This window comes from Pseudomonas sp. IT-P100 (assembly GCF_949767185.1).
Taxonomy (GTDB): domain Bacteria; phylum Pseudomonadota; class Gammaproteobacteria; order Pseudomonadales; family Pseudomonadaceae; genus Aquipseudomonas; species Aquipseudomonas fluorescens_B.
The window spans coordinates 1-57,671 of sequence record NZ_CATKQK010000015.1; the positions used below are offsets into that span (position 1 = coordinate 1).

Below are 57,671 nucleotides of genomic sequence, written 5' to 3' on the forward strand. Positions count from 1 at the left end.
ATGGGCAGCCTCATCGGCTGCCCCTGATCTCATCGGCACAGTTAGTGAAACTTTGGCAGAACGTATTCAGCGATCTCTTCGATAACGTCGGCAACCGGCCGTTCGCTACGACGCACATGCAGACCAACATGCTGCACACCGGCTTCACGCAATGCCTGAAGTTCATCAATCAACGCCAACCGCCCACAAATACCGCCGAACCGTACACGTCGCATCGGAGCATGAGGATTGGCTGCCAGATCCAGGTGGACGAAGCTGATGTAAGGCTTATCCCCACCTACTTCCCTCCACAGCCCCACCCGACGACGATGTTCGTCCGGCGTGCCGGGATAGGCGAGCCAGCCATCCATATGTTCGCCAATCCAGGCAGGTGACTGCTGACCAAGACCTGCCACCAGCAATGGCACTGCTTGGTCCCGCTGCGGAAGCAATTGCGCACCATCAGGCAAGCGGCCTGCACCCTGGTCGCGCAGCAACTCCACCGTATTGCGGAAGATCTCTGCGCGCTGATCGTAATCCACACCAAACAACGGATACTCCATCGGGCGGTCGCCGCTGGCGACGCCGAGCAGTAAACGTCCGTCGCTCAATTCATCAATACTGTTTGCGCCCTTCAGGGTGAGCCAGGGCTGACGCAATGGCAGTACAACCGCCGCGGTACCCAACATGATGTTGTCGGTGATTCCGGCGAGATAGCCAAGGTAGGAAAAGGTTTCGAAGACCTGTGCGGCGTCTCCGAAATTCGGATCATAAACCGGTACATCACGAACCCACAGCGCGCGGAAACCAGCCTTGTCCGCCAGACGCGCCATCGCCGCATGTTGCTTCAGATCTGGAACACCGAAAGGCCGTTCCTCAGCAATCCGCCGCCGCTGGCCATCACTGGACCAATCATTATCCAGCGGCAGCTCCAGGCCAATCGAAAACCCGTTGGAGCCCAGTAATCGTTTAAATCGTGAATGCATGAAAAGACTCCCAGACAAAATGGAATGACATGCACTCAGTATCCACAGACCTATCGGCAAGAAAAATGCACGAATGGGAATATCAATCTTGAGCAAACCGCACGAATCCACACGATAAACCAACTGTCGTTTTGGCCCTCAAGGACAACCATTAGAGAAAATCGCACTAAAGCGACCGCACGGTTTTTGGTATGGTGCAGCTCGTTTTTAACGGACTGATTTCAAGCCTAAGGATCGGCGCTCCATTTTTGTCAAAGAGCAGCTACAGAAATGCCCGAACCCATACCGATCAAGGATCACGAAAAAGAGACGCGCCTGGTCAACAAAAGATTGATGGCCTGCGCCTTGCTCGTCGTCTCGATCACCTGCGCACTGGTGGTGCGCATGTACGTGCTGCAGGTGGTCGAGTTTGACTATCACTCGACCATCTCCGAGAACAATCGTGTCCACGTATTGCCGATTGCCCCGGCGCGCGGGTTGATCTACGACCGCAACGGCGTGGTCCTCGCCGACAATCGTCCCAGCTTCAACCTGACCATCACCCGCGAACGCGCCTCCGACGTCAAAGAAGAACTGGACGAGGTGGTCAACCTCTTGCACCTGCCCGCTGAGGACCGGACGCTGTTCGACAAGGCGATGAAGCAGGCGCGTCATCCATTCGAGCCCGTCACCCTGTTCTATGAACTCAGCGAAGAGCAAATCGCCGTACTCGCCGTCAACGAATTCCGTCTGCCCGGAATCGATGTCGAGCCACAATTCGTTCGTCACTACCCAATGGGCGCACACTTCGCGCATTCGATTGGCTACGTCGGTCGGATCAACGAGAAAGAATCCAAAGCCCTGGATACGGTCGAGTATCGAGGCACTCAATCCATCGGCAAGACCGGGATTGAAAAGTTCTACGAGTCGGAATTACACGGCCAGGTCGGTTACGAAGAAGTCGAAACCAACGCTCAGGGCCGCGTTCTGCGGGTGCTCAAACACACCGATCCGATCCCCGGCAAAAACATCGTCCTGAGCCTGGACGTCAAACTTCAGGAAGCCGCCGAAGAAGCCTTGGGTGATCGTCGTGGTTCAGTGGTCGCGCTCGATCCATCGACCGGCGAAGTGCTGGCCATGGTCAGCAAGCCAAGCTTCGACCCGAATCTGTTCGTGACCGGGATCAGCTTCAAGGAATATGCGGCGCTGCACGATTCCATCGACCGGCCGCTGTTCAACCGTGTGCTGCGCGGCCTCTACGCTCCGGGCTCGACTATCAAGCCGGAAGTGGCCATCGCCGGTCTTGACGCCGGCGTGGTAACCCCGCAGACACGCGTCTTCGACCCCGGTTACTACCAACTTCCCGACTTTGATCATAAATACCGTAACTGGAACCACAGCGGCGATGGCTGGGTGGACATGGACACGGCGATCATGCGCTCCAATGACACCTACTTCTATGACTTGGCGCACAAGTTGGGCATTGATCGCCTGCACGACTATATGGCGATGTTCGGCCTCGGCGAGAAGGTCTCGCTGGACATGTTCGAAGAGTCTGCCGGCCTGATGCCGTCCCAGGCCTGGAAGCGTGCCACGCGTCGTCAGCCATGGTTCCCCGGAGAGACCGTGATTCTCGGCATCGGTCAGGGCTACATGCAGGTCACGCCGCTGCAGCTGGCTCAAGCGACTGCGCTGATCGCCAACAAAGGTGTCTGGAACCGACCGCACCTGGCCAAGACCGTGGACGGCGTTGCGCCAGTGGATGAGCATCCGATGCCAAACATCCTGTTGAAGGACCCACGAGACTGGGAGCAGGTCAACCACGGCATGCAAATGGTGATGCACGACGCACGCGGAATTGCCCGAGCGGCGGCGCAGGGGGCTCAGTACCGGATCGCCGGCAAGAGTGGTACGGCGCAAGTGGTCGCGATCAAACAGGGTGAGCGCTACAACCGGGCGAAAACCCTGGAGCGTAATCGCGACAACGCCTTGTTTGTCGGTTTCGCTCCGGCCGAGCATCCGAAGATTGTGATCTCGGTGATGATCGAAAACGGCGAGGCCGGCGGTCGCGTCGCCGGCCCTGTGGTGCGGCAGATCATGGACGCCTGGCTACTGGATCAGGACGGACATCTGAAGCCGCAATACGCCACGCCGAGTAAAGCGCCGGGCGATCCTCACGTTTAAGTGTTCAAGGCTTCACAGCACAGGCTCACGGATGCTGAGCATGTGCTGGAAGCTTTCGAGGAACACGGTTTCGGCCTGACTCATCTTCTGCTCGCGATTCCACAGCAGCTGGATATCGAAATCCACCACCCCGTCTTCCGGCGGCAAACGCCAGAGCAAACCTTGCTCGACATCCCTTCGCACCAGGTGCGTCGGCAAGCAGCCAATCCCGTAGCCTGCGCAAATCAAGCGGTAAATCTCTTCGAAACTCGTCGATGAGGCGACGATCTTGCCGGTGAAGCCTTGCTCGTCACGGAACAGTGTCAGCGGCGAAAGGTTGCCGCCGAGCTGGTCGCTGGTGAAGCTGACGAAGTTCTCCGCCGCGAGTTGTTCCAGCGTCAGGTTTTCTTGCCCGAAGAGTCGATGACGCTGGCCACAAAAGTACGCATAGCGCTCGCGAAACAGTACCCGCTGCTCCAGCCGCGGTTGCGGTAAACGACACAGTCCGACGCCAATGGTCGCGGTCTTTTGCAGTAACGAACTGATGATGTTCGAGCTGCCCATGACCTCGACTTCCAGCTCGACTTTCGGGTGGGTTTCATGGAAGTCGGCGAGGAAGTCATCGTAGTGTCGCGCCTGCACGCCACTGACGGTGAGGATACGGATCTTGCCCACCACGTCATCGTGACGACTCTCCACTACCGTACCCAATCGCGAGATATCGCCGTAGATATCCGCCGCAATGCGCAGGACTTCTTCCCCGGTTTCCGTCAGGTCGAACCGTCGCCCGCTGCGGGCAATCAGCACACATTCCAGTTGTTCTTCCAGCCGTTTTAGCGCTTGGCTGACCGCCGACTGCGTGATGTGCAGCCGCGCTGCAGCGCGGCTCATGCTGCCTTCCTGGCCGATCACCAGGTAGGTGCGCAACAGGTTCCAGTCCAGGCGATCGTTGAGAAAACGTCGGCCCACCCAAGGGTTAGTGGAGGTCATGACAATTCCATGTAGTAGCCGTGCTAATAGTAAAGATAAGAATATGAAAATTGACTAATCCTGGCACGGAAGCGATAAAGCCCACAAGCGCCACAGAGCGCAACCGTAAACAGCCTTCAGTACCTGCCCAAAACTATAAATACACAGGGTCCTTGCATGCACACCACCGCACAACCGCGACGAGCCGCGGCCGCCGCCTTCATTGGCACGACCATCGAGTTCTACGACTTTTACATTTACGCCACCGCGGCGGCGCTGGTGCTTGGGCAAGTGTTCTTTCCCAGCAGCGACCCGGTGATGAGCACCCTGGCCGCCTTCGGTAGTTTCGCTGTTGGCTTCATCGCTCGCCCCATGGCCGGCATGGTGTTCGGTCACTTGGGCGATCGTCTGGGCCGCAAGAAAATGCTGCTGGTGACCATGGCGCTGATGGGCCTGGCGACTGCCGGGATCGGCCTGCTGCCGAGCTACGCCAGTGTCGGCATCTGGGCGCCGGTCGGTCTCATCGTACTGCGCCTGATCCAGGGCATTTCGGTGGGGGGCGAGTGGGGCGGTGCGGTGTTGATGGCCAGCGAGCACGCGCCGGCCAAGCGCAAAACGTTCTACGCCTCGTTTGCCCAGCTCGGCAGTCCAGCGGGTTTGTTGCTGGCCCTGATCGCCTTTCGCCTGGTGACGTCCCTTGAGCCAGAAGACTTCTTGTCCTGGGGTTGGCGTCTGCCGTTTCTCGCCAGCGGTGTGCTGATGATGGTCGGCCTGATGATCCGTTCCGGCGTGCACGAGTCGCCGGAGTTCGCCAAGGCCCGAGACAACAACGAAACCGCCAGATACCCGGTGAAAGACGTGATCCGTACCTGCTGGCGGCAGATCCTGTTTGCCGCTGCGGCGGTGACCATTGGCTCCGCCGGGTTTTTCTTCACCAACACATTCATGATCACCTACGTCACCCAGTATCAGGGCATCGCGCGCTCGACGATTCTCGATTGCCTGTTTTTGGTGACTGTTATTCAGCTGCTTTCGCAACCGCTTTCCGCGTTGCTCGCCGAGCGTATCGGCGAGGGACGCTTCCTCAAGCTCGTCGCACTGCTGTGCATGGTCACGCCGTACCCGATGTTTGTGCTGGTGGGTACGCAAAACATTCTGTTGATGACCCTCGGCATCGCCCTGGCGGTGGTGATCCTGTCGGCGCTGTACGCGGTGATCGCCGGTTACATGACCCAGGCGTTCCCGGTGCATCTGCGCTACTCGGGCATTTCCATCGCTTACCAGTTGAGTTGCGCGCTGGCCGGGGGCACCACGCCGCTGATCGGCACGCTGCTGGCGAGCAAGTTTTCCGGACAATGGCTGCCGCTGGCGGTGTTCTTCACCTTGCTCTCGGCCCTGTCCCTGATCGGTGTTTGCGGGCTGGCCCGCCTGCGCGCCAACCCGATCGTCACCCACGCTGCTAAAGAGGTGTATTCGTGAGTCAACCTGAACACATCGGCCCGGTTGAGTGGAAGGCCCGTTGCGAGCTGGCGGCGCTGTATCGGCTGGTCGCGCACTTTCGCATGACGGACTTGATCGATACCCACATCACCCTGCGGATTCCGGGGCCTGAGCATCACTTTCTGATCAACCGCTACGGGGTGATTTTCGACCGCATGCGCGCCTCGGATCTGGTGCGTATCGATCAGGACGGGTGCATCGTCGACCCGGCCTACGAAGGTCAGCGGGTCAACGCCGCCGGCTTCGTCATTCATTCGGCGATCCACATGGCCCGACCGGATCTCAACTGCGTGATTCACACCCACACCGCCGCCGGCATGGCCGTTGCCGCGCAGAAGCAAGGTTTGCTGCCGATCAGTCAGCATGCGCTGAAGTTCTACGGCAAGCTGGCGTACCACACCTACGAAGGTATCGCGCTGTCGCTGGATGAGCGCGGGCGTTTGATCGACGACCTGGGGCCGCACCGGGCGATGATCCTGCGTAACCACGGCTTGCTGGTCGGTGGGTCGGGGGTGGCCCAGGCGTTTCAGGAAATTCACTTCCTTGAGCGTGCCTGTCAGGCGCAGGTCGCCGCGCTGGCCGGTGGTTGCGAATTGCATTACCCGTCCCCGGAAGTCTGTGCACACACCGCTGAACAGTTCGACCGCGATGAACAGGACAACATCATCGACCTGGCCTGGGAGGCCGCACTGACCCTGATCGAATCCCAGCGTGAGTCCTATCTGTCATGAACACCGTGGTTTTGCTGTCCCGCGACACCTTGCTGCTCCAGCAATTGCAGGCGGCGTTTGCCCGTAGCGCGCCGCAGCTCACCACCGTGCTGGCGGATGATCCGCTGGCTGAACACGCGCAGATTGCCGCCTGCTGGTTTCCTTTGCCGGGCAGCCTGGCCGCGTTGCCGAACCTACAGGTCCTCCACTCAGTGGCGGCCGGCATCGATCACCTCGAACATGACCCGTCGTGCCCGGATCTGCCGGTATGCCGGGTGGTTGATCCCGGCCACCGCCAAGGCATGACCGAGTACGTGCGCTGGGCGGTGATTCACTATCACCGTGGCTTTGATCAGGTGCTGGAACAACAACGCAATCAACACTGGGAGCGACCGCTGCAACGGGCGGCGGGGCAATTCAAGGTCGGTGTGATGGGGCTGGGATCGTTGGGTAGCGCCATTGCTCAGGATCTGGCTGCCGCCGGTTATGACGTTCGAGGCTGGGCCCGTCGTAGCAAGGATCTGAACGGTGTCCAGATCTTCGCCGGTGCCGAACAACTGAACCCGTTTCTTGAGGGCGTGGAGCTGTTGATCAACTTGCTTCCACTGACCCGCGAGACGCGCGGCATCCTCGGTAATTCAACCTTCGAACATCTGGCCAATGGCGCCGCACTGGTTAATTGCGGTCGCGGCGGTCACCTCAACATCGACGACCTCGAACGTGCCCTGAAAGCAGGAAAACTGCGCGGCGCCTTGCTGGATGTTTTCGAACAAGAACCGCTTCCGCCCCATCATCGCCTCTGGACCATGCCGGGCGTCGCGATCACGCCACACATGGCCTCGGCCGCGTCCCACGATTGCATTGCCGAACAAGTGGCAGAGAACTTTCGCCGTTTAAACGCCGATGAACCACTATTGAATTGCGCCGACCGAACACTCGGTTATTGAGACTGACTAACTCGCCCGCCAAGTTGGGCGAGACATAACAACAATCCCTCACCTCGAACGTTTTACTGCCAGTCAAAACAATTAAACAAATTCCTGGAGTCAGTGATGAGCGATCTATCGTCCGCAGAAAAGTCCGGCGCACCACCGGAAGTTGCAATCAGCATGAAAAAAGTCGCCGTGGCCAGTGTCATCGGCACCACCGTGGAATGGTACGACTTGTTTGTTTTCGCCACCGCGTCAGCGCTGGTGTTCAACAAAGTGTTCTTCCCGGATTTCGTGCCGTTGATCGGCACCTTACTGGCGTTCGGCACGTTCGCTTCGGCCTATCTGGCGAGGATCGTCGGCGCGGCATTGTTCGGGCACTTCGGCGACAAGCTGGGCCGCAAGTCGATGTTGTTGATTTCGCTGCTGACCATGGGCGCCGCCACATTCGCCATCGGCCTGTTGCCCAACTACGCGGCCATCGGTATCTGGGCGCCCATCCTGTTGTTATTGCTCAGGGTCATTCAAGGCCTGGCACTGGGCGGCGAGTGGGGCGGGGCGGTGCTGATGGCGGTGGAGCATGCGCCGGCCAACAAGCGCGGCTTGTACGGTTCCTGGGTGCAGATCGGCGTGCCCGCCGGGACCATGATTGCCAACCTGGCGTTCCTGCTGATCGCGGCGTGGCTGTCGCCGGAGGACCTGCTGGCCTGGGGCTGGCGCATTCCGTTCCTGGCCAGCGTTTTGCTGATCGCCGTGGGCTTGTACATCCGCCTGAACATCGCTGAAACCCCGGCGTTCAACAAGGTCAAGGAAGCCGAAGTGCAGGTGAAAATGCCGTTGGCCGAAGTCTTTCGCAAGTACTGGAAACAAGTGGTGCTAGGCGGTATTGCGACGATGTCGACCGGCGCGTCGTTCAACATCATCGTCGCGTTCGGCCTGACGTACGGCACGCAGAATCTGGGCTTCAGTCGCAGCGTGATGCTCGGTGTAGTGCTGCTGTCCTGCGCCTGGTGCATCGTCATGTTGCCGGTATTTGGTGCGCTGTCGGACCGTTACGGACGCAAGCCGATCATCGTCGCCGGCATCGTTGCCGAGGCGTTGGTGGCGTTCCCGATGTTCTGGTTGATGGACACCAAAGAGCTGTCGTTGGTGATCTTCGGCTACTTGCTGTTGATGACCGCCTTCGCCGCCAACTACGGGCCGATTGCGACTTTCCTGGCGGAGTTGTTCGGCACGCGGGTGCGTTATTCGGGGCTGTCGATCAGCTACATGTTGTCCGGGCTGCTCGGCAGCGCAGCGACGCCTATCGTCACCACCGCGTTGCTCGCAGCCACTGGCAAAGGCTCGTCGGTGGCCTGGTACATGATCGGCGCGGCACTGATTTCCCTGTTGGCGCTGTTGCTGCTGACCGAGACCTTCAAGCGCGACATCAGCGAAATTCCGGCGGGGGCGACTGCCGACGACCAACCCGCTCGCAAACCTTTCAAATCGGCTGCGGCCTGATCCATGGAGTTCAACAGCATGCGCAGAATCCAGTCGGCCCCGGGTTTCATCGGCCCGGTCGGGCCTTACTCTCAAGCGGTGGTCAGCGGCCATCTGGTGTTCACCGCCGGGCAGATTCCGGCGCAAAGCCGGCTCGACGACCAGCCCGTCGATTTCACCGAGCAAGTGCGGCAAACCTTGCGCAATCTCGAGGCGATCCTGATCGAGGCGGGCTCCGATTTCAGCCATGTGATCAAGGTCAACGCGTACCTGACCGATCCCGCGCAACTGGAGCCGTTCAACGCGGTGTACCGCGAGCTTCTCGGCCATGCGCCTCCGGCGCGAACCACGGTGTGTGTGGCGCTGTGGGGCGTGTCACTGGAGATCGATTGTGTGGCCGAGTTGATCACGAAGGAGTCGCCACGTGGATAAGTCGCAGCTGATCGAGCAGTTCAAAGCGGTGAGCTTTCCCACCCTCGGGCATTTTCTCGAGGAGGGCTTTGCCGACTCGCAGCTGCGGGCCATGGTGCCCAATGTGAAACTGGTCGGCCGGGCGTTGACGCTGAAACTGGTGGGCGCCGACGCCATTGCCGTCAACCAGGCGTTGGTGCTGATAAAACCGGGTGATGTGCTGGTGATCGACACGGGCGGCGACTGGCAGCACGCCCCGGTCGGCGCGGTCACCAGTTGCGCCGCGAGTTGCGCCGGTGCGGCAGGAATCGTGGTGGACGGCGCGGTCACTGATCTGCTGGAACTGCGCGAAGGCGGGTTACCCGTCTTCGCTCGCGGCACCAGCCTGCTGACCACCAAGTTGCATGGCCGGGGCGACAGCGAAATCAATCAGCCGATTCAGTGCGCAGGTGTCACGGTACAGCCGGGCGATCTGGTGCTGGGGGACGACAACGGTGTGCTGTTTCTCGACTGGTCAACGGCGGCCAGCGTGATCGAACAGGCGCTGGCGTCCGATCACGCCGAGCCACGTTTGCTCGAACGTTTGCGCGCTGGCGAGCCGGTCGCGCAGGTGTTGCGTGTCTAGGCCGTCAGTCCCTTTCCCGTCGCCATGCCAGCGCTGAACACGTTGAGCTGGCCAGTGCTTAATCACCGTTTTTCCAGGAGTTACTTATGTTGAAAATCAATGGCGAACGCCTGTGGGCGAGTCTGATGGCGATGGCCGAAATCGGCGCCACCGCACGCGGCGGCAGTTGCCGTCTGGCCCTGAGCGATGAAGACAAGGCCGGTCGCGAACTGTTTGCCCACTGGTGCCGTGAAGCCGGCATGACCCTGAGCGTGGACGCCATCGGCAACCTGTTCGCCCGCCGCGCCGGCACTGATCCGGACGCCGCGCCGGTGATGATGGGCAGCCACCTCGACACCCAGCCTGAAGGCGGACGCTTCGACGGCGTGTACGGCGTACTTGCCGGCCTGGAAGTGGTGCGTTGCCTCAACGACCTCGGCATCCAGACCCGCAAACCGCTGGAAGTGGCGGTGTGGACCAATGAAGAAGGCGCGCGCTTCACCCCGGCGATGTTCGGTTCGGCGGTGTTCACCGGGATCATGCAACTGGACGCGGCGCTGGCGGTGCAAGACATTGATGGCGTCAGCGTCGCCGATGCATTGCAGCGCACCGGTTACGCCGGGGAGCGTCCGTTGGGTGGCGCGGTGGATGCGTATTTTGAAGCGCACATCGAACAGGGCCCGATTCTCGAGGACAACGCCAAAAGCATTGGCGTGGTCAGCGGCGGCCAGGCGATTCGCTGGCTCGACGTACGGGTCGAAGGCATGGCCGCCCACGCGGGCACCACGCCCATGCCACTGCGCAAGGACGCCTTGTACGGCGTGGCGCGGATGATTCAGGCGATTGAAGGTCTGGCGGCCGATTTCGCGCCGGAAGGCCTGACCACCGTCGGTGAATTGAGCATCAACAAGTCGTCGCGCAATACCATTCCGGGGCTGGTGAATTTCACCGTCGATCTGCGTCACCATCGCGACGAAGCCATCGAGGCGATGGAGCAGCAGGTGCGCGCGCGGCTTCAGGCGATTGCCGATGGGCGCGGTCTGAAGCTGACGGTCACCCCGCACTGGATCAGCCAGGCGACGCCGTTCGATGCGGAATGCGTGGCGGCGGTGCAGCAAGCGGTGGATGCGCTGGGCTACGCTCAGCAATCGATAGTCAGCGGTGCCGGGCATGACGCGATTCATCTGGCGCGGTTCTGTCCGACGGCGATGGTGTTTATACCGTGCGTGGGTGGCTTGAGTCACAACGAAGCGGAAGATGTGCTGCCTGACGATGTGCGGCAGGGTACGGATGTGTTGCTCAACGCGGTGTTGTCCCGCGCCGGCATTGCCAATTAAAGAACAGGCTGCAAACACAACACCTGTGGCGAGCGAGCTTGTTCGCGCTTGAGTGCGCAGCACTCACATCAACTGCGAGGCCTGCCTGAGTTTTGGGGCCGCTACGCAGCCCAGCGCGAGCAAGCTCGCTCGCCACAGGGAATTCGTCTAGGCCCAAGATTAGGTATTCACCCATGCGCAGTTTTTTTCATCCTGAACAATTGCTTCATCATCCACGCAGTTACTACTCCCGTGGGCAGATGCGCACGCCGCAGGAAGTGCCGGAGCGTGCGCAGCGCCTGCTGCAGGCGTCTCACTCATTGGGCTTCAAAGTCGAGCAACCGGCCGATGCCGGACTTGAGCCGCTGCTGGCGGTGCACGGTGCGCCCTACCTGGCGTTTTTGCAGGAAGCGCATCAGCGCTGGAAGGAAGTGCCTGAAGATTGGGGCGACGAAGTGATGTCGAACATCTTCGTCCGCGAGCCCAACGCCCTGCGCGGAATTCTGGCTCAGGCTGCCCGGTATCTCGCGGACGGCAGTTGCCCGGTGGGCGAACAGACCTGGCGCTCGGCTTATTGGTCGGCGCAAAGCGCAGTGGCCGGGGCACAGGCGTTGCTCGATGGCGAGCCGGCGGCGTACGCCGTGTGCCGTCCACCGGGGCATCACGCTCGAGCGGAGGCGGCGGGTGGTTTCTGTTATGTGAACAACGCGGCGGTGGCGGCGCAGGTGTTGCGCGGCGGGTTTGGTCGCGTCGCGGTGCTCGATACCGACATGCACCATGGACAAGGAATTCAGGAGATTTTCTACGACCGCGATGATGTGCTGTATGTTTCGGTCCATGGCGATCCGACCAATTTCTATCCGGGGGTTGCCGGGTTTGGGGACGAGCGCGGTGTCGGGGTGGGTGAGGGATTCAACCTCAACTTGCCGATGGCCCATGGTGCGAGTGAGGCGGACTTTCTCGGGCAACTGGACGTGGCGCTGGCAGCGGTGAAGGATTTTGCTGCGCAAGTGCTGGTGCTGTCGTTGGGCTTCGATATTTTTGAGCTGGACCCGCAGAGTAAAGTGGCGGTGACGCGCGAAGGGTTCAAGCGGCTGGGTGAGCGGGTTCGCAGCCTGGGTTTGCCGTGTCTGATTGTGCAGGAAGGGGGGTATCACCTGGAGAGTCTTGAGGATAATGCGCGGGCGTTTTTTGTCGGGCCAGAGGTGTGGCAGATCTGAGTTGGGTGGTGCCTGACAGGCCGCTTTCGCGGGCAAGCCCGCTCCCACAGTGTTCGAGTCGAACCGCCTATGTGTGATTGACGCTGAACCTGTGGAAGCGGGCTTGCTCGCGAAGAACGATAACTCGGTGCAGCGGATGAATCCCAAACGCCGTAAGGCACTTGCCATCGCCCTGACGTTAACGTAAAGATTGCGGCAGGGCGCTGAACTTAAAAGAGCGCAGGGCGGACCGATCCGGAGCGCTTGATGACGCTGATAAAAACAACTTCCCCCAAGCTGCACCGCGAAGCCCGGCTGGCCCGGGAAAAACTCCACCTCGAGGGCGAAGTCCCCGATGGCGTGTTGCGCGCAGAAATCGATGCATCGTGGCGGCGCAGCCTCAGCCATGGCGTGCATTTCAACGGCAAACATGAACTGACACTGGAATCGAGCGCGAGCCTCGATGTGCTGTTGTCGAGCAATCGTCTGCTGATCGACGCGGCGTTGCCGGCCATCGATTACCTGGCCGAGCGCCAGGGCAAGGAAGGGCTGATCATCCTCGCCAATTCCGACGCCACCATCCTTGCCGTCGAAGGCCGGGCCGATCGCCTCAAGGGCAGCGGCCTGCAAGACATCACCCTCGGCGCCTGCTGGAGCGAAGCCGCTCGCGGCACCAACGCGCTGGGCACCGCACTGGTGGAAGCCCGGCCGACGATGATCGATTGCGGCGAGCATTACCTCGATCGCCTGACCGATTTCTCCTGCACCTCGGTGCCGATTTATTGCCCGCAAGGCGACATCCTCGGCGTCCTCGACCTGACCCGTGAAGGTCCGCTCGGCCGCGTTCACGATAGCACCGCGTTGCTGGCCATGGCCGTCAGCCAGATCGAAAGCCGGGTGTTCAACGCCAGTTTCCCCGACCAGATCGTCCTGGCCTTCCACAGCCGTCGGCAATACCTGGAATCCCCTTGGCAAGGCCTGCTGGCGGTGAGCCTCGGCGGGCAGATTCTCGCGGTCAGCGCCCAGGCCTGTCAGTTGCTCCACGCCGAACGCTCGGCGCTGGTCGGCCGCCGTTGCGAAGAGTTTCTCGGCGTCGATGGCCTGCAACTGCTGTCGCGTTTGCACCAGGGCGGCGTCGGCAGTCTGCAGACCGCCAAAGGCGAGTTCTTCTACAAAACCCTGCGCGCGCCGCAGCGGTCGATCAACGTCAGCACGCCGCCGCGCAGCACCGCCAAAACCACTAAACCGCAACCCGATCTAGATGCCCTGGCCGGCAACAATGTCCGTTATGCCCGCGCCTTGCGCATGGCACGCCAAGGGCTGGCCAACGAATTACCGGTGTTACTGCTCGGCGAAACCGGCACCGGCAAGGAAGTCATTGCCCGCGCCTTGCACATGGCCGGCAGTCGTTGCGACAAACCCTTTGTCGCGGTGAACTGCGCGGCGATTCCCGAAGGCCTGATCGAGTCGGAGCTGTTCGGCTACCGCGAAGGCGCGTTCACCGGTTCCCGTCGAGGTGGCATGGTCGGTCGATTGCAACAGGCCCATGGCGGCACGCTGTTCCTCGACGAAATCGGCGACATGCCGCTGGCCCTGCAGGCGCGACTGCTGCGCGTTCTACAGGACCGTAAAGTCGCACCGCTCGGCGCCGGCGAAGAACAGGACATCGACGTCGCCCTGATCTGTGCCACCCACCGCGACCTCAAACGCCTGGTCGAAGAAAAACACTTCCGCGAAGACCTGTTCTACCGGGTCAACGGCATCAGCGTGATGCTGCCGGCGCTGCGCGAGCGCGACGATTTCAGCGGGTTGGTCAGTCGCCTGCTGGCAAAACTCGACGCACCGACCATGGTCCTGCATGACGACCTGAACCGCCTGCTCGCGGGCTATCACTGGCCCGGCAACATCCGCCAACTGGAAATGGTCTTGCGCACCGCGCTGGCCATGCGCGAGCCGGGGGACACGGTGCTCACCCTCGACCACTTGCCCGACAGCATGCTCGACGAATTGAATGCCAGCGAGCGCCCTCCGTCCGGGAGTATTCGCGAAAACGAACTGGAGCTGATTCGCCAGTCCCTGGACAGCCATCAGGGCAACGTCTCGGCCGCCGCCGACGCCCTGGGCATCAGCCGCGCGACCCTGTATCGCAAGCTCAAACAGTTGCGTTCGTGATGCAGCGCCTGATCGTTCGGCTGATCGACAGCCAGAACCCCGAAGCCTTGCAAGCGGCGTTGCGCTGGCTATACAGCTTTGTGCGGCCGCATCGTCTGGCGATTGCCGGGTTGCTGGGGTTGTCGGTCTGCGCATCGTCGCTGGTGCTGGTGCAACCCTGGCTGACCAAGCTGTTGATCGACGATGGCTTGCTGGCGCGCAACTTCCCCATGCTGGTACTGATCGCCGGGCTGATGATCGTCGCCGGGTTGCTGGGGACGGCGCTGTCGGGGATCAATCGTTACCTGCATACACGGTTGTCCGGGCGGATTCTGTTTTCACTGCGCGACGACCTTTATCGGCATTTGCAAACCTTGTCGCCGAGTTTCTACGGTCAGCGGCGCATCGGTGATCTGATGTCGCGCCTCGATGGCGATGTCGCCGAAATTCAGCGCTTCGCCGTGGACTCTCTGTTCTCGGCGGTGTCGAGTGTGATCGGTCTGGTGGTCGCGGTGGCGATGTTGCTGACCTTGTCGTGGAAGCTTTCGTTGCTGGCGTTGGTGCTGATTCCGCTCGATGTGCTCTGGCTGCGCTGGATGCGGCGCAAGGTCGAGCGCGATGTCCGCCAGTTGCGCGAGCGTTCGGCGGACATGTCGTCGTTCATGGTCGAGACGTTGCCGGTGATGAAATTCATTCAGTCGGCCGGCCAGCAGCAGCGTGAGTCGCGGCGGCTGGAGGCTCTGGGGCAGGGCTATATGAGTCAGTTGCTGCGCCTGCAAGTCACCGAGTTTTTCACTCAGGCGGTGCCGGGCACGCTGACCTCACTGTCCCGCGCCTGTGCATTTTTGATTGGCGGTTACTGGGTGGTGCAAGGAACGTGGCAACTGGGCGCGTTGATCGCGTTTTCCACCTATCTGGGGATGGCCGTAGGACCGGTTCAAAGCCTGCTCGGGCTCTATGTCGCGATTCAGCGGATGACCGTCAGTCTCGGGCGCGTGATGGAATTGCGCGGTGAACAACCGACGGTTTTGACACCCGTTGAACCCAAGCCGATGCCGACCTGCGGCGAACTGCGTTTCGACGACGTGCACTTCAGCCATCCCGGTCGCCCGACCACCTTGCGCGGCATCGAAGCGCGGATTCCCTACGGTTTGAAAGTGGCCCTGAGTGGCGGCTCCGGAGTCGGCAAATCGACGCTGATCGATTTGCTGCAACGGCACCACGATCCACAGTCCGGCCGGGTGTTGCTGGGCGAGGTCGACCTGCGCGAACTGGACCTGTTCCAGTTGCGCCGGCGGATTGCCGTGGTCAGTCAGGACATTGTTTTGTTTCGCGGTAGCCTCGCCGACAACCTGGCCTACGCCGTGCCTGACGCCAGCCGCGAAGCGATTGCCGAAGTGGCGCGGCTGGCACAACTCGACAGCCTGATCGCCTCATTGCCCGAAGGCCTCGACAGCCCGCTGGGCGAGCGCGGTCAGCAGTTGTCGGGCGGCCAGAAGCAACGCATCGCAATTGCCCGGGCGCTGCTGCAGGACCCGTTGATTCTGGTGCTGGACGAAGCGACCTCGGCGGTGGATGAAGCCACCGAGCGCGAAGTGATCGAGGCCATCGACCGTCTGTTTGCCGGGCGCACGCGCATCCTCATCAGCCATCGCCCTTCAACCCTGGCCGACGCCGATCTGCGCTTCGAATTGCTCGACGGCGTGCTGACTTCAAAAACGGTGCAGCATGAAGTCTGAACTGCGAGTCGGGGTCGTCGACAGCGGTCATTCGGCGGCGCAGCGGGTGCAGGTGATCGCGGGGCGACGCTTCTCGTTGCTGGCGGACGGACTGGCCGAAAGCGCCTTGCGCGATGATCCGCTGGGCCACGGCAGTGCGGTGATCGAGGCCATCGGTCGGCGGGCCCCTTCTGCGGTGTTCTGCGTGGCTCAGGTGTTCGATCAGCGTGGCGTCACCAGTGCCTTGCAGATTGCCACGGCCATTGACTGGCTGGTGGCGCAGGATGTGCGGCTGATCAATCTGAGCCTCGGCTTGCGGCAGGATCGCAGCCTGTTGCGCGAGGCGTGTGCAGCGGCGGTGGCCCGGGGCATTTTGCTGTGTGCGTCCAGCCCGGCCCAGGGCGAGGGTGTGTTCCCGGCGAATTATCCACAGGTGCTGCGCGTCACCGGCGATGCACGCTGCGCCGAACAGGAGTGGTCGTGGCTCAACAGCGCCCAGGCGGATTTTGCGGCGTGCGTGCACGGCACGTACCCGGGTCAGTCTGGCGCCAGTCTGGGCTGCGCGGCGTTGAGCGGGCACATTGCGGGTTTCCTGGTTGCGCATCCCGAGGCGAGCAACGAGCAGGTCATCGACTGGCTGCGGGAAAACGCGCGGTATCGCGGGCCTGAACGGCGCTTCGGCGCATGATTGTGATTCTTGGCGCCGGGCCGGCGGGCGCGGCAGTGGCCCTGGGCTTGCGCCGGCTCGGTTACGCCGTCACGTTGGTCAGCGAGTGGCGACGGTTTGCGGCGCTGGAGGGCGTTTCGATCCGGGTGCTGGAGGCCTTGCGCGGTGCCGGTCTGCATCAAGCGTTGGCGGATGCGGCGTTACCGTCTCAACGGCAGGTGTCGTGGAACGGCCAACAGCATGCGCAAAACATCGAATTTCTGCTGGACCGCCCGAACTTTGATCGAGGTCTTCGTGAAGACCTGCGCCTGGCGGGCGTCGAGTTGGTCGAAGGTCGAGTGCTGAGCGTTCAGGCCTGGGCTGCGGGGCATCGGGTCGAGATTGAGGGACGCGAAGCGCTGGTCGCCGATTTTCTGGTGGAGGCACGTGGACGCCAGGCGCCGGCGCTCGGCAAAGGCCTGCGCGGCCCGGAGACGGTCAGCTTGCTCAATCGCTGGCAAGCCGCACCGGGCGACACCGCCAGCGCCGTGGAAAGCCTTGAGGACGGCTGGGCGTGGATGGCACGGCGGGCGGACGGTCAGTGTTATTGGCAGTGGACTGTGGACGTGGCCAGCGCGCACTTGCCAGGCAAGTCGCGGTTGCTTGATTACTGTCGCCAGCGGCGTCGGGATTCTATGTTGGCGCAGGCGTTTTTCGGTGGCGAGCCTGAGGTCGGTCTACAGTTGCATGCCCGCAGCAGCACCGCGATTCTGAGTCCGCAGGTGTGCGGCGAAAACTGGATACGGGTCGGCGATGCGGCGATGGCGGTGGATCCGCTGTCGGGCAACGGCATCTTTCAGTCCTTGTCCTCGGCGTTGCAGGCGCCAACGGTGATCAACACGCTGTTGCGAAAACCGGAGCGGGCGGCGTTGGCCCAGCGTTTTCATCAGCAACGGGTGGAGCAGTTGTTTTTGCGGTTTGCGCGGATCGGGCGGGATTTTTATGCCGATGAGCAGCGTTGGCCGGATCAGCCGTTCTGGCAGGCGCGACGGCAGTGGCCGGATGCGCAGGTCGCGCATGCCGAGGCTGATTTTTCTTCGTTGAAAATCGAGCGAGCGCCGGTGTTGAAAGAGGGGTTTGTGGATGAGGCCGAGGTGGTGATCACGGCGGATCAGCCGTTGGGGATCTGGCATGTTCAGGGGGTTGAACTGGCGCCTTTGGTGCGTCGTTTGCGCACTGAACCGGCGGAACAGGCTTTAGCCGGGTTGACGATGGAGCAGGGCAGGATGGTTCGCAGTTGGTTGTTGGGGCAGGGATTCAAACCCTGAAATCTCGGTTGCGTGGGCCGGCCTCTTCGCGGGCAGGCCCGCTCCCACAGGTTTTTGTGGTGAACCTGCAATTTACGGCACACACAAATCACTGAGGGAGCGGGCTTGCCCGCGAAGGCGACCTAAAGAACGATGAAGATCAAAGCTTGATCAACACCGACTTCAATTCGGTGTAATGCTCGATCGCCGCATACCCCATCTCACGCCCAACCCCCGACATCTTGTACCCGCCAAACGGCAATGCCGGGTCCAGGGCGCTGTGGCAATTGACCCAGACCGAACCCGACTTGATCCGCGGAATCATCCGGTGCACCGCCGCCAGATCATTCGACCAGATGCTCGCGCCAAGCCCGTAGGGACTGTCATTGGCCATGCGCAACGCATCGGCCTCATCATCGAACGGAATCGCCACCAGCACCGGCCCGAAGATCTCCTCCTGCACCAGCGAATGCTTCTGATCGACATCGACGATTACCGTCGGCTTGACGAAGAATCCCGGCCCGAACTGCTCACCGCCGCAGGCGATGGTCGCGCCGCTTTCCCGGCCCTTTTCGATGTACCCGTAAACCCGTTCCTGCTGCCGCGCAGAAATCAGCGGCCCCATCTCCACGCTCGGGTCCAGCCCGTTGCCGAGCTTCATGGCGTTGGCAATGTCGGCGATGTCCGCCACCACATTGTCGAAATGCTTGCGCTGCACATACAGGCGCGAACCGGCACAGCACACCTGGCCCTGATTGAAGAAGATCGCACTGGCGGCGCCCGCAGCGGCGGTCTTCAGGTCGGCATCGGCCATGACAATGGTCGGCGATTTTCCACCCAGCTCCAGGGTGACGCGGGTCATGGAATCCATGGCGATCTTGCCGATCTGCTTGCCCACGGCGGTGGAACCGGTGAAGGTCAGCTTGTCCACCAGCGGGTTGTGCGTGAGGGCTGAACCAGCGGTGATGCCGGTGCCGGTGACCACGTTGAACACACCTTGCGGATAACCGGCTTCCAGTACCAGCTCCGCGAGTTTCAGCGCGGTCAGGGGCGTTTCGTCGGCGGGCTTGAGCACCACGGTGCAACCGGTGGCCAGGGCCGGGCCGAGTTTCCAGCAGGCCAGCAACAGCGGGAAGTTCCAGGCGACGATGGCACCGACCACGCCCACCGCTTCGCGACGAATGAAACTGTGGAACTGATCGTTGGGCATCAACGGCAACGACACTTCCACGCTGGAGCCTTCGATCTTGGTCGCCCAACCGGCCATGTAACGCAGAAAGTCGATGGACAGTTGCACGTCCATCACTTGGGCCACCGCCGCGCTCTTGCCGTTGTTCAGGCATTCCAGCTGCGCCAGCAATTCGGCGTCGCGCTGCATCAGGTCGGCGAGTTTCCACAGCAGGTTTTGCCGCTCGCGAGGACGGGTACGGGTCCAGGCGGAATCATCGAACGCCTGACGCGCCGCGAGCACAGCCCGGTCAACATCTTCCGGCGTGGCCCGCGGCACCACGCACAGCACCTCGCCGGTGGCCGGGTTGTGCAGGGGCATGGTCTGGCCGTCGGCGGCCTCGACCCAGTCGCCGCCGATAAGCATGCGCGGGGCGCGCTGGATGAACGCCGAGGTGGCGGGAAGCAGGTAGGGGAGCGTCATGGCGAGGCCTCTTGTTGTTCGTGAGAACGAGGCTTTCGCAATGGCTGTGCCAAGTGTCCGCAAGGGTCGGATAGCCCTTTGGCGGCGGGCGTTGGATGAGATCCGGGACCGCCGGGTTCTGCCGTGTTGTCGCAAATCGCGACGGTGCCTGAGATTCAAGAGACGGTTTTTCAGCCCAGACCTATGGAATGTCCGGGCTGATTCGGGCGATACGCTGCGCTGTCTGCAATCAGACCGTCTCGTCGATCTTCTTGGCGTCGCGCTCGGTCAGCATCTGCACTTCCATCTCCTGCGTCATCCGCTCGCCTTTGCTCCACAACTGAGAGGAGAAGAAGCCGTTCAGGGTTTCAGCGTTTGGCGCCGAGCCTTTCTTCAAGAACAGGGCGCCCAGATCGATGGTGTTGGCGAAGTTCTCCTTGTTCAGGTTGTACCCGCCCACGTAGCTGCCCCCCCAGACGGAGTCGGCGGACACCAGCTCGATGGAGGCGTCGCGGTAACTGCTCGCTGCCGATTTGAGCGAACTGGATGCATTCAGTAAATTGTTCAGCCGATTCATGTCGGAAGAACTGAGCGCGCCAGAAGTGTTGAGGGCCTTGAGGCTTCCATCCGCTTGAATGGTGAAGCCGAATTTTTTGTCGGCGAGGTCCGGATAGGCGTGGGCCAACGCAGACTGGAACTCTTCAAAAGAGGATTTCAGCGATTGATGGGCGTTTTGGTGCCGCTCGGCAACCTGCGGGAAATCAGGCGACTGGCTGCGGCCGATCCAGGTCTCGATCGATTCGATGGTCAGACTGGTGGCAGGCGCCTCATCGCTTGGATGATAAATCGCCGCGGGATTGATGTTTACCGTCGTTTTCTGCTGCTCTTCACTCAGCGTTTTCGCTGTCAGTGGTTGGCTGGACTGGCTGAGCTGAGCGGCCGATGGCTGGATCGAGGCTGAGTTTAAAGAAATTGCCATGTCGTCATTCCCTTAACGTTTGGTGTAGCAGGTTATCGACGGGTAGCGCGAAAGCTTGAACGCCGAGACGACGAGCAACCGGGTTGCGCTCTTGAGCCCCCCACTTTTGGGGAATAGAATTTTCAGGCTCGGTGGGTGAAATGACGGAGCATTTACCCGGCACACATCTGGTGTAAGGGAGGTTGCGATGTTCCTTTCAACCCTGGAAATCCAAAGCATCATCGAACACAGTTTTCTGCCCGCCGTCTGCACCTGCAACATGGAAGCGGACCAGTCCCTGACGATCCGGGTCTGTGACTGCATGACTGGCAAAGTAGACCTGATCGCCACCCACGTTCCGGTGTGGACACTGGACAGTCCCCATGCCATCGCCACACTGGTGGCGGACATGCGTCAGGAAATCGAGGCGCACAAAAGCATTCATCCCACCTATTCGATCTGAACCAGCGACAAGCCGCACCGTGTAACCGGTGCGGCTCGCGCTGAGTAATCAGGCGGCGATTCTCCGAAAAATATCGTCGAACGTGTTGCCATCTACGGCAACTAGTAATTTCCTGTCGTCCTTGAGCGTGGCCAGGAACGTCACTTCGGTTTCCTTTCCGGCCAGCATGAAACCGGCAATGGCGCCGATGGGGCCGAGCAGCATGGCGCCGGCGACGCCGAAACCGATGGCGTCCTTGATGTTATTGATCGAATCCTCGTTGGCGACTTCCACGCTTTTGAACGAGGAAAGTGGCAGGGTGATGCCGGGCCACGGGTGGAGCGACGTTCTCAGGGTGAAAACGCCGTCTGTGTACTCTCCGTCACCCTGCAGAAAGTCCCCCGCCAGGACAGTGACGCTTGCCATGTTGGGACCCCCGACTGGCAATGGATGAACACTTATTTCGCCCCCGCAGGGGATTGCCGTCAATCGTCGGGCGATGAGCTGTTGCCGCCACGGCAACTATGCTTGTCTCAGACTGCAACACCTGTCGCGATATTAGACGCAAGTACTCAGGCTCAGGCAGGCTCAACCGCAGTCAACTTCACGCAACCGCTTGATTAAAAAGCTAATCGGCAAGCTGGCACGCTCCGTGTATTGGTCATCGCAGACGTTTCTCTTGCCTCCGTCTGCGGTGCGCCGCCGGCGGCAGAAACCATAAAAACGATAAGCCACAAAAATAAGAAAGCACCGTGCGAGGTTCGACGTTGATGAAGAGAAAACTCCGATCAGGCCTGAGCGTCAGTCTGCTGGCCGTGGCCGCCTGTGTGGCGCTGCATTCGCCTTATAGCCTGGCAGCCCGCGACGCCCAGACCATCCTCAAGGAAACCTGTCAGGGCTGTCACACCCCTGAAGCCGATAATGCCCTGAGCCGCATCAGTCACCAGCGTAAAACGCCGGAAGGCTGGCTGATGAGCATCGCCCGGATGCAGACCATGCACGGTTTGCAGATCAGCGATGACGACCGCCGCACCTTGGTCAAGTACCTGGCCGACACTCAGGGCCTGGCGCCGAGTGAGACCGATGGCGTTCGGTATGCGCTGGAGCGGCGACTCAATACTGTCGAGAAATTCGACGACCAGACCAGCCAGATGTGCGGCCGCTGCCACTCCGGGGCGCGGGTCGCCCTGCAACGGCGTCCGGCCCAGGAATGGGAGCGTCTGGTGAATTTCCACCTCGGCCAGTGGCCGTCGCTGGAATACCAGGCCCTGTCTCGCGACCGCGACTGGTTCGATCTGGCACGAAAAGACATGGTGCCGTTGTTGGCCAAGCGTTATCCGCTGGACAACCCGGCCTGGAAAAAATGGCAGGCCACGGCGCCGAAAGCCGAGGCGCTGGTGGGCGACTGGAGCTTCAGCGGCCACTTGCCAGGCAAAGGTGAACTGGCCGGGGTGATGAGCGTGAGCGCCGATGGCGACGACACGTTCAAGGTCAGCGTCAAAGGCCAATACGCCGATGGCACCCCGTTCAATGGCGACGGCAGCGCGATTCTCTACACCGGCTATGAATGGCGTGGCAACGTGACCATCGACGGCGTGACCATGCGTCAGGTGTTCGCCGCCCAGGGCAATGCCATGCAGGGCCGGATGTTCGAGGCCGAGCACGATGAACGCGGTCTGGACTTCGTCGCGGCCAAGCAGGGCAGCAGTCGTTTGCTGGCGGTGCAGCCGGGTTATCTGAAGGCTGGCGTCGAGACCGAAGTGACCCTGATCGGCAGCGGTCTTAGCGGCAAACCGAACTTCGGCAAAGGCGTGGAAGTGGTCGAGGTTGTCGAGCAAAACGCAGATCGTATCAAGGTCAGACTCAAAGCCGCCGCCAATGCCCAGCCGGGCCTGCGCAACGTCACCGTCGGCACGCTGAAAGGCCCGACCCTGTCGGTCTACAGCAAAATTGCCGAAGTCAAAGTCGTGCCCGAGTTCTCGGTGGCGCGGATCGGCGATGGCGGTGGTTCGACGCCGAAAGTCCAGGGGCGTTTTGATGCTGAAGCGTGGGGCAAGGGCGCTGACGGCAAGCCGTATCGCATCGGCGTGTTCCCGGCGCAGTGGTCGGTCGAAGCCTTCGACGACCGCGCCAAGGAAGACGAAGACGTCAAGTTCGCCGGCACCATGCAAGCCGACACCGGCGTGTTCACCCCGGGCGATGCCGGGCCGAACCCGCAACGCAAAATGTCCACCAACAATGCCGGCAACCTCAAGGTGATCGCCGCCGTCGACGACGCAGGGAAATCCCTGACCGGCGAAGGCCACATGATCGTCACCGTGCAACGCTGGAACAATCCACCCATTCCGTGAGTTGGCTGAAACCCAAGTCTTCAGACACTTTTTTCGGAATGACCGCAGGCCCCGCAAAACGGGGTTTGCACAGGAGGTTGCAATGGGCGCTATTTTGAATCTGGTTGAGCGGAACCTGCACGAAGTGCACGTCGATGCCGACCGCATGCTGTTTCACATTCCCAGCAGTTCACTGTTCGCCAGCGACGAGCTGACGGGCACCATCATTGATACGTTGCGCGGTCCCGGCTGTTCGTCGGACGACCTGATCCAGCGTTTGTCTTCTCGCTTCAACGGCGACGAAATCACCGAGACCCTGCGTGAGCTGATGTCCCTGGAGCTGGTCAGCGACGGCTCGCCGCTGACCCCGGACATCGGCACCAAACGGGTCGAGCGCACCGCGATCAATACCGTAGTGCTCAACGTCAACACCGGCTGCAACCTGAGCTGCACCTACTGCTACAAGGAAGACCTCGACAAGCCGTCGGCCGGCAAGAAAATGGACGTCGAAACGGCTATTGCATCAGTGGAAATGCTGCTGCGTGAATCCCCGGACGAAGAGCGTTTTACCGTGGTGTTTTTCGGCGGTGAGCCGCTGAGCAATCGCAAGCTGATCGAATACATGGTCGACTATTGCGAGAAGCGTTTCCGCGAGGCCGGCAAGTTCGTCGAGTTCGTCATGACCACCAACGCGACGCTGCTCACCGAAGACACCGTGGACTACCTCAACGCCCACCGTTTCGGCCTGTCAGTCAGTATCGACGGGCCGAAAACCGTGCACGACCGCAACCGCATCACCGTGGGCGGGCAGGGCACTTACGACGTGGTGCGGCGCAAGGCCGAGATGCTGCTGTCGCGCTACAACAGTCGTCCGGTCGGTGCCCGCGTAACCCTGACCACCGGCGTCACCGACGTCGAAACCATCTGGGATCACCTGTTCAATGAACTGGGGTTTGCCGAAGTCGGCTTTGCCCCGGTGACCTCCGGCGACATCAGCACCTTCAACCTCACCAGTGACGAACTGATCGAGGTCTTCGCCAGTATGAAACGCCTCGGTCGGCGTTACCTGGACGCGGCGCTGGAGCACCGCAACATCGGCTTCTCCAACCTGCACCAGTTGATCACCGACATCCACGAAGGCCACAAAAAAGCCCTGCCCTGCGGCGCGGGCCTGAAGATGCTGGCGGTGGATCACAAGGGTGAACTGAACCTGTGCCACCGCTTTACCGGCTCATCGCTGCCGACCTTCGGCAACGTGCACAGCGGTGTGAAACAGGTCGAGCTGAACGACTTCCTGTCCCAGCGCCTTGACCGTACCAACACCGGTTGCGAGGACTGCCAGATCCGCAATCTCTGCTCCGGCGGTTGCTACCACGAGAGCTACGCCCGTTACGGCGACCCGACCCACCCGACCTATCACTACTGCGAACTGATGCGTGACTGGGTCGATTTCGGCATCGAGGTCTACACCCGGATCATGGCCCACAACCCTGCGTTTATCAGCAGCTACATCACTCCGCGCAAGGCTCACTGATATGAAACATCTCAAGGCAATCAATAATAAAGCGTTGAAACTCGATGAGGCCGCGGCCGAAAACCGCATCGAAGAAGTGGTGGCGATGAGCTCTGTCGCGGGCTGTGCGTCGACCACCGACCCGGGTTGGGAAATCGATGCGTTTGGCGGTGTGTCGTCGTTGTGCCAGCCGATGGAAGCCGACCTTTATGGCTGCTCCGACCCTTGCTGGTGGCCGGCCCAGGTGCCCGACATGATGAGCACCTACCCGGACTGGAACAAGGATGCCCAGGCGTCCAACGACAACTGGCGCAACCTTGGCACTGTCTTTCCAAAAGACAAGTGATCGGACAAAAGAAGGATTCCAGCATGCACAGCATCAAAGCCTGCGGCCTGGCCGCGTTTGCCGTCCTGAGCGTCTGTTCGTTCAACGTTCTGGCCGATGAAAACTCCGCTCTGCAAGACGGTCACGAGTACATGGTGACCACCAATTACCCGAACAACCTGCACGTGATCGACCTGGCCACGGACACGCTGTTCAAGACCTGCAAGATGCCGGACGCCTTCGGTCCGGGCACGGTTCAGTTGTCGCCGGATCGCAAGACCGCTTATGTGCTGAACAATCACTACGCGGATGTCTACGGCGTCGAACTGGACAGCTGCAAGCAGGTGTTCCACGCCAGCATCACCCAGAAACCGGGGGAGAAAGCGAAGTCGATGTTCGCCTTCACCCTCAGCCATGACGGCAAGGAACTGTTCGCCATCGCCAACCCGACGTTGATGCTCAATGACCGCTACGAAGTGCAGCAGCCTCGGCTGGACGTCTACGCCACCGACGCCGGTATGGACGCCAAACCGGTGCGCAGCTTCCCGGCACCACGGCAGCTGACCATCATGCAGAGTGGCGACGACGGCACGCTTTATGTCGCGGGGGCGGACGTCTACAAGGTCGATGTGAAAACCGGCAAGTTCGACGTGCTGATCCCCAGCCGTCACTGGAAGCGGGCGAATTACAGCGCACCGGACGTGCTCTACGTGTGGAACCAGCAGACCTATCGTCACGACTTTTCGCTGCTCTACACCGCGGCGAAGTTCAAGGACAAGAAGCAGGATCCCGCTACCGCCGAGTACCTCTACGGGTTGTTCAGCATTGACCTGAAAACCGGCAAGACCGAAACCACCGACTTCGGCCCTCTGACGGAAATCTACTTCAGCGGCATGCGCTCGCCGAAGGACCCGAACCTGATGTTCGGCGTGCTCAATCGCCTGGCGAAGTACGACATCAAGGAAAAGAAAATGCTGCAGGCGGCGACGCTGGATCATTCCTACTACTGCATTTCCTTCAACAAGGACGGCAGCAAGATTTACCTGGCGGGGACGTTTAACGATGTGGCGATTTTTGATGCCGACAGCCTGAAACAGGTGGGCAGCATCAAGTTGCCGGGTGGGGATATGGCGATTACCACGGCGCAGATATTTGTCCGGTAATTGCGGCGCCTGTCAGGGCTTCATCGCGATCCGACTTGTCCGCGATGAGGCCCTGACAGGCACCAGATCCTCAAACCCCAGGCACCGGACAACTCAGATCCCCCTCCTGACACTTCAAGTAAATCTTGAAAGCCTCAACCCGCGCCTTGGTCAGGTCCGTGATGCAATTGCTGTAAATCAACGGATAGACACTCCCGCCCTCAACCCCGGACGCCGAAAACTTGCACTCGGCATCCCGAAACCCGATCCATGCCCGCTGCGCGCCTATCAACAGCTTCTTGCTGTCGGGATGGTCCTTCAAGCGCTCGGTGATCTGCCGGTAAAGCGCATTCAACTCCTTGTCCGCCGCCTTGTTCTGCTGCGCCGCACATTGATTCATCGTGGCCTGGTCGGTGGCGTTGTCGCAATCGACGGCATGGGCAATGGTGGTGAACAGCAATGGCGTCAGCGCCAGAAGCAAGCGTGGGTGCATGGGGATTCTCGCTGTGACTGGAAAAGTGAGGTGCAGTGTAGCGAAGCCTCATTCGCTTGCGGTGGCGCTGGAGCCCTTAGTAAGTGATCTGCGCACGCTTGGATGTCCTTGCGCCTGTATCACTTCTGTCGTTCTCAACCCCGAACTCCGGTGCGGATGTGCGGCCTGAATATTTCAGGCAGGGTTGATTGAGAAACCCGATTGATACAACTTTAAGGTTGGTCTTGTGGTCTTACAGGCCTACTGTTAAGTACAGGAGGTGACTTATGAACCCAGCATCAGATCGCATCGAAAGGAAGATCCTGCTTAAAGTGCCGCGTTCGCAGGTCTGGCGCGTGCTGGCCAACGCCGAAGCGTTCGGGCAGTGGTTTGGCGTGGCACTGGAAGGCAAGCGTTTTGTCGCCGGCGAATGGACTCAGGGACAGATTACCTACCCAGGTTATGAGCATTTGCTGTGGAATGTCCTGGTGGAGCGAGTCGAGCCGGAACGCGTGTTTTCGTTTCGCTGGCACCCGTATGCCGTGAAGCCCGAAGTCGACTACTCCCAGGAGCCCACCACCCTGGTGCTCTTCGAGCTTGAAGACATGGATAACGGCACCTTGCTCAAGGTCACCGAGTCCGGCTTCGATCACATTCCCCAGTCGCGGCGGCTCAAGGCGTTCCGTATGGACAGCCGTGGTTGGGATGAGCAGATGAACAACATCGAAGAATTTCTGAAGATCAACACCAAGGCTCGCGAGCATCAGCCAGAGTAATGGCCCGCGGGCCCCTGAATTCAAGGCTTTCAGGCTCGACGCCTGAGGCGTCTAAGGGTTTACGGAAGGGGCGGTATGGCGAATGTCTTACACGCAGTGGCAACGATGTCGCCTGTTGCAGATTGGATCCGATGCGTAATCTAGCCTCATCAACCGGAACACAGGAAGTGCTTCGGGATCAAGGATGATCGGCCATCAGCAAGGAACGCTATCGACAGGGAGTCGACATGGTCTTGGGAAAAACCCGCTTCGGCGGGTTTTTTTTCGCCTGCTGAAAAGATGACCATGTCTTTGTGCGAGCGAGCCTGTGTGGCGAGGGAGCGTGCTCCCGCTCGCCTGCGAAGCAGTCGCAAAGCTTTTGGGCTCGCTTCGCGACCCAGCGGGAGCAAGCTCCCTCGCCACACAGTCCCCCGCGCCACACTGTGCGGACTCGGGTCCTGAATGGTCAATGGCTTACACCAGAGCGCGGGTATGTCGTCTGTTTACGCTTCAACAATGTCGTTAATCTGGATCCATCAACTGAGTCGCAGGATGCACTCAGGATCACGGATGATCGACCATAAGCCTGGATGGCTGCTGACAGGATGTCGAAATGGTCTTGAGAAACCCGCTTAGGCGGGTTTTTTTGTGGGCGATGGAAAGTCCTCGGTGGAGCCGGACGCTGGCTGCACCGAGGAATGGATCAGCGTACTGACACCTGATCGAGCTTCGCCGCAACACGCTCGGTGATTTCCGAGCGCAATTTCAACGACCCGGCAGCCCGTTTCCGCGCCTCCTCCAGCACGCTGACCGGAGCGGTCTCAGGACAGCCCGAAGCAAATGGCGGCGCCGGAGCATATTCCAGCTGCAACTGCACCAGCTGCGCCGTGTCCTTATCGAACAATTCAGCGGCCAATGTCAGCGCGAAATCGATGCCCGCGGTGATCCCGCCACCGGTCAACAGATTGCCATCGCGCACCACCCGATCCTTCACCGGAATCGCACCCAATGGCGCGAGCAATTGGTGATACGCCCAATGAGTGGTCGCGTGTTTACCCTTGAGCAGGCCCGCAGCACCCAGCACCAACGCTCCCGTGCACACCGAAGTGACATACCGGGCATGGGCCGCCTGAGCCTTGATGAATGCCAATGTTTTTTCATCTTCCATCAACGGCCCGACACCGCTGCCGCCGGGAATGCAGATCACATCCAGTGCCGGGCAATCGTCGAAGGTGACGGTGGGTTTCAGCACCAGGCCGGTGCTGGCGGTGACTGGCATCAAGTCCTTCCAGATCAAATGCACCTTCACGTCCGGCAACGAGGCCAGCACGTCATAAGGGCCGGTCAGGTCCAGTTGCTGAACCTGCGGGAACAACAGAAAACCGATCTGCAGCGTCATGGTGTTTTTCTCGTGAAGTGGGTGGACGGCTTCACTCTAGGCTCGTAGGATTTGGCGCATACGCCAATTACCCCACGAATTACGCCAAACATGCCCAAGACCATTCATGTGCTCGCGTTCGCCAATGTGCAACTGCTCGACGTTACCGGGCCACTGCAGGTGTTCGCCTCTGCCAACGATATTGCCCGCCAGAAAGGTTTGCCGCCGCCTTATGCACCGACAGTAATTGCCAGCGGCGGCGGGGCGGTGATGTCGTCGGCGGGGCTGGCGTTGTTGGCCGACCCGTTGCCCGCACAAGGCAGCGATACCTTGATCATTGCCGGCGGCTGGGGCGTTTACGCGGCAGCGGAGGATGCGGCACTGGTGGCCTGGGTGCATGAGCATGCGGCGAGATGCCGTCGGGTGGCATCGGTGTGCACCGGGGCGTTTTTACTGGCGGCCAGTGGCTGGCTCGATGGCCGTCGGGTGGTCACGCACTGGACCCGTTGCGATCAGCTGGCGCAGAGGCATCCACGGCTGCGGGTCGAGCCCAATCCGATTTTCATCAATGACGGCCCGGTGTGGACTTCGGCCGGGGTCACGGCTGGCATCGACCTCGCGCTGGCCATGGTCGAAGAAGACCTGGGTCGTAACATGGCGCTGGAAGTGGCGCAGCAGTTGGTGGTTTTCCTTAAACGTCCGGGCGGTCAGTCGCAGTTCAGCGTCACCCTGTCCTTGCAAAAAGAAGGCAGCCGATTCGACGACCTTCACGCCTGGATCAGCGAACACCTCAGCATGGATCTGGGCATTCCCACCCTGGCGCTACAGGCCGGCATGAGCGAACGCAGCTTCGTCCGCCACTACCGCGCCGACACCGGTCAGACGCCTGCGCGGGCCATCGAACTGATTCGGGTCGAGACGGCGCGGCGGTTACTCAGTGATACCGGTGTGCCGATAAAACGGGTCGCCGTGCAGTGCGGGTTTGGTAGCGAAGAGACGCTGCGCCGCAGTTTTCTGCGCGCCATGGGCGTGACGCCGCAAGCCTATCGCGAGCGGTTTTCGGTGAGTTCTGAAGTAGATTCGGTGACGCTCTGATCGTTGCGCCTGGCGTTTTCGCGCCAATCTTTGCGACTGCTGCGCAGTCGAACGGGAGCAAGCTCCCTCGCCACACAGTGGAGGCTCAAGTTTCGGCTTCCGCCACCTGATTGATATATTTCGCCCGATCCGGCGTAAACGTCACCACCATCCCGGTCCGCGAGCACGTCAATGCTCGTTCTTCATCCAGGTCAACCTCCAGATCTTCCCCGCGCAAACCCTGCCATTGAGCAAGGTATTTGAGGGAGCCGTACTTTTCGAGTTTCTTCAGGCTGCGGCTGACACCACCTTTCCAGCCCAGCACCGGCAGTTCGCCGGCGCGGCATTGTTGGGCGAGTTCGGGGAAGCGGGCGGCGCGTTGGCGGCCGATTTCCCAGCATTTGATCAGGCCTTTGTCGGGGCCTTCCCACAGTTCGTCGCGGTTCAGGCCGGATCGGAGTGGGGTGTCGATGCTGCGGTGGATACGCTGGGTCATTCGGGTTCCTTGAATTCGGGTTTTGTTGGACAGCTCCGCTGTGCCCGTTGACGGTCGATGGTAGGTGGGGATGTAGCGGCTGGCAACAAGGTATTTCGGGAGTTGGCGGCGGGTCTTGTTTATGAAGCGTAGGACTTTTCCCTTCACGAAACCTGTGGCGAGGGAGCTTGCTCCCGTGCGGCGACGAAGTTGTCGTAAACCCTGTGGTTACGTTTCACCTGATGTACCGAGTGGGATGGTTTTGGGGCTGCTTCGCCGCCCAACGGGAGCAAGCTCCCTCGCCACAGATGATGGGTGGGATCAGCAAAGCGTCTCGGTCTCACGGTTGCCAGTAGTTTTTTTCCCCACTCAGTTTCCGGTCCAGAAAACTCGCCGCGCTGATCAGCGCCAGGTGCGTCAGCGCTTGTGGTGTATTGCCCAGATGCCGCGCATGGCTGTCGAACTCTTCGGCGTACAACCCCAGCGGATTGGCGTACCGCAGCAATTGTTCAAACTCCAGGTGCGCCTTTTCCACCTGGCCGGCCCGGGCCAGGCATTCGACATACCAGAACGAACACGCAGCGAAGGCGCCTTCGGTGCCGGTGAGGCCGTCGATCTGACTGTCTTCGTTGCGGTAGCGATAGACCATGCCGTCGCGTACCAGGGTTTTCTGGATGGCTTCGAGGGTCGATAACCACCGCGGATCTTTCGCGCTGACAAAGCGCACCAGCGGCATCAGCAACATCGAACCATCCAACGCGGTGCCGCCGATGTGCTGGACGAAATGCCCGCGCTCTTCGTTCCAGAAATTTTCCCAGATGTCGACGTAGATCGCCTGACGGGTCTGGTCCCAGCGGGCAAACGGGGCGGGCAGGGAGCGTTTCGAGGCGAGGCGGATCGCCCGGTCCAGCGCGACCCAGCACATCAATCGAGAGTGCAGGAAATGATGCTGCTCGCCGCGCATTTCCCAGATGCCGACGTCTTTTTGCTGCCAGATTTCGCAGACCTGATCGACCACGTCCACCGCGTGTTTCCAGCCTTCATGGGAGATGGCGTCGCCGTACTTGTTGACCAGGTACACCGCATCCATCAGCTCGCCGAAGATGTCGAGCTGGATCTGGTCGTAAGCCTGATTGCCGATGCGAACCGGCGTGGCCCCGCCATGGCCGCTGAGGTGCGAGAGTTCGGTTTCCGGCAGTTCCTGACGGCCATCGATGGCGTAGAGAATGTTGAGTTTCATCGGTTTTCCGTGGCAGTCGCTGACCCGCCCGCGCAGCCAGCGCATGTAATCGTTGGCCTCCTGGACAAACCCCAGGCGCATGAAGGCATAGACCGTGAACGAGGCGTCGCGGATCCAGGTGTAACGGTAATCCCAGTTGCGTTCACCGCCCGGCGTTTCCGGCAGGCCGAACGTGGCGGCGGCGAGGATTGCGCCGTGTTTGCGTGAGGTCAAAAGCTTCAGCGCGAGGGCTGAGCGGTTGACCATTTCCCGCCAGCGACCGCGGTAGTTGGACTGGCCGGCCCAGTCGCGCCAGAACTTCAGTGTGCGCTCCATGCACAAGTCTGCGGCCCCGTCCTTGAAGCGGGGATCGTCGACGCCGCCCAGCAGGAATTGCGCACCCTGGCCCTGTTCCAGCGTGAATTCGGCCACCGCCGTGTTGCCGTCGATACGCAACACCTGATCCGAAGACAGGCGCATGGACGGTTGATCGGCTGCCTCGAATACCACGTCCTTTTCGTCCAGGTGCGCGCGGGTTTTGGCGCGAGCATAGTCATGCCTCACGGCGCAGCGCATGTAAAACGTCGCCTGGCCGCTGACCACCCGAACCCGGCGCATCAGCACCGGCAGATCATCTTCGCTATCGCCGATGGGCAGCAGGTCAGTGACTTCGACCACCGCGCTGTCGCTGAGCCAGCGGGTTTGCAGCACGTTGGTGTCGGGCAGGTAGATCTGCTCGCGGCGGGCATCGGCCAGGTAAGGTGCCAGTTGGAAAATGCCGGCCTCGGGCGTGTCCAGCAACGAGCAGAAGATCGACGGGCTGTCGAATTCCGGCCAGCAGAAAAAATCCACGCTGCCCTTTTCGTTGACCAATGCCGCGCTGCGCATGTCGCCAATGATGCCGTGGGCGTCGATAGCGCTTTGTCGTTCGGGATGATGATCAGCCATTGCTGCGAAACTCCGGATCAAGGCTCATGCCTCCGGAAGGTTAGCGCCTTGAGATGTGGGCTTAATCAGCAGACTGGTCTGGGTGGTGGAGAGTTCAGCAGCAAGATCAAAAGATCGCAGCCTTCACATTCAACCAACAATTCGACCCTTTCCCCTTCACCCGCCTTATGGCAACTTGCAGGCCCTTATCGAGAGCCGAACCATGGCCAACCCCTACCGCGAACTGTTCAAAGCTCCAGGCAGCCGGGCTTTCGTGCTGGCCGGGATGATCGCGCGCATGCCGATTTCCATGACCGGTATCGGCCTGATCACCATGCTCTCCCAGTTGCAAGGTGGTTACGGGCTGGCCGGTGCGGTGGCGGCGACGTTTGCCCTCGCGACGGCGTTTTGCGCGCCACAGGTTTCGCGTCTGGTGGACCGTTTCGGGCAACGCCGGATCTTGCCGGTGTCAGCGCTGATCGGTGGCGGGGCATTGCTGCTGGTGTTGCTGTGCACGCGTTTGCAGGCGCCGAACTGGACGTTGTTTTTGTTCGCCGCGCTGGCCGGTTGCATGCCGAGCATGTCGGCGATGGTGCGGGCGCGCTGGACCGAGGTCTATCGCGGCCAGCCACAATTGCAGACCGCGTACGCCCTGGAATCGGTGCTCGACGAAGTCTGCTTCATTGTCGGACCGCCACTGTCAGTGGGCCTGTGCGTGGTGGCGTTCCCCGAAGCGGGGCCGTTGGCGGCGTTGCTGATGCTGGCGATTGGCGTCACGGCGTTTGTCCTGCAACGGGACACGGAGCCGGCGATTCATCCCCATGAAGAACACCATCAGGGCTCGATCATTCGTTCCGCCGAGATTCAATTGCTGATGCTGTTGATGGTTGCCATGGGCACCATTGTCGGCGTGGTCGATGTGGTCAGCGTGGCGTTCGCCCAGCAACAGGGCCAACCGGCGGCGGCGAGCATTGTGTTGTCGGTGTATGCCATCGGCTCGTGCCTGGCCGGGCTGGCGTTCGGGGCGTTGCGCTCGAAAGTGCCGTTGCCGCGATTGTTTCTGTATGGCGGGGTGGCGACGGCGGTGACTACGTTGCCGTTGTTGCTGGCGAGCAATATTCTCGGGTTGTCGCTGGCGGTATTCGTTTCCGGGCTGTTTTTTGCCCCGACGCTGATTGTGGCGATGGCCTTGGTGGAGCGCATCGTGCCGCCGGCCAAACTCACCGAAGGGCTGACCTGGCTGGTCACCGGGTTGAGCATTGGCGTGGCGATTGGCGCGGCCAGTTCAGGGTGGCTGGTGGATGCGTTCGGTGCGCGCAGCGGGTTCTGGGTGGCAATCGTGGCGGGGGCTGTCGTCCTCGGTTCCGCAATCCAAAGTTTCCGTCACCTCAAGTAATTCATTCACCCATTCTGTGGCGAGGGAGCTTGCTCCCGCTCGGCGGCGAAGCCGTCGTAAATCCCTCAGCCAAGTGTTACCTGACATACAGAGGCGGCTGGTTCTGGGGCCGCTTCGCAGCCCAGCGGGAGCAAGCTCCCTCGCCACAATTCAGTATCCACCTAATTCCCCGCGGCGCTCATCCGTTCTCTTTACAGACAACTTTTCGAGGTAAGCCCGGTGACCCAGCTGACATTGCTGTGCCTGCCCTATTCAGGCGCGAGCGCCATGGTCTACAGCCGCTGGCGGCGCAAACTGCCGGAGTGGCTCAAGCTGCAACCGGTGGAACTGCCGGGGCGCGGCGCGCGGTTCGGCGAGCCCTTGCACACCGACATGCGGCACCTGGCGCTGCAACTCGCCCAGGAACAGAAAGCCACGCTCAAGGCGCCGTACGCCCTGTTCGGCCACAGTCTCGGCGCTTTGCTGGCCTGCGAAATGGCCCACGCCTTTCGCTCGCTGGGTTGCCCTGAGCCGGTGGCGCTGTTCGCTTCAGGCACCGCCGCGCCGACGATGCGGGCCGACTACGACCAGGGTTTTGCCGATCCGAAAACCGATGCCGAGCTGATCGAGCAACTGCGCACCCTCAATGGCACCAGTGAAGAAGTGTTGGCCAATGAAGAGCTGATGAGCCTGACGCTGCCGATCCTGCGTGCAGACTTCCTGCTGTGCGGACGCTTCGAGCCGATCCAGCGTCCGTTGCTGAAATGCCCGGTGCACGTGCTTGGCGGCAAGGCTGATCGCGCGACCACCGAACAGCTGATCGGCTGGAGCAGGGAAACCCACGGCAGCTTCTCCGTGGACATGCTGGCCGGTGGTCACTTCTTCATCCATGAGCACGAAGCCAAGGTGTTGCGGGTGATCAAGGACCAGCTCGATGTTCACCATCGCCGGCACGCCATGGCTGCCACTGCCTGACACGGCCAGATTTGGGAGCGGGCTTGCTCGCGAAAGCGGTTCATCATTCAACATTGATGTTGGCTGACCCGACGCTTTCGCGAGCAAACCCGCTCCTACATTTGATTTGCCGCAACCTGACATCCCGCGATCCGCCTCCGCTGATACTTGTTCTCATTCGCTAATTTTTCCGGTCTGCATTCGTTTTATAGGGACGACGTGCCTTTGTGCTTCCCGCCACTGATCCGGATGCTTAGAAATGAATGCTGAAGACTCCTTGAAACTTGCTCGCCGGTTTATCGGGTTGCCCCTGGAAAAGCGCCAGATGTTCCTTGCGGCCTTGCAAAAGGAAGGCATTGATTTCGCCCGGTTCCCGATTCCTGCCGGCGTCGAGGCCGAGGATCGCCAGGCGTTGTCGTACGCCCAGCAACGCATGTGGTTTCTCTGGCAACTGGACGCGCAAAGTGGCGCCTACAACCTGCCGGGCGCGGTGCGTCTGACCGGGCGGTTGAACCTGCCTGCGCTGGAACAGGCCTTTGCCAGTCTTGTGGAGCGTCACGAAACCCTGCGCACGGTGTTCCAGCGTCAGGCCGACGACTCCTTGCTGCAAGTGCCGGCCAGCGCGCCGCTGGTCATCAAGCAGGTGGATTTCAGCGCATTGCCGGCCACTGAGCGCGAACGTGCCGTCGCTCAGGCGGCGGAGCAGCAATCGGTGTTGCCCTTCGATCTTTCGGTCGGTCCGTTGCTGCGCGTGACCTTGCTCAAACTCGCCGAACAGGAACATGTCCTGCTGCTGACCCTGCACCACATCGTTTCTGATGGTTGGTCGATGAACGTGCTGATTGATGAGTTCATCCGCTGCTACGACGCCTTCGAGGCCGGTGCACAACCGCAACTCGCGCCGTTGCCGATCCAGTACAGCGACTACGCCTTGTGGCAACGCCGCTGGCTGGAGGCGGGTGAACAGGCGCGTCAACTGGATTACTGGCAGGCGCAACTCGGCGACGAACACCCGGTGCTGGAACTGCCCACCGATCACTCGCGCCCGGCGATGCCGAGCTATCGCGGCACTCGTTACGAGTTCGCTGTCGACCCGCAACTGGCCGAGCAACTGCGCGCCACCGCGCAGAAACACAACATCACCCTGTTCATGCTGTTGCTCGGTGCGTTCAACGTGCTGCTGCATCGCTACACCGGGCAAACCGACCTCCGTGTCGGCGTGCCGATTGCCAACCGCAACCGAGCGGAAATCGAAGGCCTGATCGGCTTCTTCGTCAACACTCAGGTGCTGCGCACACAGCTTGACGGCCAGACCCGCGTCGACGATTTGTTGCGCGCCATCAAGGAGACCGCCCTCGGCGCCCAGGCCCATCAGGACCTGCCGTTCGAGCGTCTGGTCGAAGCGCTGAAACTGGAACGCAGCCTCAGCCACACGCCGCTGTTCCAGGTGATGTACAACCACCAGCCGCAAGTCGCGGACATGTCCAGCATCAGCACCGCCTCCGGTCTGGTGTTGGGCGCAATCGAGTGGGAAGGGCGCACCACGCAGTTCGACCTGACCCTCGACACCTATGAAAAGAGCGGCAAGCTGCACGCCGCACTGACCTACGCCAGCGACTTGTTCGACGCACCGACCATCGCGCGCATGGCGCAGCACTGGACGCGCCTGTTGCAGGCGATGGTGGTCGATTCGAATCAGCGGGTCGGCGAGCTGCCGATGCTGGCGGCGGAGGAACAGCAGGTGCTGGTGCATGACTGGAACCGCACCGCCGAAACTTATCCCGTCGAGCAGTGCGTTCACGAATTGATCCACGCCCAGGCCTTGCGCACGCCCGAGGCGCCCGCGCTGGTGTTTGGCAATCGCCAGCTGACTTATGCACAGCTCAATGCGCGCACCAATCAATTGGCCCACTACCTGCGCGAGCAGGGTGTCGGTCCCGATGTGCTGGTGGGGATCGCCGTCGAGCGTTCGCTGGAAATGGTCATCGGCCTGTTGGCGATTCTCAAGGCCGGCGGCGCCTACGTGCCGCTCGACCCGGAATATCCGGCGGAGCGCCTGGCCTACATGATCGAAGACAGTGCGATTGGCGTGTTGCTGACCCAAAGCGCTCTGGTCGGTACGCTGCCGACCGAGGGCATCAAGGTCATTGCACTGGATCAGGACGAGGCTTGGCTGGACGGTTACCGCGAAACCTGCCCGTCGGTGTCGGTGCATCCTTTGAACCTGGCCTACGTGATTTACACCTCCGGCTCAACCGGCAAGCCCAAGGGCGCCGGGAACAGCCATGCGGCGCTGGTCAATCGTTTGTGCTGGATGCAACAGGCGTACGGGCTGGACGGCAGCGACTCGGTGTTGCAGAAAACCCCGTTCAGTTTCGACGTGTCGGTCTGGGAGTTCTTTTGGCCGCTGATGACTGGCGCCCGTCTGGTGGTGGCGCCGCCGGGGGCGCATCGCGAACCGGCGCGGTTGATCCGCCTCATCGGCGAGTTCGGCATCAGCACCTTGCACTTTGTGCCGTCGATGCTTCAGGCGTTTATCCACGAGCCGGGCGTTGAAGCCTGTGCCAGCCTCAAACGCATCGCCTGCAGCGGTGAAGCCTTGCCACTGGACGCTCAACTTCAGGTGTTCGCCAAGCTGCCGGGCGCCGGGCTGTACAACCTGTACGGTCCGACCGAAGCGGCCATCGACGTGACCCACTGGACCTGCGTTGATGAAGGCGCCGACAGCGTGCCGATCGGCCGGCCGATTGCCAACCTGCGCACCCATGTTCTGGACGCACAGTTGCTGCCGGTGCCGGCGGGTGTAGCGGGGGAGTTGTACCTGGGCGGCGCGGGTCTTGCGCGCAGTTATCACCGCCGGCCGGGCCTGACGGCCGAGCGTTTTGTACCGTGCCCGTTCCATGATGGCGCACGCCTGTACCGCACCGGCGACCGGGTGCGCCAGCGCGCCGACGGCGTGATCGAATACCTCGGCCGCCTCGACCATCAAGTGAAGTTGCGCGGCCTGCGTATCGAGCTGGGGGAAATCGAAACCCGCCTGATGCAGCATCCGCTGGTGCGCGAAGCCGTGGTCCTGGTGCAGGGCGGCAAGCATCTGGTGGCGTACGCGGTGCTGGAAAACGTCGAGCCGCAGTGGCCGGAAACCCTCAAGGCCTGGCTGCTGAGCAGCTTGCCGGAATACATGGTGCCGACCTACCTGATGCCACTGGATGCCCTGCCAGTGACCGCCAACGGCAAACTGGACCGCAAGGCCTTGCCGCAGCCGGACGCGTCGCCGCAACACGCGTTCGTCGCGCCGCAAGATGCCATGCAGACGGCGCTGGCGCAGATCTGGCAGGACGTGTTGGGTCTGGAGCGCGTGGGACTCGAAGACAACTTCTTCGAGCTGGGCGGCGACTCGATTATCTCCATTCAAGTGGTCAGCCGCGCCCGTCAGGCCGGCATCCGCCTCAGTCCACGCGACCTGTTCCAGTACCAGACGGTGCGCAGCCTGGCGCTGGTGGCGGCGTTCGACAATCGCAGTTCCATCGATCAAGGGCCGGTCAGCGGCGAGGTGCTGCTGACCCCGGCGCAACATTACTTTTTCGAGCAAGCCATCGCGCAGCCGCAACACTGGAACCAGTCCTTGCTGCTGACGCCGCGCGAAGCGCTGAACCCTCAAGCCCTTGAAGCCGCGCTGGTCGCGGTGATCAACCATCACGATGCCTTGCGCCTGCGTTTCACCCAGGGTGTCGATGGCTGGCAGCAGTGCCACGGATCGCCCGTCGAAACGGCGGAACTGTGGCAGCGGCAGGCGTCCTCGAGCGAGGCGTTGTCGGCGCTGTGCGACGAAGCGCAACGCAGCCTTGATCTGGCCGATGGGCCGTTGCTGCGCCCGTTGCTGGTCAGCCTCGAGGACGGCACGCAACGCCTGTTGCTGGCGATCCACCATTTGGCGGTGGACGGCGTGTCGTGGCGGGTTCTGCTCGAAGACCTCCAGCAGGCCTACGCCCAATTGGCCGCTGGCAGCGCCGCGACGTTGCCCGAGAAAACCAGCGCCTATCAACACTGGGCCGGACACCTGCAAGAGCATGCCCGCACCCTGGATCAGCAACTGCCGTACTGGCAGGCGCAATACGCCGATGCCCGCGACCTGCCCTGTGAAAACCCGCTGGGTAGCGTGCAACAACGCCACGGCCACAAGATCGAATCGAAGCTCGACGCCGGGTTGACGCGGCAGCTGCTGCAAACAGCCCCGGCGGCCTATCGCACCCAGGTCAATGACTTGCTGCTGACGGCGCTGGCGCGGGTGATTTGCCGTTGGACCGGGCATCACTCGACGCTGATCCAGCTCGAAGGCCATGGCCGTGAAGACCTGTTCGACGCCCTCGACCTGACGCGCACCGTAGGCTGGTTCACCAGTTTGTTTCCGGTACGCCTGCAACCTCACGCGGAAACGGCGAACGCGATCAAGACGATCAAGGAACAACTGCGCGCCATCCCCGATAAAGGTCTCGGCTACGGGTTGCTGCGCTACCTCGGCGAGCCGGCTCAGCGTCAGTCCTTGCAAGGATTGCCGGCACCACGGATCACCTTCAACTACCTCGGCCAGTTCGACCGTCAGTTCGATGAGGGCGCGCTGTTTGAACCGGCGCTGGAAAGCGGCGGTCATGCCCAGGGTGACGATGCGCCGCTGGCCAACTGGCTGACCCTGGAAAGCCAGGTCTATGGCGGTCAACTCTCGTTGCAATGGGGCTTCAGTCGCGACATGTTTGCCGACAGCACCGTTCAGCAACTGGCCGATGCCTACACCGAAGAACTCACCGCGCTGATCGAACATTGCTGTGCAACCCCGACGGGGCAGGTCATGCCATCGGACTTCCCGCTGGCACGGATCAACCAGGCGCAGCTGGACGCGTTGCCTGTCGCGGCCCCGGCCATCGAGGACATGTATCCGCTAACACCGATGCAGCAGGGCATGTTGTTCCACACCTTGTATGAGCCACAGGCTGAGGCCTATATCAATCAACTGCGCCTCGATATTCAGGGGCTGGACTTGGCGGCGTTCGGTCGGGCATGGCAAGCGGCGATCAACCGCCACGACATTTTGCGCAGCAGCTTCCATTGGTTGGGTCTGGAGTCTGCGCATCAGGTCATTCATCGTCAGATCGACCTGCAATTGCAGGTGATCGAGGCCGCCGATATCGACCTCGATGCGCTGGCCGCCGAACAGCGCAGCCGTGGTTTCGAACTCAGCGCCGCGCCGCTGCTGCGCCTGATGCTGGTGCGTCAGGGCAGCGACGCGTGGCACCTGATCTACACCAGTCATCACATCCTCATGGACGGCTGGAGCAACGCGCAGTTGCTCGGCGAAGTGATTCAGCATTACGCCGGGCAGGCACTGGCCAAACCCCTGGGGCAATACCGCGACTACCTGGGCTGGATTCAGCAACAGCCACTGGCGGCGGGCGAACAGTTCTGGAAACAGGCGCTGGCTGCCCTCGAGACGCCGACGCTGCTGGCGCAAGCCTTGCCGACGCCGGTCGAGGGGCGCGGCATGGGCGAGCATCACCTGACGCTGGAAAGCGCCGCCATGCAGCGTCTGACCGAGTTTGCCCGGCATCAGAAGATCACTCTCAACACCTTGTTGCAGGGCGCGTGGGGTCTGCTGTTGCAGCGCTACACCGGTCAAGCGTGCGTGGCGTTCGGCGCGACGATTGCCGGGCGATCCGCGCCGTTGCCGGGCATCGAACAACAGTTGGGCCTGTTCATCAACACCTTGCCGATCATTGCTACGCCGTACTCGACGCAGCCGGTCAGCCAATGGCTCAGCGAGCTGCAAGCGCTGAACCTGAGCTTGCGTGAGTTCGAGCATGTGCCGCTCTACGACATCCAGGGCTGGGCCGGACAGCAGGGCAGCGCGCTGTTCGACAGTCTGCTGGTGTTTGAAAACTTCCCGGTGGCCGAAGCGCTGAAGCAAGGCGCGCCGGCGGGACTGACCTTCAGCGCATTGCGCAATCACGAAATCACCAGTTACCCGCTGACCCTCGGCATCGAAGTCGGCGCCAGCCTGCGCCTGGAATTCAGTTTCGATCAGGCCTTGTTCAGCGCCGTGCAGATCGAGCGGCTGGGCGCGAACCTGCTGCAGGTGCTGGAGCAATTCGTCGCACAGCCGCAACAGGTTCTGGGGGCCGTGAGCCTTCTGGATGCCAAGCAAAAAGCCCAGGGGTTGCTCGGCTCGCGTCCCGCCGCGCCGCTGCTGGACAGTCCATTGCTGGCGCATCAACGCTTCGAGCAACAAGCCGCACGCACCCCCGACGCATTGGCCGTGATCGTCGGCGAAGAGCGACTGACTTATGCACAGCTCAACGCTCAGGCCAACCAGCTTGCCCATCGCCTGCGCGAGCACGGTGTGGCGCCGGGGCAGCGGGTCGGCCTGTCGGTGCGGCGTAATGCGCAGATGATCGTCAGCCTCATGGCGATCCTCAAGTCCGGCGCCGGTTATGTACCGCTGGACCCGGACTACCCGGCCGAACGCCTGGCCTACATGATCGAAGACAGCGGGATGGACCTGCTGTTGGCGCAACCGGAACTGCTGGCGGATGTCGCATTGCCCGAAGGCCTGCCGCGTCTGGCACTGACGGCGGCGTCGCTGGCCGGCTACTCCACGAGCAACCCGGTCAACCTCGCCTGCGCCGAAGACCTCGCGTACCTGATTTACACCTCCGGCTCCACCGGCCGGCCGAAAGGCGTGTGCCTGGCCCACGCCGCGTTGCGCGAATTCTGCGTGATTGCGGCGGACTATTCGCAACTCAGCGCCGATGACCGCGTGCTGCAATTCGCCACGTTCAGCTTCGACGGCTTTGTCGAACAGTGCTACCCGCCCCTGTGCGTGGGCGCGGCGCTGGTGTTGCGCGGTGATGAACTGTGGGATACCGACACCTTGTACCGGCAAATCATCGAACAGGGCGTGACCCTGGCGGACTTGCCTGCAGCGTACTGGTATTTGCTGGCCCAGGAATGGGCGGCGCAGCCTCAGCGCGACAAAGGTCGGCTGCGTCAGGTCCACGTCGGTGGCGAAGCCATGTCGCTGGAAGGCCTGAAGCTCTGGCATGCCGCCGGTCTTGGTGATGTGCGCCTGCTCAACACCTACGGGCCGACCGAGGCCACCGTGGTCTCCAGCACGCACCTGTGCACCTTGGCTGACACGCAAAACCTGATCGGCGTGCCGATTGGCCGCGCGTCGCCCGGTCGGGCCTTGTACGTGCTGGATACCGAGGGCCATCTACTGCCCACCGGTTGCGTGGGCGAGTTGTGCATCGGCGGTGACGCCGGCATTGCCCAGCACTATCACCAGCGTCCGGGACTGAGTGCCGAGCGCTTCATCGCCGATCCGTTTTCCACCACGCCCGGCGCACGTTTGTACCGCAGCGGCGACCTGGCGCGGTATCGCGAAGACGGCGCGCTGGAATACCTGGGACGCATCGATCACCAGGTGAAAATCCGTGGTTTCCGCGTCGAGCTCGGTGAACTGGAAGCGCACCTGCAAGGCTTGCCGATGATCAGCGAAGCGGTGGTGCTGGTGCAGGAAGGCATCGGTGGCAAGCAGTTGATCGGCTACGTCGTGCCAACGTTGTCGGACGCCGACTCGCGTCAGCTCACCGAAACCGTGCGCCAGGCTTTGGGCGAGCGTCTGCCGGACTACATGCTGCCGGCGCAACTGGTGGTGATGAGCGCATTGCCGCTCAACCGCAACGGCAAACTCGACCGCGCCGCGCTCCCTGCGCCTGAGGTCTGGGAAACGGCGGCCGGCACCGCACCGCAAGGCGAGCTGGAAATCGAGCTGGCGCAGATCTGGCAGCAGGTGTTGCACGTCACCCGTGTCGATCGCGAAAACAGCTTCTTCGAGCTGGGCGGGCATTCGTTGCTGGCCACGCAGATCGTCTCGCAGATTCGCCAGCGCCTGGGCCTGTCGGTGAGTTTGCGCAGCCTGTTCGAACACCCGCGCCTGCAGGATTTCGCCGCTCAGGTGCAAGGCCTGCGGCACGTCTGCGAACGCCCGGCGCTGGTGGCGGAGCCTTCCGGCGAACGCCAGCCGTTGTCCTTTGCCCAGCAGCGGTTGTGGTTCCTCTGGAACCTTGAGCCCGACAGCTCGATGTACAACATGCCCGGCGCCTTGCGGTTGCGCGGCGAGTTGAACCTGTCGGCGTTGCAGCAAACCTTTGAAACCCTGGTGCAACGCCACGCTGTGTTACGCACCACGTTCCATGAGAAAGACGGTCACGCCTGGCAGCGGGTACACACTGAACTGCCGTTGAGTTTCGTTGCCAGCGACCTGCGGCATTTGCCAGACCCGGACGCCGAAGCCGCGCAACTGGCCCGAGAAGAAGTCGCCCGGCCGTTCGATTTGCGCCATGGCCCGTTGCTGCGGGTGCGGGTGTTGCTGGTAGCGGATCAGGAGCATGTGTTGTTGCTGACGGTGCACCACGTCGCGGCAGATGACTGGTCGTTCCGGATTCTGATCAATGAGTTCGTAACCTTGTATCCGACCCTCAACCGGGGCGGCGTCGCGCCGTTGCCGGAACAGGTCGTGCAATACGCCGACTTCGCCAGATGGCAGCGCCAGTGGCTGGAGCAGGGCGGCGAGCTGCAGCGTCAGCTCGATTACTGGCAGGCGCGCCTTGGCCAGCCGCAAGCCGTGCTGGAGCTGCCGGGCGACGGCGATCAGCGTCAGGCGCAGGAAGGTGCCAGCCACCATTTCACCTTGAACGCGACCTTGAGTCAGCAGTTGCGCGACTTCGCTCAACAGCGTGGATTGTCGCTGTTCATGGTGCTATTGGCCGGCTTCACCCTGGTGTTGCGTCAGCGCACCGAGGTCAGTCGTGTGCGCATCGGCACCGATATCGCCAACCGAAATCAAGTTGAGCTTGAACAAATGGTCGGCTTCTTCGTTAACCAATTAGTGCTGCAAGTGGAGGTGAACGCTGACGAGGCTGCCGGGCAACTGCTGCAAGCCTGTCGCCGCGCGGTTCTGGAGGCTTCGGACCATCAGGACCTGCCGTTCGAGCGACTGGTGGAAGCGTTGCGGCTGCCGCGTCGGGCCGGGCGGTCGCCGTTGTTCGACATCAAGTTGATCTACCAGGAAGGCGTCGGTCGTTTGCCTTCCATGGACGGCCTGCTGGTCGAGGACTTCCCGTCGGGCCGGCAAGCCGCCGAGATCGGCATGGTCGCTGCGTTCTACAACGAGGCTGAACACATTCACCTGAGTTTCGAAACACCCGCCGGGCAGTACTTGCCGAGCACGCTGCAAAGCCTGTTCGAACAAATCGAGGCGGTACTGCAAGCGTTGTTGCGCGCCGACGAGCTGACGGTCAGCCAATTGCTGGACCTGGCCACCGATGTGCAGCGCCGCGCCGATGCGCGCCTGAACGAACAACGCAAGGCGTTGCTGGGCGGGCGCATGGCGATCAAGCGCCGTCGCGGCACGCCGGCAACGCAAAGCACCGCGGACTGATTCATTGCGGCGGCGCCAATCGGGCGCCGCCGTCATCATTTTCTGGAGGGGTTTATGACTGTTTCAACCACCAAGTCCATTCCCAAAATCGGTCGCGGTGCACGCAAAAGCCTGTCCACCGACCCGACCCGGCTGGTGAGTTTTGCGCCGATGTTCGACGGTGCCAGCATGCCCCTGGTGTGCCGCCCGGCGGTGCCCGGCGTCAGCCTGGTGGAGTGGGCGACGGAGAATCGCGCACTGATCGAAAGCAAGCTGCTGGCCCACGCAGTGATCCTGTTCCGTGGCTTCCAGGTGGCCGACATTGCCGAGTTCAACCGCTGCGTGGCGGCGATTTCCGACGGTGCCCTGGAGTACCTGTTCCGCGCTTCGCCACGGACCCAGATCACCGGCCAGTTCAAGATCTACAGCTCCACCGACTACCCGGCAGCGGAGAAAATCTTCCCGCACAACGAGCATTCCTATTCGCCGGTGTTCCCGCGTCACCTGTACTTCTACTGTGACACGCCCTCGACCACCGGCGGCGAAACCCCGTTCGGCGATACCCGCGAAATCCTCGCGCGAATCGACCCGGCCGTGCGTGAGGAGTTTCAGCGTAAACGCATCATGTACGTGCGCAACTACGGCGACGGCATGGGGCTGCCGTGGCAGACCGTGTTCCAGAGCGAGGACCGCGCAGAAGTCGAAGCCTACTGCGCCAGAATCGGCATTCAGGCGGAGTGGAAGTCGGGCAATCGCCTGCGCACCCGGCAAAACGGCCCGGCGATCGTGCGCCATCCGCTGACCGGCGAACGCATCTGGTTCAACCACGGCACCTTCTTCAACGCGCTGACCCTGCCGGACAGCATTCGCGACAACCTGCTGCGTGAATTCGGCCCGCTGGACCTGCCGCAAAACACCTTCTTCGGTGACGGCACGGCCATTCCCGACGACGTCATCCGTCACCTGCAAGGCATCTATCGCGACGTGATGGTCGAGTTCGCCTGGGAGAAGGGCGACGTGGTCCTGCTGGACAACATCCTCAGCGTGCATGCGCGCAACGAATTCACTGGCTACAGAAAAATCCTCACGGCCATGGCCATCGCGCAGAAAAGCGCCGACCTGGATCAGGAATAAGGACACTCGACATGAACACCACCGCCCTCGAACCTTCGGTAGACGTTTTCCAGACTTCGGCCCAGCAAGCCTTCTATTTGCGCGCTCAGGAGCTGGGCGGACAGAGCTTGTTCGCCGCCCTGACCGTTCCGGTCGCCCAGGCTGTGGACGCGCAGGCCTTGCGCCTTGTACTGGACGAGCTGGGTCAGCGCCATGAAACCCTGCGCACGGTCTATCGCCGATTGCCGGGCATGAAGTGGCCTGTGCAAAGCCTGTGCGATGAGCTGCCGGTGACGTTGTCGGGCAGCGTGTCTTCGGTGGCCGAAGCCCTGCGCCGCGGCCGTGAAACCCTGGCTGACGATCCGGCTCGAGTGTTGGTGGTGACGCCCGTACAAACCGCAGAAGGTCAGCATTTCGTCACACTGCTGGCGCCGGCCAGCAGTCTTGATGAAGTATCGCTGCGGGTGCTGTCGGCGGAGCTGGCGAGCCTGTTGCGCGGCGAAACACTGGCCGACAATCAGGAAGATCTGCAGTACCTGGATTACACCGCATGGCAGGAAGAACTGCGCGAAGAAGACATCGGCCTTCAAGGCGCCGTGTTCTGGCGCAACCTGCAACAGCAGTTCGCGCTGGCCCATCATCTGCCGTTTGAAAAGACTGTTGAAGTGACGCTGGCTCGCCATCAGGCCACGCTCGACGACGCGGCATGGCTGGCCGATGTGCAGCGCGTGGCCGCCGCTCAGGGTGTCGAAGCGCAGCGCGTGGCGTTGTTGCTGTGGAGTGCATTCGTGGCGCGCATCGGCAACCAGGAAAAGTTGCTGATGGGCTGGGAAGTGGCAGGGCGCAACGAGCAGACCGACGCGACCCTGGGGCGTTTCGCCCGGCGTTTGCCGGTGGCCTTCGACAATCGCCGCGACGAGACCCTGGCGCAAGCGCTGGCCTCGTTTGCGGCCAGCGTCGAGCAATCGCTGTCCTGGCTCGATTGCCTCAACGAGTTCGAGCTGAGCGCCGAAGGCACGGCGCCACTGCGTTATGGCCTGGTGTTTCAGGCCGATGAGAACACGAACATCGAAGTGGACGACGCCAACTCGGAAGTCCTGCGCCTGCGGGTTCAGGGTGAGAAATTGCAGCTGTCGTGCCTGGCCGGCGCGGTGCCTGAGTCGATGCTCGCCGCCTGGCTGGAGCAGTTTGTCGAATTCAGCCGCCAGTTGCTGACTTCGCCGGAGCTGACGCTGGGCCAGGCCACTCAGGTCAACGCGGTGCAAATGACCCGTTTGATCGAAGACTTCAACCCGCTGTCCGCCGAGCAGGCATTGCCGTGCCGCTACCTGCAAGACCTGTTCACCGAACAGGCTTGCCTGCATCCGCAGCGTATCGCTGTGAGCGTCAATGGCCAGCGTCTGACGTATGCCGAGCTGGATGCACGCTCCAACCAGGTGGCCAATACCTTGCGCGCCCAAGGTGTGGCGCCGGACGAAATCGTTGCGGTCTACGGTCAGCGTTCGCTGGAAATCGTCATTGCTTTGCTCGGCACGCTCAAGGCCGGCGCCGCTTACCTGCCGCTCGATCCGAACTACCCGATCGAGCGTCTGACGTTCATGTTGCAGGACGCCGCCGCGCGTCAGGTGCTGGCCTGCCAGCCGCTGCCGGAAGCGTTGCACAGCGAACGGATGGTTTCGCTGATGGTCGATGCCGAGGTCTGGTCCGCGTCACAAGAGCAGCCATGTCCGCTGGGCGACAGCGCCCATCTGGCCTACGTCATTTACACCTCCGGTTCCACCGGCAAACCCAAGGGCGTGATGATCAGTCACGCCAACGCGGTGGCCTCGACCCTCGCACGCAGCGCGTTCTATCGTCAGCCGTTGCGCACCTTCCTGATGCTCTCATCGTTCTCGTTCGACAGCTCCGTGGCCGGGGTTTTCTGGGCGTTGGGGCAGGGCGCGACCCTGTGCCTGCCGGACGAAGACAGCTACAAGGATCCGGCGCTGCTGGCGGCGCTGATCCAGCGTGAAGAAGTTTCCCATTACCTGACTTTGCCGTCCTACCACGCGCAGATTCTGGAGCACCTCGACAGCCATGCCCTGGCCTGTGTGATCGTGGCCGGCGAAGCGTGCAGCAATGCCTTGGTCGCACGCCATCGCGAGGCTTTGCCGCAGGTGGCGCTGGTCAACGAATACGGCCCGACGGAAGGCACGGTCTGGTGTTCGGCGTGGGAACTGCCGCTCGGTCAGGATGACGACACCATCCCGATTGGCCCGCCGATTCCGGGCATGCGCATTCACGTGCTCGGCCCGGACCTGATGCCGGTGGCCGTGGGCGTCGAAGGCGAACTGTACGTCGGCGGCGCCGGCATCGCCCGCGGCTACCTCAAGCGCGCCACATTGACGGCCGAACGCTTCATCCCCGACCTGTTTGCGAAGCAGGCCGGCCAACGCCTGTACCGCACCGGCGACCTCGCACGCTACCGCGCCGATGGTGTGTTGGAGTATTTGGGGCGGGTCGATCATCAAGTGAAAATCCGCGGTTTCCGCATCGAGCTGGGCGAGATCGAATCCGCCATGCGCAGCGCCCCCGGCATCGAAGACGCCGCGGTCATCGCCCGTGAAACGCCGACCGGCCCGCAACTGCTGGGCTTCGTGATTTCCCCGGCCGACACCGCCGACATCCGCCTCAACGAATTGCGTAGCCATCTCGGCGAAGCACTGCCCGAGCATATGCAGCCCGTTCGCTTGCAGGTGCTGGAACGCTTCCCGCTGATGCCCAACGGCAAACTCAATCGCCAGGCCTTGCTCGACCTCGACGTACGCCGCAGTGCCTTCGTCGCCCCGCGCACCGACCTGGAAAAAGTCCTGGCGGCGATCTGGGCCGAAGCGCTGCACGTGGAGCGGGTCGGCGTGCACGACAGCTTCTTCGAGCTGGGCGGCCACTCGCTGCTGGCCACGCGGATTCGCGCGCGGATTCAGGAAGAACTGAACCTGGCGATCCCGCTGAAGCTGTTCTTCGAGGGCGACACGCTGGAGCGCCTGGCGGCGGAAATCGAGCGGTTCCGTCAGCACAGTGAACACAAAGAAAACGATGTAGACGCGCTGGAAGCGTTGTTCGACGAAGTGGATGAGGAACACACGCGATGAGTGCTGCACCGGACAGAATGATGACCCTGGCCCAGCGTTTCTGCGGCTTGAGCCTGGAGGCGCGGCGTGCCTTGCAAGAAAAGATGCACGCGCAAGGCCTGACCCTGGAACTGCTGCCGATCCCGCCCAGGGACCCGGCGGTGGACACGTTACCGGCGTCGTACGCGCAGCAGCGCTTGTGGTTTCTGTGGCAGATGCAGCCGCAGGCGACCGCGTACAACCTGACCGGTGCCTTTCGCCTGAACGGTGAGCTGAACCGTGCAGCGCTGGCACAAACCCTCGCCGCGCTGGTGCAGCGCCACGAAGTGTTGCGCACCACCTTCGTCTTCGACGAGCAGCAGGTGCTGCAAAAAATCCATCCGCAGATGGACGCACCGCTGATCGAGGCCGACGCCGCTGACGAAACCGAACTGCAACGTCAGGTCGGTCTCAACGCCGAGCAGCCGTTCGACTTGCAGCACGGTCCGTTGATGCGCTGCCGGTTGATCCGCCTCGACGCGCAGCAGCATGTGCTGGTGCTGACGTTCCATCACATCGTCACTGACGGCGGTTCGCTGCCAATCCTGTTGCAGGAATTCACTCAACGCTATGCGCAACTGAGCGCGGGGCAGTCGCCGCAACTGCCGGAGCAGGGGATTCAATACGCCGATTTCGCCCGCTGGCAGCGCCTGTGGCTGGAGGCCGGCGAAGCCGAACGTCAGCTGGCGTACTGGCGTGAACAACTGGGCCGTGAGCATCCGCCGCTGAACCTGCCGGCGGACCGTCGTCGCCCGGCGATCCCGAGCCAGCAGGGCGCGAGCGTCGAACTGAAGGTGCCGGCCGAGCTAGCGATCAACCTGAAGGATCTCGCTCGTCGCGAAGGCTGCACGCTGTTCATGGTGCTGATGGCTTCGTTGCAAACCCTGTTGCATCGCTACAGCGGTGAACAGGACATTCGCGTCGGCGTGCCGATTGCCAACCGTACCCGTCAGGACGTGGAGAACCTGCTGGGCTTTTTCGTCAACACCCAAGTGCTGCGTACCCAGCCCCATGCCGATCAGCCATTCCTGCAATTGCTGGCCGAGGTCAAAACCGCGGCACTGGGTGCGCAGGCGCATCAGGATCTGCCTTTCGAGCAACTGGTCGACGGGCTCGATGTCGAACGCAGCCTGAGTCACACGCCGCTGTTCCAGGTGATGTTCAACCACCAGCGCGATGCCGGTGGCCAGCAGCGCTGGGACTTGCCGGGCCTGAGCGTCGAACCGCTGATCTGGGATGAAAAGACCACCAAGTTCGACCTGATGCTCGACACCGTGGAGAGCGACGACGGCATCCGCGCCTCGTTTGTCTATGCCACCGAATTGTTCGACGCCGCGACCATCGAGCGTCTGGGGCGGCATTGGCTGAACCTGTTGCAGGCGATTTGCGCCGACGGCTCGGTCGCGTTGGCCGACCTGCGCATGCTCGCGCCAACCGAGCAACAAGCGACTTTGCTGGACTGGAACCGCAGCGCCCCGGCAAACGTGGCCGGCCAATCGCACACGCTGTGCGCGCATCAACTGATCGAAGCCCAGGCCGCCGCGCACCCGCACACCATCGCGGTGACCTGCGACGGCGTGACCCTCAGCTACGCGCAACTGAACCAACAGGCCAACCGCATCGCCCAGCGTCTGCGCGAACGCGGTGTTGGTCCGGACGTGTTGGTGGGGATCGCGCTGGAGCGCTCGCTGGAGATGATCGTCAGCGTGCTGGCGATCCTCAAGGCGGGTGGCGCTTATGTGCCGCTGGACCCGGAATACCCGCAGGATCGTCTGGCCTACATGTTGGCCGACAGCGGCACGCGCCTGTTGCTGACTGACTCCGCGTTGTTGCCGCGACTGCCGTTGTCCGAAGGCATCGAGGTGATTTGCCTGGATCACGCCAATGACTGGTTCAACGAAGTATCTGCCGAAAACCTGCCGAACCTGACCCGCCCGGAAAACCTCGCGTACGTCATCTACACCTCCGGCTCCACCGGCAAACCCAAGGGCACGCTGCTGCCCCACAGCAACCTGACCCGCCTGTTCAGCGCCACCGAACACGGGTTCGGTTTCAACGCGGACGATGTCTGGAGCCTGTTCCATTCCTATGCCTTCGACTTCTCCGTGTGGGAAATCTTTGGCGCGCTGTTCTACGGCGGCAAGCTGGTGGTGGTGCCGCACGCCATCAGCCGATCCCCGGAAGATTTCGCCCGCCTGCTGTGCGATGAACAGGTTACGGTGCTCAACCAGACACCGTCGGCGTTCCGCCAGCTGATGCCATTTGCCTGCGCCAATGCCCAGGGCATGGCCCTGCGTTACGTGGTGTTTGGCGGCGAGGCACTGGACGTCGCGAGCCTGCGTCCGTGGTACGACGTGTTCGACGACCGAAAGACGTTGCTGATCAACATGTACGGCATCACCGAAACCACCGTGCACGTGACGTACCGGCCGTTGTCCCGCGCCGACCTTGACGGCGTCAACAGTTCGCCGTTGGGCGAGCCGATTGCCGACCTGCGCTGGTACGTGCTCGATCCGCGCCTGAACCCGGTGGCCAAGGGTTGCGTCGGTGAGCTCTACGTCGGCGGTGCCGGCCTGGCGCGGGGTTATCACCAGCGCGCCGATTTGACCGCCACGCGGTTTGTCCCGGACCTGTTTGCCAGCGAGGCGGGGGCGCGCCTGTATCGCACCGGCGATCTGGCGCGCTATTGCACCGACGGCAGCATCGAGTACGCCGGACGCATCGACCATCAAGTGAAGATTCGTGGCTTCCGCATCGAACTGGGAGAAATCCAGGACCGCCTGCAAAGCCATCCGGCCATCGAGCAAGCGCTGGTGCTGGCGCCCGAGATCAATGGCAGCCAGCAATTGGTCGCGTGGTTTACCGTCACCCAGGACGTCGCCGATTTGCGCCAGGCGTTGCGCGAGCACTTGCAAGCGGGCCTGCCGGATTACATGGTGCCGGCGCATTTGCTCAAGCTCGATCACTGGCCGCTGACCAGCAACGGCAAGCTTGATCGCAACGCGTTGCCCAAGCCTGACGCCACGCTGGCGCAGCAGGTTTACACGGCGCCAGCGGACGAGATGCAAACCGCGTTGGCGGCGATCTGGCAAGACGTGCTCAAGCTTGAGCGCGTGGGCATCGACGACAATTTCTTCGAACTGGGTGGCGACTCGATCATCTCGATTCAGGTGGTCAGTCGTGCGCGTCAGGCCGGGATCCGCATCACCCCGCGTGATCTGTTTCAACACCAGACCGTGGAAAGTCTGGCGAAGGTCGCCCAGCGCAGCGCCGGTTTGGTCATCGACCAGGGCCCGGTGCGCGGCGATGTGCTGCTGACACCGATCCAGCACTGGTTTTTCGAGCAGACCATCGAAACCCGGGACCACTGGAACCAGTCGGTGCTGCTGGAGCTTCGCGAGCCTCTGGACAGCGCCTGCCTGCAACAGGCATTGACCGCGCTGCTGGAGCATCACGACGCGTTGCGCCTGCGTTTGCATCAGGTGGATGGCGTGTGGCAGCAGGCCCAGGCCGAGCACTGGAACAGCGCCGAACTGTTGTGGCAGCGGCAGGCCACGAACGCCGATGAGCTGCTTGATCACTGCAACGCCGCACAAGCCAGCCTGAGTTTGCAAGATGGTCCGCTGTTGCGCGCCTTGCTGGTGGACATGGCCGCGGACGGCCAACGCTTGCTGTTGGTGGTGCATCACCTGGCGGTGGACGGCGTGTCCTGGCGTCTGCTACTCGAAGATTTGCAAACAGCCTACGACCAGGCGCGTCAGGCGCAACCCCTGCGCCTGCCGGCCAAATCCAGCGCCTATCAGGCCTGGGCGGCGCGTTTGCAAACCCATGCGCAAAGTCCCGAGCTGGCGCGTCAAGCGGATTACTGGCAGCGCCAATACCACGACGTGGTGGTGGACCTGCCCGCCGATAATCCACAGGGCAGCCTGGCCAGCCAACATGCCGTGAGCGTGGAAACCGTGCTCGACAGCACCTTCACCCGCCAACTGCTGCAAGACGCTCCGGCGGCGTATCGCACGCAGGTCAACGACCTGTTGCTGACGGCGTTGTCGCGAGTCCTGGGGGCCTGGACTGGCCAGCCATCAACCCTGGTCAAACTGGAAGGCCACGGCCGCGAAGACCTGTTCGACGACATCGACCTGACCCGCACCGTGGGCTGGTTCACCTCGATCTTCCCGGTCAAGTTGACCCCGGCCGGCGATCTGGCCGGGAGCATCAAGGCGGTCAAGGAACAGCTGCGCGCGGTGCCGGACAAAGGCATCGGTTTTGGCATCCTGCGCTATCTGGCTCAGGCCGGTCTTGAGGCGTTGCCGCAGCCGCAAATCACCTTCAACTACATGGGCCAGTTCGATGCCAGCTTCGATGAGCAGGCACCGTGGCGTCCGGCCCGGGAACACGGTGGCGCCGAGCAAGGTGCTTCCGCCTCGCTGGACCGTGGCCTGAGCATTAACGGTCAGGTCTACGCGGGGCAACTGCGCCTGAGCTGGACCTTCAGCCGCGAAGTCTTCGCCGAGCACACCGTGCAGCGTCTGGCCGAGGCCTATGCCGCCGAGCTGCAACAGCTGATCGAACACTGCCTCAGCGGTGCCGGTGGCCTGACGCCGAGTGATGTGCCGCTGGTCAGTGTCGATCAGGCACAGCTCGATGCACTGCCGCTGGCGGCGCGTGAAATCGAAAACATCTTCCCGCTGTCGCCGATGCAGGAAGGCATGCTGTTCCACAGTCTGTTCGCCCCTGATGCCGGCGCTTACATTCCGCAAATGCGCGTGGATGTGCAGGGCATTGAGGTCGAGGCGTTCCGCAGCGCCTGGCAGCAGACGCTGGAAAACCATGAAGTGCTGCGCGCCGCGTTCTTCAGCGAGAGCAATGGCTCGCGACCGCTGCAAGTGATTCTGGCCCACGCCACGTTGCCGTTGACCGTGCTCGACTGGCGCAGTGAAGCGGATCAGAGGCAGGCCCTGGAACGTCTGGCCGAGGACGATCGCCTGCGCGGTTTCGACCTGACGGCGGCGCCGTTGCTGCGCCTGACCCTGGTGCAGACCGCGAACGACACCCATCACCTGATCTTCACCAACCACCACATTCTGCTGGATGGCTGGAGCACCTCGCAGTTGTTCGGCGAAGTGCTGCAGCGTTATTCCGGTGTGATGCCAGTGGCGAGTGGCGGTCGTTATCGCGATTACATGACGTGGCTGGGCGGGCGTGATCGCGCCGCGTGCGAAGCGTTCTGGCTGGAGCAGTTGCAAGCGTTCAACGAACCGACGCGATTGGCCGGCGCGATGCCGGGAGCGGTCGCAGGGCAGGGCGACGGTCATCGCACCGTTCATCTGAGCCTGGACCGGGCGGCCACCGAGCGCCTGAGCGGGTTTGCCCGGCAGGCCCGCGTCACGCCGAACACCTTGCTGCAAGCGGCGTGGCTGTTGCTGTTGCAGCGCTACACCGGTCAGCGCACGGTGGCGTTCGGCGCCACGGTGTCGGGGCGTCCGAGCGAGTTGCAGGGCATCGAGCAGCAAGTCGGTCTGTTCATCAACACCTTGCCGGTGATCGCCACGCCGCACCCCGAGCGCACGGTCAGCCAATGGGTGGACGAGGTGCAGGCGCTCAACCTCAAATTGCGCGATGTCGAATACACGCCGCTGGCGGATGTGCAGCGCTGGGCCGGGCATTCCGGCGAGGCGCTGTTCGACACGCTGCTGGTGTTCGAAAACTACCCGGTCGCCGAGGCGCTGGAGGGCGGAAATCCAAGCACGCTGAAGTTTTCCGGTATCAGCCATCACGATCAGACCAGTTTCCCGCTCGCCATCGCCGCCGAGCTTGGCGAGTGCCTGGACCTGCGCTTCAATTTCGACACGGCGCTGTTTACTGCTGAGGCCATCGACAGCCTGAGCACTCGTCTGGTGGCGTTGCTCGATGCGATGGTTCGTGAGCCGCAACAAGCCCTGGGCCGTCTGAGCCTGCTCGACGCCACGCAGACCGAGCAGCAAGTGCAAGGCTTCAACGACACCGCCGTGACCTGGCCCGACGTACGTCCGGTCAACCAGTGCTTCGAGGCCCAGGTGCTGAAAACTCCGGACGCTGCGGCGTTGGTGTTCGCCGGTCAGACCCTGACGTATGGCGAACTCAACCAACAGGCCAACCGCCTCGCGCACTACCTGCGTGCCCAAGGCGTCGGCGCCGAAGTGCTGGTGGGGATTGCCGCCGAGCGTTCGCTGGAACTGGTGATCGGTTTGCTGGCGATCATGAAGGCCGGCGGTGCCTATGTGCCGCTGGACCCGGACTACCCGCGCGAGCGCCTGGAGCACATGTTCGAAGACAGCGGCGTGCGCGTGCTGTTGACCCAGCGTCATCTGCTGGCGCAATTGCCGATTCCGGCCGGCACCACGGCAATCTGCCTGGACGACAGTGCTCATCTGGTCGAAGGCTTGAGCGACGAAAACCTGCCGTGCGTGGTCGAGTTGCAATCGTTGGCGTACATGATTTACACCTCCGGCTCCACCGGCAAACCCAAGGGCGCGGCCAACCGTCACGATGCGTTGTACAACCGCATTGAGTGGATGCAGGGCGCGTATCCGCTGGACGGACGCGACACGGTGCTGCAAAAGACGCCGTTCAGTTTTGACGTGTCGGTGTGGGAGTTCTTCTGGCCGCTGATGGTCGGTGCACGCCTTGCAGTCGCCGAGCCCGGCGCCCATCGCGACCCGGCGCAACTGGTGCGTCTGATCGAGCAGTATCAGGTCAGCACCCTGCATTTCGTGCCGTCGATGTTGCAGGCGTTTGTCCAGGGCGAAGGCTTTGAACGTTGCGCCAGCCTGCGGCAGATCCTGTGCAGCGGTGAAGCGCTGTCGGCGGATTTGCAGAACAGCCTGTTCCGCGTGCTGCCCGGCGTCGGTTTGTACAACCTGTACGGGCCGACTGAAGCCGCCATCGACGTGACTCACTGGACGTGCGTCGATGACGGTTCGATCAGCGTGCCGATCGGTTACCCGATCGCCAACCTGGTGACCTACATCCTCGACGACAGCCTGCAACCGCAAGTGCCGGGTTGTGTCGGTGAACTGTATTTGGGCGGTATCGGTCTGGCGCGGGGTTACCACCGTCGTCCGGACTTGACGGCCGAGCGTTTCGTCGCCAGCCCGTTCGGCGGAAAGGGCGAGCGCCTGTACCGCACCGGCGACCTGGCGCGTTATCGCGAGGACGGCGTGATCGAGTACGTCGGCCGCATCGACCATCAAGTGAAGATCCGCGGCTTGCGCATCGAACTGGGCGAAATCGAAGCCTGCCTGCTGGAACATCCACAGGTGCGCGAGGCGGTGGTGATCGCGCTGGATGTGGGTAAATCCAAACAGCTGGTGGCTTACGTGGTGGGCCAGTCGTTGGTGCTCGATACGTTGAAGCAGCACCTGCGCAACGCGTTGCCCGAGCACATGCAACCGAGCCATGTGTTGTTGCTTGAGCAACTGCCCGTGACACCAAACGGCAAGCTCGATCGCCGCGCCTTGCCGCAACCCGATCAGCAGGTGCGCGAATACGTCGCGCCGCGCAATGCCGTGGAGGCGACGCTGCAGGACGTGTGGCAGGCCTTGTTCGAAGTGCCGGTCGGTATTGAGGACAACTTCTTCGAACTGGGCGGCGATTCCATCGTATCGATCCAGGCGGTCAGCCGTGCACGCAAGGCCGGCCTGAGCATTTCGCCGAAACACGTGTTCAGCCACCCGACCATCGCTGAACTGGCGACGGTTGCCCAGACTGTGGACGCCGTTGAATCGGCGCCGGTGGTGGTTGCACCAGCGCTGAAACTCGAACTGAGCGAAGCGCAATATCAGGCGCTGGAATTGACGGCAGACGAAGTGGACGACGTTTATCCCCTGTCGCCGATGCAGCAGGGCATGCTGTTCCACTCGGTGCAGGACGGTGATTCGGGGCTGTACGTCAACCAGATCGAAGTGGGCGTGCGTGGCGTTGACGGTCCGCGCTTCCGCGAAGCCTGGGCCGACGCCGCGCAGCGCCACGCGATCCTGCGTACCGCGTTCCTCTGGGAGGGCGACAAGGAGCCGCTGCAAGTGGTGCTGCGCCAGGCGCCGGCGCTGCTGACCGAGCTGGACTGGCGCGGTGTGGATAACCAGGTCGAACGTGTACGCCAATTGGCCAGCGATGAACGTGAACGTGGCTTCTCGCTGAACCGTGCGCCGTTGTTGCGATTGCTGCTGGTACGCCTGGAAGACGACCGCTATCGGCTGATCTGGACCTACCATCACATCCTCATGGATGGCTGGAGCGTATCGCGCCTGATCGGTGAAGTGCTGCGGCATTACAGCGGCGACGCGCAGGAACCGGTGGCCGCGTATCGCGACTACATCGACTGGCTCGGCCAACAAGTGGCCGAGGCCAGCGAGGCGTTCTGGAAAGGCAAACTCACCGCCCTCGAAGGCGCCACGCACCTGGCCCGCGCATTGCCGGTGAAGGCGCCGCAAGCGGGTTATCACGCGATCTACACGCACCTGAATGCGCAGCAAACCGCGCGTTTGCAGGCGTTTGCCCAGCAACAGCAAGTGACGCTCAACACCCTGGTGCAAGCCGCGTGGCTGTTGCTGTTGCAGCGCTACACCGGTCAACGCACGGTGACGTTCGGCGCCACGGTGTCGGGCCGCCCGGAAACCCTCAACGGTTCGGAGAACATGTTGGGGCTGTTCATCAACACCTTGCCGGTGGTCAACAGCGTGCCGACCGAAGCGAGCGTCGGTGACTGGCTGCGCGAAATCCAGGCCTACAACCTCGACATCCGTGACTTCCAGCAAACTCCGCTCAGCGATATTCAACGCTGGGCCGGGCAGGGCGGGCAGTCGCTGTTCGACAGCATCATCGTCTTCGAAAACCAGCCGGTGGACCGCACGTTGCGTGAGTGGAACGGCGATTCGCTGC

General features: G+C 62.0%; 35 protein-coding genes (1 of these 35 running past the window's edge). 26 read left to right on the forward strand and 9 right to left on the reverse strand.

Going from position 1 to position 57,671, the window contains the following annotated elements:
- Positions 1-41: 41 nt before the first annotated feature.
- The gene (locus tag ACM6IQ_RS14605; RefSeq protein ID WP_414879187.1) at positions 42-965 is read right to left on the reverse strand and encodes a TIGR03571 family LLM class oxidoreductase; all 924 of its coding nucleotides are present in this window, start codon (positions 963-965) and stop codon (positions 42-44) included.
- Between the two features lie 270 nt (positions 966-1,235).
- On the opposite strand from ACM6IQ_RS14605, the gene mrdA reads away from it, so the two are divergent.
- Positions 1,236-3,128 (forward strand): penicillin-binding protein 2, encoded by a 1,893-nt coding sequence (gene mrdA / locus ACM6IQ_RS14610; protein ID WP_017339933.1) that lies wholly within the window; start codon positions 1,236-1,238, stop codon positions 3,126-3,128.
- Between the two features lie 12 nt (positions 3,129-3,140).
- Here the strand turns inward: mrdA and ACM6IQ_RS14615 are convergent, their stop codons facing one another.
- On the reverse strand, positions 3,141-4,097 hold the full coding sequence (locus tag ACM6IQ_RS14615; protein WP_414879154.1) for a LysR family transcriptional regulator: 957 nt from the start codon (positions 4,095-4,097) through the stop codon (positions 3,141-3,143).
- Positions 4,098-4,253: 156 nt separating this feature from the next.
- Here ACM6IQ_RS14615 and ACM6IQ_RS14620 point away from each other — a divergent pair, with 156 nt between their 5' ends.
- The 12 genes from ACM6IQ_RS14620 to ACM6IQ_RS14675 all read left to right on the forward strand — a co-directional run bounded on the left by ACM6IQ_RS14620 (position 4,254) and on the right by ACM6IQ_RS14675 (position 18,070).
- Positions 4,254-5,555 carry an MFS transporter gene (locus ACM6IQ_RS14620; protein WP_017339931.1) on the forward strand — a complete coding sequence of 434 codons (1,302 nt, stop codon included), beginning with the start codon at positions 4,254-4,256 and terminating at the stop codon, positions 5,553-5,555.
- Positions 5,552-6,307, forward strand: a complete 756-nt coding sequence (locus ACM6IQ_RS14625; RefSeq protein WP_414879155.1) for a class II aldolase/adducin family protein — start codon at positions 5,552-5,554, stop codon at positions 6,305-6,307. Before ACM6IQ_RS14620 ends, ACM6IQ_RS14625 begins: the two co-directional genes overlap by 4 nt.
- A complete protein-coding gene (locus ACM6IQ_RS14630) occupies positions 6,304-7,233 on the forward strand; it encodes a 2-hydroxyacid dehydrogenase (RefSeq protein ID WP_017339929.1) in 930 nt (309 codons plus the stop codon). The genes ACM6IQ_RS14625 and ACM6IQ_RS14630 overlap by 4 nt, the downstream gene beginning before the upstream one ends.
- A gap of 105 nt (positions 7,234-7,338) precedes the next feature.
- Complete coding sequence (locus ACM6IQ_RS14635; RefSeq protein WP_414879156.1) at positions 7,339-8,718, forward strand: MFS transporter; 1,380 nt, start codon at positions 7,339-7,341, stop codon at positions 8,716-8,718.
- Between the two features lie 18 nt (positions 8,719-8,736).
- Entirely contained in the window at positions 8,737-9,129 is a 393-nt protein-coding gene (locus ACM6IQ_RS14640) for a RidA family protein (protein ID WP_414879157.1), read from the forward strand.
- Positions 9,122-9,733, forward strand: a complete 612-nt coding sequence (locus tag ACM6IQ_RS14645; protein ID WP_017339926.1) for an RraA family protein — start codon at positions 9,122-9,124, stop codon at positions 9,731-9,733. Before ACM6IQ_RS14640 ends, ACM6IQ_RS14645 begins: the two co-directional genes overlap by 8 nt.
- An 86-nt stretch (positions 9,734-9,819) precedes the next feature.
- A complete protein-coding gene (locus tag ACM6IQ_RS14650; RefSeq protein WP_414879158.1) occupies positions 9,820-11,049 on the forward strand; it encodes a Zn-dependent hydrolase in 1,230 nt (409 codons plus the stop codon).
- Between the two features lie 173 nt (positions 11,050-11,222).
- Entirely contained in the window at positions 11,223-12,248 is a 1,026-nt protein-coding gene (locus ACM6IQ_RS14655; protein WP_414879159.1) for a histone deacetylase family protein, read from the forward strand.
- 246 nt (positions 12,249-12,494) lie between these two features.
- Positions 12,495-14,399 (forward strand): sigma-54-dependent Fis family transcriptional regulator, encoded by a 1,905-nt coding sequence (locus ACM6IQ_RS14660; protein ID WP_414879160.1) that lies wholly within the window; start codon positions 12,495-12,497, stop codon positions 14,397-14,399.
- Positions 14,399-16,117 (forward strand): ABC transporter ATP-binding protein, encoded by a 1,719-nt coding sequence (locus tag ACM6IQ_RS14665; RefSeq protein ID WP_017339922.1) that lies wholly within the window; start codon positions 14,399-14,401, stop codon positions 16,115-16,117. The genes ACM6IQ_RS14660 and ACM6IQ_RS14665 overlap by 1 nt, the downstream gene beginning before the upstream one ends.
- Positions 16,107-16,784, forward strand: coding sequence for a S8 family serine peptidase (locus ACM6IQ_RS14670; RefSeq protein WP_414879161.1), 678 nt, complete (start codon positions 16,107-16,109; stop codon positions 16,782-16,784). Before ACM6IQ_RS14665 ends, ACM6IQ_RS14670 begins: the two co-directional genes overlap by 11 nt.
- Positions 16,781-18,070 (forward strand): tryptophan 7-halogenase, encoded by a 1,290-nt coding sequence (locus ACM6IQ_RS14675; protein WP_414879162.1) that lies wholly within the window; start codon positions 16,781-16,783, stop codon positions 18,068-18,070. Before ACM6IQ_RS14670 ends, ACM6IQ_RS14675 begins: the two co-directional genes overlap by 4 nt.
- A 139-nt stretch (positions 18,071-18,209) precedes the next feature.
- Here ACM6IQ_RS14675 and ACM6IQ_RS14680 read toward each other — a convergent pair whose 3' ends face one another.
- Positions 18,210-19,700 carry an aldehyde dehydrogenase family protein gene (locus ACM6IQ_RS14680; protein ID WP_017339919.1) on the reverse strand — a complete coding sequence of 497 codons (1,491 nt, stop codon included), beginning with the start codon at positions 19,698-19,700 and terminating at the stop codon, positions 18,210-18,212.
- Positions 19,701-19,929: 229 nt separating this feature from the next.
- Entirely contained in the window at positions 19,930-20,658 is a 729-nt protein-coding gene (locus tag ACM6IQ_RS14685) for a hypothetical protein (protein ID WP_414879163.1), read from the reverse strand.
- Between the two features lie 187 nt (positions 20,659-20,845).
- Here ACM6IQ_RS14685 and ACM6IQ_RS14690 point away from each other — a divergent pair, with 187 nt between their 5' ends.
- Positions 20,846-21,100: a DUF1652 domain-containing protein gene (locus tag ACM6IQ_RS14690; RefSeq protein ID WP_017339917.1), complete on the forward strand. Its 255-nt coding sequence runs from the start codon at positions 20,846-20,848 to the stop codon at positions 21,098-21,100.
- A 48-nt stretch (positions 21,101-21,148) separates the two neighbouring features.
- Here the strand turns inward: ACM6IQ_RS14690 and ACM6IQ_RS14695 are convergent, their stop codons facing one another.
- Positions 21,149-21,505, reverse strand: coding sequence for a hypothetical protein (locus ACM6IQ_RS14695; protein ID WP_017339916.1), 357 nt, complete (start codon positions 21,503-21,505; stop codon positions 21,149-21,151).
- A gap of 344 nt (positions 21,506-21,849) precedes the next feature.
- Here ACM6IQ_RS14695 and peaA point away from each other — a divergent pair, with 344 nt between their 5' ends.
- The 4 genes from peaA to peaD all read left to right on the forward strand — a co-directional run bounded on the left by peaA (position 21,850) and on the right by peaD (position 26,410).
- A complete protein-coding gene (gene peaA / locus ACM6IQ_RS14700) occupies positions 21,850-23,430 on the forward strand; it encodes a quinohemoprotein amine dehydrogenase subunit alpha (protein WP_414879164.1) in 1,581 nt (526 codons plus the stop codon).
- 82 nt (positions 23,431-23,512) lie between these two features.
- On the forward strand, positions 23,513-24,943 hold the full coding sequence (gene peaB / locus ACM6IQ_RS14705; RefSeq protein ID WP_017339914.1) for a quinohemoprotein amine dehydrogenase maturation protein: 1,431 nt from the start codon (positions 23,513-23,515) through the stop codon (positions 24,941-24,943).
- 1 nt (position 24,944) lies between these two features.
- Positions 24,945-25,268 (forward strand): quinohemoprotein amine dehydrogenase subunit gamma, encoded by a 324-nt coding sequence (qhpC, locus tag ACM6IQ_RS14710; protein WP_008027961.1) that lies wholly within the window; start codon positions 24,945-24,947, stop codon positions 25,266-25,268.
- Between the two features lie 23 nt (positions 25,269-25,291).
- Positions 25,292-26,410 carry a quinohemoprotein amine dehydrogenase subunit beta gene (gene peaD / locus ACM6IQ_RS14715; protein WP_017339912.1) on the forward strand — a complete coding sequence of 373 codons (1,119 nt, stop codon included), beginning with the start codon at positions 25,292-25,294 and terminating at the stop codon, positions 26,408-26,410.
- A 70-nt stretch (positions 26,411-26,480) separates the two neighbouring features.
- Here peaD and ACM6IQ_RS14720 read toward each other — a convergent pair whose 3' ends face one another.
- Positions 26,481-26,882 carry a lysozyme inhibitor LprI family protein gene (locus ACM6IQ_RS14720; protein WP_414879165.1) on the reverse strand — a complete coding sequence of 134 codons (402 nt, stop codon included), beginning with the start codon at positions 26,880-26,882 and terminating at the stop codon, positions 26,481-26,483.
- 266 nt (positions 26,883-27,148) lie between these two features.
- Here ACM6IQ_RS14720 and ACM6IQ_RS14725 point away from each other — a divergent pair, with 266 nt between their 5' ends.
- Positions 27,149-27,637 (forward strand): SRPBCC family protein, encoded by a 489-nt coding sequence (locus tag ACM6IQ_RS14725; protein WP_017339910.1) that lies wholly within the window; start codon positions 27,149-27,151, stop codon positions 27,635-27,637.
- A gap of 682 nt (positions 27,638-28,319) precedes the next feature.
- On the opposite strand, the gene inhA is transcribed toward ACM6IQ_RS14725, so the two are convergent.
- Positions 28,320-29,015 (reverse strand): isonitrile hydratase, encoded by a 696-nt coding sequence (gene inhA / locus ACM6IQ_RS14730; RefSeq protein ID WP_017337584.1) that lies wholly within the window; start codon positions 29,013-29,015, stop codon positions 28,320-28,322.
- A 90-nt stretch (positions 29,016-29,105) separates the two neighbouring features.
- Here inhA and ACM6IQ_RS14735 point away from each other — a divergent pair, with 90 nt between their 5' ends.
- Entirely contained in the window at positions 29,106-30,089 is a 984-nt protein-coding gene (locus ACM6IQ_RS14735; RefSeq protein ID WP_414879166.1) for a GlxA family transcriptional regulator, read from the forward strand.
- A gap of 85 nt (positions 30,090-30,174) precedes the next feature.
- Here ACM6IQ_RS14735 and ACM6IQ_RS14740 read toward each other — a convergent pair whose 3' ends face one another.
- Both ACM6IQ_RS14740 and ACM6IQ_RS14745 read right to left on the reverse strand, forming a co-directional pair.
- The gene (locus ACM6IQ_RS14740; RefSeq protein WP_017337586.1) at positions 30,175-30,564 is read right to left on the reverse strand and encodes a hypothetical protein; all 390 of its coding nucleotides are present in this window, start codon (positions 30,562-30,564) and stop codon (positions 30,175-30,177) included.
- Positions 30,565-30,883: 319 nt separating this feature from the next.
- On the reverse strand, positions 30,884-32,710 hold the full coding sequence (locus ACM6IQ_RS14745; protein WP_414879167.1) for a glycoside hydrolase family 15 protein: 1,827 nt from the start codon (positions 32,708-32,710) through the stop codon (positions 30,884-30,886).
- A gap of 202 nt (positions 32,711-32,912) precedes the next feature.
- Between ACM6IQ_RS14745 and ACM6IQ_RS14750 the strand changes: the two genes are divergently transcribed.
- The 6 genes from ACM6IQ_RS14750 to ACM6IQ_RS14775 form a co-directional block, all read left to right on the forward strand.
- On the forward strand, positions 32,913-34,085 hold the full coding sequence (locus tag ACM6IQ_RS14750; RefSeq protein ID WP_017337588.1) for an MFS transporter: 1,173 nt from the start codon (positions 32,913-32,915) through the stop codon (positions 34,083-34,085).
- Between the two features lie 219 nt (positions 34,086-34,304).
- Positions 34,305-35,039 carry a thioesterase II family protein gene (locus ACM6IQ_RS14755; RefSeq protein WP_017337589.1) on the forward strand — a complete coding sequence of 245 codons (735 nt, stop codon included), beginning with the start codon at positions 34,305-34,307 and terminating at the stop codon, positions 35,037-35,039.
- Between the two features lie 238 nt (positions 35,040-35,277).
- A complete protein-coding gene (locus ACM6IQ_RS14760; protein WP_414879168.1) occupies positions 35,278-44,511 on the forward strand; it encodes an amino acid adenylation domain-containing protein in 9,234 nt (3,077 codons plus the stop codon).
- A gap of 54 nt (positions 44,512-44,565) precedes the next feature.
- On the forward strand, positions 44,566-45,624 hold the full coding sequence (locus tag ACM6IQ_RS14765) for a TauD/TfdA family dioxygenase (RefSeq protein ID WP_414879169.1): 1,059 nt from the start codon (positions 44,566-44,568) through the stop codon (positions 45,622-45,624).
- Positions 45,625-45,635: 11 nt separating this feature from the next.
- Positions 45,636-48,734, forward strand: coding sequence for a non-ribosomal peptide synthetase (locus tag ACM6IQ_RS14770; RefSeq protein WP_414879170.1), 3,099 nt, complete (start codon positions 45,636-45,638; stop codon positions 48,732-48,734).
- Positions 48,731-57,671 carry the 5' portion of an amino acid adenylation domain-containing protein gene (locus ACM6IQ_RS14775; protein WP_414879171.1) on the forward strand. It continues 2,867 nt past the right edge of the window, so only the first 8,941 of its 11,808 coding nucleotides appear in the window; its start codon is at positions 48,731-48,733; its stop codon lies beyond the right edge, outside the window. The genes ACM6IQ_RS14770 and ACM6IQ_RS14775 overlap by 4 nt, the downstream gene beginning before the upstream one ends.

Bases quoted from the DNA above. Each gene is read 5' to 3' on its own strand.
- peaB (WP_017339914.1), top strand. From the start codon at position 23,513: ATGGGCGCTATTTTGAATCTGGTTGAGCGGAACCTGCACGAAGTGCAC.
- peaA (WP_414879164.1), top strand. From the start codon at position 21,850: ATGAAGAGAAAACTCCGATCAGGCCTGAGCGTCAGTCTGCTGGCCGTG.
- ACM6IQ_RS14615 (WP_414879154.1), bottom strand. From the start codon at position 4,097: ATGACCTCCACTAACCCTTGGGTGGGCCGACGTTTTCTCAACGATCGC.
- ACM6IQ_RS14620 (WP_017339931.1), top strand. From the start codon at position 4,254: ATGCACACCACCGCACAACCGCGACGAGCCGCGGCCGCCGCCTTCATT.
- ACM6IQ_RS14720 (WP_414879165.1), bottom strand. From the start codon at position 26,882: ATGCACCCACGCTTGCTTCTGGCGCTGACGCCATTGCTGTTCACCACC.
- ACM6IQ_RS14750 (WP_017337588.1), top strand. From the start codon at position 32,913: ATGGCCAACCCCTACCGCGAACTGTTCAAAGCTCCAGGCAGCCGGGCT.
- ACM6IQ_RS14725 (WP_017339910.1), top strand. From the start codon at position 27,149: ATGAACCCAGCATCAGATCGCATCGAAAGGAAGATCCTGCTTAAAGTG.
- qhpC (WP_008027961.1), top strand. From the start codon at position 24,945: ATGAAACATCTCAAGGCAATCAATAATAAAGCGTTGAAACTCGATGAG.
- ACM6IQ_RS14690 (WP_017339917.1), top strand. From the start codon at position 20,846: ATGTTCCTTTCAACCCTGGAAATCCAAAGCATCATCGAACACAGTTTT.
- ACM6IQ_RS14740 (WP_017337586.1), bottom strand. From the start codon at position 30,564: ATGACCCAGCGTATCCACCGCAGCATCGACACCCCACTCCGATCCGGC.
- ACM6IQ_RS14605 (WP_414879187.1), bottom strand. From the start codon at position 965: ATGCATTCACGATTTAAACGATTACTGGGCTCCAACGGGTTTTCGATT.
- ACM6IQ_RS14735 (WP_414879166.1), top strand. From the start codon at position 29,106: ATGCCCAAGACCATTCATGTGCTCGCGTTCGCCAATGTGCAACTGCTC.
- ACM6IQ_RS14650 (WP_414879158.1), top strand. From the start codon at position 9,820: ATGTTGAAAATCAATGGCGAACGCCTGTGGGCGAGTCTGATGGCGATG.
- inhA (WP_017337584.1), bottom strand. From the start codon at position 29,015: ATGACGCTGCAGATCGGTTTTCTGTTGTTCCCGCAGGTTCAGCAACTG.
- ACM6IQ_RS14675 (WP_414879162.1), top strand. From the start codon at position 16,781: ATGATTGTGATTCTTGGCGCCGGGCCGGCGGGCGCGGCAGTGGCCCTG.
- ACM6IQ_RS14660 (WP_414879160.1), top strand. From the start codon at position 12,495: ATGACGCTGATAAAAACAACTTCCCCCAAGCTGCACCGCGAAGCCCGG.
- ACM6IQ_RS14685 (WP_414879163.1), bottom strand. From the start codon at position 20,658: ATGGCAATTTCTTTAAACTCAGCCTCGATCCAGCCATCGGCCGCTCAG.
- mrdA (WP_017339933.1), top strand. From the start codon at position 1,236: ATGCCCGAACCCATACCGATCAAGGATCACGAAAAAGAGACGCGCCTG.
- ACM6IQ_RS14630 (WP_017339929.1), top strand. From the start codon at position 6,304: ATGAACACCGTGGTTTTGCTGTCCCGCGACACCTTGCTGCTCCAGCAA.
- ACM6IQ_RS14760 (WP_414879168.1), top strand. From the start codon at position 35,278: ATGAATGCTGAAGACTCCTTGAAACTTGCTCGCCGGTTTATCGGGTTG.
- ACM6IQ_RS14640 (WP_414879157.1), top strand. From the start codon at position 8,737: ATGCGCAGAATCCAGTCGGCCCCGGGTTTCATCGGCCCGGTCGGGCCT.
- peaD (WP_017339912.1), top strand. From the start codon at position 25,292: ATGCACAGCATCAAAGCCTGCGGCCTGGCCGCGTTTGCCGTCCTGAGC.
- ACM6IQ_RS14655 (WP_414879159.1), top strand. From the start codon at position 11,223: ATGCGCAGTTTTTTTCATCCTGAACAATTGCTTCATCATCCACGCAGT.
- ACM6IQ_RS14745 (WP_414879167.1), bottom strand. From the start codon at position 32,710: ATGGCTGATCATCATCCCGAACGACAAAGCGCTATCGACGCCCACGGC.
- ACM6IQ_RS14665 (WP_017339922.1), top strand. From the start codon at position 14,399: ATGCAGCGCCTGATCGTTCGGCTGATCGACAGCCAGAACCCCGAAGCC.
- ACM6IQ_RS14670 (WP_414879161.1), top strand. From the start codon at position 16,107: ATGAAGTCTGAACTGCGAGTCGGGGTCGTCGACAGCGGTCATTCGGCG.
- ACM6IQ_RS14765 (WP_414879169.1), top strand. From the start codon at position 44,566: ATGACTGTTTCAACCACCAAGTCCATTCCCAAAATCGGTCGCGGTGCA.
- ACM6IQ_RS14680 (WP_017339919.1), bottom strand. From the start codon at position 19,700: ATGACGCTCCCCTACCTGCTTCCCGCCACCTCGGCGTTCATCCAGCGC.
- ACM6IQ_RS14770 (WP_414879170.1), top strand. From the start codon at position 45,636: ATGAACACCACCGCCCTCGAACCTTCGGTAGACGTTTTCCAGACTTCG.
- ACM6IQ_RS14695 (WP_017339916.1), bottom strand. From the start codon at position 21,505: ATGGCAAGCGTCACTGTCCTGGCGGGGGACTTTCTGCAGGGTGACGGA.
- ACM6IQ_RS14635 (WP_414879156.1), top strand. From the start codon at position 7,339: ATGAGCGATCTATCGTCCGCAGAAAAGTCCGGCGCACCACCGGAAGTT.